Below are 55793 nucleotides of genomic sequence, written 5' to 3' on the forward strand. Positions count from 1 at the left end.
AATCCACCTTCGGACGACTGTTCGAGGTGACACAGGCGGGCCAAGTAGTGTGGGAATACGTCATCCCGTTCTTCGGCGACTATCCAGAGGCCGGCGCGCGCGGCTACGCGGCCGGCAGCCACAACAGCGTCTTCCGCGCCTATCGCTACAGCGCCCAAGAGGTGTCCTGGCTTGGGCGCTGAAACAGGTACGGCCAAGGGCTTGCGCCGTCGGCGCCAAGGCAGATCCACAGGAGGCAATTGATGACGCGAACGGAACTGACCGAGAAGCTGCTGGACATCAAGCGCGAGAAGGACTGGAGCTGGAAGCACATCTGCGAACAGATCGGCGGCATGTCCGAGGTCCTCATCGTCGGTGCCCTGCTCGGCCAGATGAAGCTGGTCAAGCCGCTCGCCGCGAAAGCCGCCGCGCTGTTCGGGCTGAGTGCCACGGAGCAGAGGATGCTGAACGAGGTGCCGCATCGCGGCACCGTCATGCCGCCAACCGACCCGCTGCTGTACCGGTTCTACGAGCTGGTCATGGTCAATGGCCCGGCCTGGAAGGCGCTGATCGAGGAGGAATTCGGCGACGGCATCATGTCCGCGATCGACTTCGACATGACCCTTGATCGGGAACCAAATCCGAAGGGTGACCGGGTCAGGCTGACCATGTCGGGCAAGTTCCTGCCGTATAAATACTACGGCAGCGAGCAGGGCATTCCCGAACTCGGCATCAAGGAAGACTGACAGGATCGTAAGAATTATCAAGTCTTCACGACGCCGGCCACGCGCGCCCGTCGTCTTCTGTTTCCCTGTGTACAGCCGCGCCACGCGGCGGAAAAGCAGAAGCAGGAGATGGCAAATGGACATGAACGAAACAACCGGGTCGGCCGCCAAGGGGCGCGGTGGCTCCATTCCGTTGGCTCTTGGTGAGACAGCCTCGAAGGTCGAGGATACATCGGTCGCCCTGGGCACGAACTGGATCTATCGTATCCGGATGCGCCATCCGCTGCTGTATGGCCTGGGCGCCTTCATCATCGGTAGTGGCTTGCTCGCGATCTTTACGATGACGACGTACAAGAACTGGTCGTTTGAGGGCGTCAATCTAAAGACTGCCGTCTACCAGGTGTTCTGGGGCGGCCTTTGCGGTGGAATTGTCGCGACTGCCCTGGCGTTTGCCTATACAAGCCTCATTCGGCCGACCCTTGCGCCGCTGAAGTCCGCCGGTGTCATCGGCTCCGAAGAATCAACTGGCGCGCCGCCTCGCCAATCGCGGTAACCAGCAGGATGCCAAAGAAAAGCCGGATGGCGCCGGCTTCGGTGGCTGTTTCGGCCCCTAGGGCAACCACCAGCGCGGTCGCTCCACCCGCGGCGCTGGTGGCCTTCAGGACGCGTTGCCCTGCGGCGCTCAAGAGCACCGCGATGACGGCCGCCGCCACCCGCGCGAAAGTCAGCCGGTCATCGGCCATGAAGTGGGGCGTCGACGCTGCCGCGGCCACGAACACTCCGATGAAGCCGGCGGCCGCACCCACCAACTGCCCTACGCCGGTGTTCCATGGCCGAGCGCTTGGCTCCTCCGGCGTCAGGGTCTGCAGGAAAATCGCTGATCCGAGGCTTGGTATCAGCAGGGGTGCCTGCACCCAGATACTGATCACCCCAATGATGCCCAGCACCACTGCGATCAACAGCGGTGGCAAAAGTTCTTTTGATAGGCTGCTCATGGGGTACGCCTCAGTCGAATGAGCCGTCGGTCTACCCCAGGCATCAACATCCGCAAGTGAATGTGCAGAAATGGGTTGGCGTCCCCAGGACAGTGATGTTTCTCTGTGTCCCGGTTTATCTGTGCCGTTGCCGGCGAGCAACTTCGTCTTGACTATACCAGTTTTGGGGTGCGACCGTGGAACGGAAGCGCCTTCTATGCAGAAAAGCGCGCCGACGCTTATTGCTTCGCGTGCCTCGCCCGCGCGATCGCCTCGACAATCAGCGCCTTTGCCTCCGCCGCGTCACCCCAGCCCTCGACCCTCACCCATTTGTCCGGTTCCAGGTCCTTGTAGTGCTCGAAGAAGTGCTGGATCTGCTCCAGCGTGATCGAGGGCAGGTCGGTGTAGTTACGCACGTTCACATAGCGCTGGGTCAGCTTTGGCGACGGCACGGCAATGATCTTCTCGTCGCCGCCGCTCTCGTCGGTCATCTTCAGCACGCCGACCGGACGGACATTGATCACCGCGCCCGGCACGATCGGCCTTGTGTTCGCCACCAGCACGTCGATCGGGTCGCCGTCATCCGACAGCGTGTGCGGCACGAAGCCGTAATTGCCCGGGTAGCGCATCGGCGTATAGAGGAAGCGGTCGACCACCAGGGTGCCAGCCTCCTTGTCCATCTCGTACTTGATCGGTTCGCCGCCGATCGCGACCTCGACGACGACATTCACGTCGTCGGGCGGATTCTTCCCAACCGCTATGGCGTCAACACGCATGACAGGCCCTTTTCCTACGAAATCCGTTCGATATCGGCGCCGCACGCCGCCAGCTTCTGCTCGACCGCCTCATAGCCGCGGTCCAGGTGGTAGACACGGTTCACCACGGTCTCGCCCCGCGCGGCAAGGCCCGCCAGGATCAGCGACAGCGAGGCCCGCAGATCGGTTGCCATCACCGGCGCGCCGGACAGCGCCGCCACGCCGCGCACGATCGCCGAAGCGCCGTGCACATTGATCCGCGCGCCCATCCGGTTCAGCTCCGGCACATGCATGAACCGGTTTTCGAAGATCGTCTCGGTGACCATGGAGGCGCCGTCGGCCACCGACATCAGCGCCATGAACTGCGCCTGCATGTCGGTCGGGAAGCCCGGATAGGGCTCGGTCATCACGTCCGCGCCGTGCAGCCCGTTCAGCCGTTTGACAATCAGGCCGTCCGGTTGCTCCAGGATGTCCACGCCGGCCTCGCGCAGGATACGGACCGTGGCGCCCAGGTGGTCGAGGCGGGCGTTGCGCAGGAACACCGACCCGCCGGAGATCGCGGCGGCGCAGGCATAGCTGCCGGTCTCGATCCGGTCGGGAATGATGCCGTGTTCGGCCCCATGCAGCCGGCTGACGCCGTGTATGGTCAGCTTGTCGGTGCCGATGCCCTCGATGCCGGCACCCATCGCCACCAGGCAGGCGGCCAGGTCGCCGACCTCGGGTTCGCGTGCCGCGTTGGCCAGCACCGTCCGGCCCTCGGCCAGGGCAGCGGCCATCAGCAGGTTCTCCGTGGCGCCGACCGAGGTAGATGGAAACACGATAGTCGCGCCCTGCAGCTTGCCGTCGACATGGCCATCGATATAGCCGTTGTCGAGGTTGAACCGCGCGCCCATCTGCTCCAGTCCCTTCAGGTGCAGATCCACCGGCCTTGTGCCGATGGCACAGCCGCCGGGCAGCGACACGCGGGCTTCACCAACGCGGGCCAGCAGCGGACCAAGCACGAGGACCGACGCACGCATCTTGCGGACGATGTCGTACGGCGCCTCGGTATTGGTAATGGCGCCGCCGAGGGACAGCAGCCGGCCGTCATCCGATAGCGGGTCAACCGCGATGCCATGCTGTGCCAGCAGCAGGCTCATGGTCTGGATATCCGCCAGCCGCGGCACGTTCGACAGCACCAGGCGCTGGTCGGTCAGCAGGCCGGCGGCCATCAGTGGCAGCGCGGCGTTCTTGGCACCGCTGACGTTGATCTCGCCCGACAAGGGGCGTCCGCCGCGAATTCTTATGCGATCCATGAAACCCCTACATCCTTGGCAGTGCGGTGCCCCGCTGACGCATGTACTTGCCAGCCTTGTCGGCATAGCTGGTCTCACAGGCCTCGTTCCCCTGCAGGAACAGGAACTGGCAGATGCCCTCGTGCGCGTGGATCTTCGCCGGCAGCGGCGTGGTGTTGCTGATCTCGATCGTCACCTGGCCTTCCCATTCGGGTTCCAGCGGGGTGACGTTCACGATAATGCCGCAGCGGGCGTAGGTGGACTTGCCCAGGCAGATCACCAGCACGTCGCGCGGAATGCGGAAATACTCCACGGTATGGCCGAGCGCGAAGCTGTTGGGGGGGATGATGCAGACATCGGTCTTGCGGTCGACGAAGCTGGCCGGGGAGAACGCCTTCGGGTCGACGACGGCGGAGTCGATATTGGTGAAGATCTTGAACTCGTCGGCGATGCGGGCGTCGTAGCCGTAGCTGGACAGGCCGTAGCTGATCACGCCGTCGCGCTTCTGCGCCTCCACGAACGGGTCGATCATGCCATGGTCCCGCGCCATCCGGCGGATCCAGCGGTCGGACAGGACGGGCATCGATTCGGCGGACTCCGTTTGGCTGCGGGATGATCGCTCGAAGCGCGGATGCACCGCAATCAGAAAATCTGATTGGTTTCAGGAAATACGGGGCACGCTGCAAACAGGAAATCTGATTGCGCGAGCTTGGAATGCGGTTTGCGGGCGGCAAGATGTCCAAGTCGTAATATTTTGATTTGAGAACGAGTTGGCGTAAGGCCGGCCTGGGTCGCCATGGCCACGATCTGCCGCTGAGCTGGCGCGTTGCATCCATCACGCGGACCTCCCGATCCGCGGGACCGGGCGGCTGAAACCATGCACGGCGAGTGCGTGCCCTTGCCACAACCTGACCGATCGGTCATATCACGAACGATGAAACCGACCGGCACCCGCGACCACCTGCTCTCCACCGGCCTGCGGGTGCTGCACGCCCGTGGCTTCCATGCCTCGGGTGTGCAGGACATCACCGCGGCCGCGCAGGTCCCCAAGGGCACGTTCTACACCCATTTCGACAGCAAGGAGCAGTTCGGCGCCGAGGTCCTGGGCCGCTACTGGGAACACCGCGCCAGCAACGCCATCGCCCTCCTGAGCGACGAAGCGCGGTCCCCGCTGCAGCGGCTGAAAGCCTATTTCGCCAGCAAGACCCGTGACCGCGCCGCCGGGCCGTTCAACACCGGCTGCCTGATCGGCAATTTCTCGGCGGAAATGGCGACCGACAGCCGCCTGGTGCGCGACCGCCTGGGCAGCGTCTTCGCCGCCTGGACCAGCCTTCTCAGCCGCTGCATCCGGGAAGCCCAGGCCGCCGGGGAAATCCGCGCCAGCCTGCAACCCGACACCATTGCCGCTTTCCTGATCGACGCGTTCGAGGGCGCCGTGCTGCGCGCCAAGGTCGAGCGCGACGCCACCGCCCTGCTGCGGTTCGAGAGCATCGTCTTCAGCCTGATCCTGACCTGAGGCAACCGAGATGACCGCCGTCGTGCCAGCCGATGCCGCCGCCGCTGAAATGACCGACCGGTCGGTCAGGTTGCGCAAACCGGCGATGGACCGTCGCACCCAGGCACTGCTCGACGCGCCGCTGGTGCCGCTGCTGCTGCGGCTGGCGGCGCCCAACATCCTGCTCATGCTCGCCCAGTCCGCCACCGGCCTGATCGAGACCTATTTCGTCGGCAAGCTCGGCACCGATGCCCTGGCCGGCGTGTCGATCGTGTTCCCCGGCGTCATGCTGATGCAGATGATTTCCGCCGGCTCGATGGGCGGCGGAATTTCCGCGTCGGTCGCCCGGGCGCTCGGCGGCGGCAGGGCGGACGACGCCGCCTCCCTCGTCTGGCACGCCTTGGTCATCAACGGCGTGCTCGGCCTGGTCTGCACCGCCGCCGTGCTGACCTTCGGACCGGAACTCTATCGCGCCCTCGGCGGCAGCGACGCAACGCTGCATGCGGCGCTGGCCTACTCCAACGTGATCTATGCCGGCGCGATCCTGCTTTGGCTGATGAACGCGCTGGCCAGCGTGATCCGTGGCACCGGCAACATGCTGGTGCCGGGGGCGGTGATCTGCGGCGGCGCGCTGCTGCTGATCCCGATCTCGCCGGCGCTGATCTTCGGCTGGGGACCGTTCCCGCGCATGGGCGTCTCGGGCGGCGCCACGGCACTGGTCGGCTACTACCTGGTCGGGATCGTGGTGCTGGCGGCCTATCTGTGGGGTGGCCTTGGCGTGGTCCGGCCCGGGTTCCGGGTGCGGCTGCGAACCCGCCTGTTCATGGCGATCCTGAGGATCGGCGCGCTGGCTTCCACCACCTCGATCCAGACCAACCTGACCATCATGCTGACCACCGGCATGGTCGGCGCCTTCGGTCCGGCGGCGCTGGCCGGGTTCGGCACCGGGTCGCGGCTGGAATACCTAATGGTGCCGATCGCGTTCGGCGTCGGCGGCCCGCTGGTCGCCATCGTCGGCACCAACATCGGCGCCGGACAGGGGCCGCGGGCATTGCATGCCGCCTGGATCGGCGGCGCGATCGGCTTCGCGCTGACCGAGGCGGTGGGCATAGCCGCGGCCGTCTTTCCGCGGGCGTGGCTGTCGCTGTTCGATAGCGATCCGGCGATGATCCAGACCGGCAGCCAATACCTGCGGATCGTCGGGCCGTGCTATGGGTTCTTTGGCCTGGGGCTGGTGCTCTACTTTGCCTCCCAGGGTGCCGGACGGCTGGGCTGGCCGGTCGCGGCGCAGTTCTTCCGGCTGATGGTGGCTGGCGCGGGAAGTCTGATCGCCCTGCGGTTGGGGGGCGGATTGACGTCGGTGTTCGTCATGATCGGCGTGGCACTGGCGGTGTTTGGTCTGACGGTCGCGGCATCCATCGCCAGCGGGTCGTGGTCCGGCCGGCGCGCCGCGTGATGCTTGTCGTGACGGATCGCCATCGTCTGAGCGATCGATGGAGCGCCTTGGCGGGCGTCGCGAATCCCAGTCGTGGCGTGAAGCCCCGGCGGGTCGCCGCGCCGGGGTCCGCGAAAGACGCTCGCCTGCTACAGCGGCGTGGCATCCAGGCTGGCATCCAGCGTGATCTCGGCGTTCAGCACTTTCGATACCGGGCAATTCGCCTTCGCCTCCGCCGCCAGTGCCTGGAACTTCTCGTTGTCCAGCCCAGGCACGGTTGCCTTCAGCACCAGATGGACGGCGGCAATCTTGAAGCCGCCGGGGACCTGCTCCATTGTCAGGATGGCGTCGCAGTGCAGGCTTTCCGGCGGATGACCGGCCCCGCTGAGCTGGAACGCCGTCGCCATGCTGAAGCAGCCGGCATGGGCGACCGCGATCAACTCCTCGGGATTGGTGCCTTTGCCGTCGCCGAAGCGGGAATTGAAGCCATAGGGCGTGTCTTTCAGCACACCGCTCTGGGTCGTCAGGCTGCCGGTTCCGTCCTTGCCGCTGCCGGCCCACTGGGCGGAGGCGTGACGCTTGATATGAGCCATCCTGTGTCTCCTTCTTGTCGAGCTTCGGCCATTGGGTGGGCCGAACCGGGAATATGGGGTTGGACGGGGGACAGACACAGGCGGTGGATTGAATTCGGTTGCCTGGGTGCGGCCCACCAGCGAGATCAGACCGTCGCCCGCGCTGCTTCGTGCAAGCGCCGCACACGCCAGGGCAATCGAGTGAAGTAGACTGAAGACACAGGATGGCGCATCCGCTGCTGTGTCATCACCGGGCCTGGCCCGGTGACCCACGACCTTGGCTTGGTTCGGTACCGCAAGTCGTGGGCGGGCGGGCCAAGCGCCGGCCAGGACGCCAGTCGGGTACCCATGGCGCGGAACGCTTCGCGTCATCTGGTTCAACCGATTGCCCTGCCGCACACGCTGGATGTCCTTGACATGAAAGCCGTCCCCGTCGGTCTTGGTCTTAGCGTCGGCACCAGCCGGCCGGATTAGGCTCTGTCAGCCCCTGGACGCCGGCAACGCCAGCGGGCGCACCTTGGCGGGCAGGATCGCCGCTCCGCGGCAGATGACCGGGAGAATGCCCGCCGCCTGTACTGACGTTGACGATTTTCGGGCAGCGCCATAAAGGGAGCGCAACCTGATCGCAGGCTGGCCTCGAACCGGCCAACGGTTCCGCGGGCATCCGCATCTGATGTGAAAATGTGGCGCGACGCAGTGATCCGCGCCAAGGGAGGGGATTGTGCAGACAGGGATTTCGCGCAAGCGGTTCGTCACGGGTGCCGCGGCCGCGGCGGGGCTTGCCGCCCTGGTCCCAGCGCTTTCCCCGGGCCGAGCCCGCGCCGCAAGGCCCATCGTGCTGAAGTTCGGCGTCGACCTCGCCAGCGACCATCCGACCACGGTCGGCGCGATCGCCGCCGGCAAGCAGATCGAGAGCGCGACAAACGGCCGCGTCAAGCTCCAGGTGTTCCCGAACAGCCAGTTGGGCAACGACACCAACATGCTGTCCGAGCTGCGCTCCGGCGCCATGCAGATGATGGGGATCGGCGACAACATTCTGGCGGCCTTGGTGCCGGCCGCCGCGATCGATAATATCGGCTTCGCGTTCAAGGACTCGCAGACCGCCTGGGATGCGCTGGACGGCGCCGTGGGCGACCCGGTGCGCGCCGATATCACTAAGGTGGGCCTGCACCCAATGCATCGGATCTGGGACGAGGGCTTCCGCCAGGTCACATCAAGCACCAAGCAGATCAAGACGCCCCAGGATCTGTCGGGCTTCAAGATCCGCGTCCCGCCCAGCCCGATCTCGGTGGATCTGTTCCGCGCGCTGGGTGCCGCGCCGGTGACGCTGAATATCGCGGAACTGTACACCGCGCTGCAAACCCATGTGGTGGACGGGCAGGAAAACCCGCTGGGCAACATCTACACGCAGAAATTCTACCAGGTGCAGAAATACTGCTCGCTGACCAACCACATGTGGGTCGGCTACTGGATCCTGATGAACGGCACGGTCTGGAACGGGCTGGAACCCGCCGACCAGAAGATCGTCGAGGACGCGTTCAACGCACAGGCGCTGGTGCAGCGCAAGGCGAACGAGGAACTCGACGCGTCGCTGGAGGGCAAGCTGAAGGCGGAGGGCATGGAATTCTTCCAGCCCGACCTGGCGGCGTTCCGCGCGGCCCTCGCGAAATCGAACTTCTACACAAGTTGGAAGGCCAAGTTCGGGCCCGCGCTTTGGGCCGCGCTGGAAAAGGTCACCGGCCCCCTCGGCTGACGCACCGCACGTGGAGGACGCCCGACCGGCCGGCATACTGCAACGGCTCGACTACCTGATCGACCGGGTCGTCGAAGCCGTCGCCGCGGCCCTGGTTGTCATCGAGGTCGTCATCCTGTTCGCCGGCGTGGTCTGGCGCTACGTGCTGGACCTGCCGCTGGTCTGGTCTGGCGAACTGGCCGCCATCCTGTTCCTGTGGCTGGTCAGCCTGGGGGCGGTGATCGCGCTGCGCCGGGGCGAGCACATGCGGATGACGTTCTTCGTCTCCCGCCTGGGTCCAGCCATGCGCCGCTATGTCGCGCGCACCTCGGCGATGATTGTCGCGCTGTTCACCATCTGCGTGCTGGTGCCGGGCATCAGCTTCACCATCCAGCAGCAGGCGATCCTGACGCCGACCTTGCAGATCCCCGGCAGTTGGGAAGTGGCCGGCCAGATGGTGGCGCTGGCGCTGCTGTTCTACACCGCGCTGCGCCAGCTTTTTGCCGGGGCCACGCCGACCGAGTTGCTGGTGACCGCCGCGTTTGGGCTGATCGTCGGGGTCGGGCTGTGGTTCGCCGAACCCTTGCTGGACGCTATCGGCAACGGCGACCTGGTGGTGTTCTTCGTCGTCATGGTCGGCATCTGCATTTTCGCCGGTGTGCCGATCGCGTTCAGCTTCGGCATCTCGACCGTCGCCTACATCTTCTACACCAGCGACATCCCGCTTTCGGTCGTCGTCAGCCAGATGGATCAGGGCATGGCCTCGATCGAACTGCTGGCGGTGCCGATGTTCATCGTGCTGGGCCTGCTACTGGAGATGACCGGCATCGCCCGCGCGCTGGTGGACCTGCTGATCGCGCTGGTGGGCAACCGGCGGGGTGGGCTGTCCTATGTCCTGGTCGGCGCGATCTATCTGATCGCCGGCATTTCCGGCTCCAAGGCCGCCGACCAGGCGGCGGTGGCGCCGATCCTGCTGCCCGAGATGAGGCGGCGCGGCGCGCATCCGGGCGAACTGGTGGCGCTGCTGGCGGCGGCGGCGGCGATGTCGGAGACCATTCCGCCCAGCCTGGTGCTGATCATCCTGGGCGCGGTGACCGGCGTGTCGATCTCGGCGCTGTTCACCGGCGGCCTGCTGCCCGCCGGCGTGGCGGCGCTGGGCCTGATCATCCTGATCTATTTCCGCACCCGCCACGAAACGCCAACCGGCCTGCGCGTGGCCCCGCGCCAGGGCGCGCGGCTGCTGGTTGTGGCGATCCCGGCGCTGATCCTGCCGGTGCTGATCCGTTACGCCGTGCTGGAAGGCATCACCACGGCGACCGAGGTCGCGACGGTGGGCGTGGTCTACGCGGTGCTGGTCGGGCTGCTGGTGTACCGCTGCTTCGACTGGCGGCGCGTGATGCCGATCCTGGTCGAGACGGCGGCCTTGTCGGGCGCGATCCTGCTGATCATCGGCGCGGCGAGTGCGATGGCCTGGTCGCTGACGCAGGCCGGCTTCGCGCAGACGCTGGCGGACATCATGGGCAGCGTGCCCGGCGGGCGCGCCGGGTTCATGGCGGTTTCGATCGTGCTGTTCATCGTGCTGGGCAGCGTGCTGGAGGGCCTGCCGTCGCTGGTGCTGTTCGGCCCGCTGCTGTTCCCGCTGGCGCAGCAGCAGGGCATCCATCAGGTGCAGTACGGCATCGTCGCCATCCTGGCGATGGGCATCGGGCTGTTCTCTCCGCCGTTTGGCGTGGGCTTCTACCAGACCTGCCTGATCGCCAGGTCATCGAGCGACGACGCGCTGGGGCGCATCTGGCCATACATGGCGATGCTCGTGGTGGCGCTAATCCTGGTCGCGACGATCCCGTGGATTTCGACAGGGTTCCTGCCGTAGTCGAAGAGGACGGGTACCTGCCGGGCCACCATCCCCAGGATCAGCGAACTTGCGGGACCGTTGCGCAGGGCGGGTCGGCATCTGTTTTGGTCCGGCAGACCGTGCTTCGGGTCAATGTTGCCAGATTGCCCCGCAGTATGAGGACGTTATCCACTGGCTGGGCGAGCAAGCACGCGCGCGAGGGTTGTCCCTCCGCCACTTTATCGGCCGGGTTACAGATCAAGCTGAAGCCGTACGACCCGGGCAACCGCGGTCAGGTCCTGCGTCTCAAGAACCCCCACCCGCCGCCGCAGCCGGCGCTTGCTGGCGGTTGTTATCTGGTCGGCCATCGCCTTCCGGCGGTTGCCGTCGACCGATACGTACGCTTCGGCTGGATACAGCCGATCCACCTGGTTCGATATTGGCACGACCTGAACCCGGTTCAGCACGGCATTGGCGGCATCGTTGCTGATGACTACAGCCGGCCTCGTCTTCTGGATTTCGCCGCCAACGGACGGATCGAATGAAACCAGCCAGACCTCGCCCCGACGCGGGGCAGGATCAGTGGTCACGCTTCGGTTCGTCGGCCACGTCGTTCACCAGCGTCTCGCTCCAGGCGCTGGCGTCCGCCTCACGCGCCTCATCCGCCGCCATCGCCGCGTATCCCGCCGACAGGTCATGTCCGACAACATGCGGCCGAGCGAGGTCATTCAGAAAGCGGCTGATGCGGCGGCGGCCTACCACGCTGTGCAAACCGTCGTAGACCTCGGCATCCACGGTGATCGTCAGTTTCTTTTGCATGCCAGCCCTCTATACGTATTATAGACGTATAGAGGGCCGATCGCTAGGGTTTTACCCCATGGCCAGTGCCGCGACAGATCGCCCGGGCATTAAGCCGAACGTGATGGCGCTGCTCCTGGTCGCGACGATCCCGTGGATTTCGACGGGGTTCTTGCCGTAGTCGAAGACGACCGCCGCCGAAAGTGATCCGCTCGGAACGGCGGCATCGCAAGGATTTTGACGGGCGCAACGCGCTCCTTCTGGCTCGAACCGTCTGTCAGTCCATGGCGATCAGGAACGCCTCAGGTCGCAGCACCTGAACCCCGCGCCAGGGATTAAGCACCAGCAGGTCCTCGTCTCCTGACACGATACTGGCCGCACCGGCAGCCAAGGCCAGTTCCAGATAGCGGTTGTCCTTGCTGTCGCGGCAGTCGCGCACCGCCTCTTTCGGCTCAACCCAAATTGCCGCCGCACTCAACAACGCCAAGATTTCCCGTTGCCGATCTTCGGTGAGCACTCGCGCGAACTTCGGCCTTCCCAGAACCTCAGCGACTTCCCTATACACAGCCTCTGACAAGGCTATGATGCCCTTCGATCGCGCGACTGCGATAGCGCGCCGAGGCAATCCGTTCGGGTTCAAGGCGGCTGAGACAACCGTGTTCACATCAATCACGTAGATGCTCAGGCCCGGCGCTCCGCATTGTAGGCTGCCAATTCGGCCTCAATCTCGGCCTCCGTCAGATCGGTGTCTCGTGCCTCGGCGGTCGTCCGCTCGAATAGTGCGATCAAGGGATCATCGGCACCTGGCCGGACCAGCCGGTCAACGAGGCGACCGACAGCCTCGCGACGCCGCACGTCCGACAGGGCGGACGCCGTGGCCTCCTCGACCGGAATTTCAACTTTCGAGACCTCGTTCATGCCCGCGCTCCGACCATGTCTTTCAACCTAGCAGAGCGGGCCGGGAAAATCACCTCGCCGTCCGGTGGTTCTGATCGCAGTTGGGTCAGCGCAAGGCGCTTAATGGGATGCCACGCAGCATCCTTATCAGCCAGGAGCCATGAATGGCTCCTGGCGTTGCTGATCTGACCATTAAGCCACTTTCAAGGCGGCGGCCATGGAACCATGGCCGGCTGATCATCAGGAGCCGCCTCGCAAGCCGCGGGAGGACCGGGCTATCCGCATTCACCTCCAGATCCGGGGGCGGCTACCATTGGCACCCGACGCCACTTCGAGGAACACGATCTTGCAGCCAGCCGCCTTCAGTTGTCGCACCTGCGCGTCAACGCTCTGGCCGTCTGTCGAGACTCGTGCGTAGCCGTAATTCACGGGTCGCCCAACGACGCCAGTTCCTGCTCAATCGCAATACGCAAGGGCGGCAAATGATGCCTCAACGTATCCCACACCCCACGTACCGCCACATCTTCATAGTCGTGGCGATGGACATTCCCTGCCGCTGCCATGTCACGCCAGTGAATGGACGGATGCCGCGCTTTCAATTCATCCGGCAATCGCCGCGAAGCCCCAGAAATAATCTCAAGACCGCGAGTGACGGCATAGGATGTGCGCAGATCGTCACGTAGCGCGTCACAGGCCATGCCATCCGCGAGCCGCTCGGCAAGAATGATGGGATGGTGAATGTCGTCGAGCCAGCGACGCCCGGCGGCGGCATCAAAAGGCATGGATCGCATCCGCGGTCGCGGCGGGGGCGACGTAAGGTTTCAGGGCTTCACGATCCACCACATCGACCGAACCGTCGAACAGGCTGGCGATGTATTCTTTAAGCCCGGCGTAACCCCACACCCCAATATGCGCGTCGGGGTCGATCTCGATCATAATGTCGGTGTCGCTGTCTGATCGGGCGTCGCCACGCGCGCGCGACCCGAACAGCGCGGCATGGGCGACACCTCGCGCCCGTAGTGTCGCCTCATTCTCCTGCAATCGCGCGATGATGTCCTGTCGATCCATATTTCTCTTATAGTACAAAAAGCGGCAAATGCAGCTACCACTATGCAGCCGACTTACGCAGCGGAAAAGCTCAATCTTTTCAATGTTCGTTTTTTGCTGCGAAATTTTTGAATTATGCACGATTAGGAGGTCATAGCGTAGTCTTCCCCTTATCGGCGTTCCTTGCCGCCCCCCAGCACATGGATATCATGGGAGATAACATAACTGAGCGGGTGGAGAGCGCTACAATGGCAGAGGGTGACCACAAAAATCCGGAATATCAGGATCGTCTCAAGCGCAGGCAGGAAGAAATTCGCATGTATCGCGACGTTGAGGCAAACGGCGCGAATTGGGGAACGTATGGCTTTCTTTTCTGGCATCCTATTATGGGGAGAGTTAGCGCTATCGTAATCCTCGGTATTGCGCTTGCGCTGCTTATTGCGGCGTCAAAAAACGCTGCTCCCTACATTGAATATACCGATGTCACACGAAGAGCCCTTTTTGCGCTTTTTGCAATTTTCACCTTAATGGGGCTAATAACATCGCCCCCACGGGCAGCTTTGGGTTTTGAGCTAGGTTTCGTTTCTGGTGGCTTGATTGCTTATTGCTTGTGGATCGGAGTTAGTATCTGGCAATTCATCGAAACTGGTGGCTTCGCGAACAATCAAGTGCTGACTGCAACTATAGTTATTTGCTCGCCGTTAATGATGTTATTTGGATATTTTTGTAAAACATTTAGTAGAGAGCCGCTGATACCACGTAGCGAACAATGGTTCTTTTTTAAGTCTGGAAATTTGACAGAATTAGAAGATAACCCTTCTTTGATTAGTCGGCTCTCGGGGAAATTGTTGTGGCCACTCATCGTCACGATTTTAGGGCTTGTGTTTGCTGCATTGCAGACCGCTTGGGCTGTCTTCGATCTCCCAAGACTCAAACTTTGAAGTGAAGTGGCTCAGGTCGAGGGAAACGGACATTCGGGACGCGCAAGCCCCTGTTTCCATGGGGCTGATACAGCGTCCCGTCAATTACCCTTTGCGGGACTCACCTACTCGGTTTACCGCCATCGGGCATCCGGGAATACCCTTCTTAAGAACCCTGCAACTTCCTCCATGTTCAAGTGAAGAAAGTATTTGTTACCAGAACCAGAATGCTCTATCCTAAACAAAGATAAGTCCCGAGCCATACATCCCAATCTTAACATTGCCATTTGGCCTGTTCTGGTGTCTTGGGCCGCAATGCCAATAAAGTAAAACGGGCATATCATATCCGGCTCGTCATCTTCCGTCAGTATCAAACCCATATTGTCGTGTAGTGGCGTGAGCCCGGCTAAATACCTATTACCCGAGTCTATAATCTCCAGAAGAGAGTATCGACCTTTATCCTCATAAATACATATTTTACTGGGGGATTGCAGAGAAATTAGGCCGTTTTGGTCGAGCCTGATATTCCAAAAAGTGTAGCCAATCTTTGGGACAAAAGCGAAGCGCGTGCCGGTAAACAAAGCAATCTCGGCTCCATATCCGTAACCCGTTATCAGATTATGACCAGAAACCAATTCGTCGGATAGCACGCGCCCGACAATATTTATACCCCTTAGAGTGGCTCTCTCGTAGGCGTTGGCGACGGTTTCACTAAATCCGATGTGTGATGAATCTGAAAGAGACGCTCTGAATTTCGTCGCGCCAGACCCTACAATCGCCTCATTAACTGGTGAGGCTTTCGAATCTGATGCGGCAGTCCACGAAAAACACCGGGGTCTTGATCGAACTGTCCAGCCAACAATGGTTGCATCAAGCTTCCTGCGATTTATCTCGGGTTTAAATTTCTTTAGTGCCAAATCTATCTGAATTAGGGACGGCCCTTCTGACTTTTTGCCGAATTTGTTCTCTAACTCTGTAAACAGCAGCTTGGCAGCAGGAACATGGCCAGTAAATCCTATAGCAAAACGACTATTTATAATCAGGCACTTTCGTTCCATCCCGTGAATGCGGTGTGGAAGGGGCTTCCCCACTGGGTTGCTCATGTCCGGCCGCGTTGGAAGCGGGAAATGTGGTAAGTCTTTCCTTTGGTCAGTGAGAAGAAAATCCCCGATAAGCGCAGGAATGCCTTCAAGGCGTAGAGCGGCGATGACGGTCATATTGGATGTCCTGCTTATCAAGGTAGACGTAAGGCTTCTACTCTATCGCCCTCAGCGAACATTTTTTAACTGACCCTCAATCGCTCCGGCATCATCAGGGTTGGGCAGCGGCAAAGCCGCATAACGCGAAATTATGTTAATTCATTGCGCATGCCCCGTGAGCAAAGCCGCACAATGTTCGCCAGTATTACCCTATAGCATTCCGCCGGCCATCGCGTGCGGGTGGCGAATGCCGGTGAGCCGCCGCGCGGTGCCCAGCAACCAAGCCCGCCCTACTCCGCCGCCAGCGCGATCGCCGCAACCTCCGCCCGCATCCACACCGCCGTGTCATGGAACACGGCACCGCCAAACGGCGGCCCCGGATCATCGCTCGTCAGCGCATTGATCCCTATCCCACCCTCGAACGCCTCGCTCGGCCAGATGCTTTCGGCCACCAGCACGCCGGCCTGCTGGCCTTCGACGATCCGGGCATGCAGCATCACCTCGCCGCGCGTGTTGCCCAGCCGCACTTTCGACCCCTCGACCACCCCCAGCCGAGCCGCGTCATCCGGATGCATCATCACCGTCGGCCGCCCCTCCCGCCGCTTGCCGGACGCCATCTCGGTAAACGTGGTATTGAGGAAGCTGCGCGCCGGCGCCGTCACCAGCCGGAACGGCGCATCGGCGGAGGCCGTCTCGATCGTCTCCATCTGATCGGGCAGCGCCGGCATTACCGCATGGTTGTCGCCCAACGCCGCCCAGTCCGGCGCGAAATGGAACCGCTTGTCCGGCGTGGGAAACCCATCCAGGAAGTGCCCGGTCCGGAACGGCGGCATCGCGTCCACCCAACGCCGTTCCCGCAGCGTCGCCGCGTCCGGATAGCCCGACTTGCGCAAGGTGGCGTCGACGATCTCCATCGCCGTCATCTCGAAGCCTGGATGGCGCGCGCCCAACCGGCTCGCCAAACCTTGCAGCACTTCGTGGTTGGAGCGGCATTCGCCCGGCGGCTCGATAAGCTTCGCGCCGATCTGCAGGTGGCTGTGGCCGCCGGCCTGGTACAGGTCATCATGCTCCAGGAACATCGTCGCCGGCAGCACGATGTCGGACCAGCGCGCCGTCTCGGTCATGAACTGCTCGTGCGTGGCGACGAACAGGTCGTCGCGGCCGAAGCCGCGCCGCACCCGGTTGCTGTCGGGGCACACCGTCAGCGGATTCTGATTCTGGATCAGCATGGCATGGACCTGCGGGCCGTCCCGCAGCTCCCGCCGGTCGCCGGTCAGCACGCTGCCGACCCGGCTCATGTCCAGCACCCGGATGGACGGGTCCAGCGCGTCCAGCCCCTCGATCAGCGTCTTGTCGAGGCCGTAGATCGATCGGCTGGACCACAGCGCGCCGCCGCCCTCATGCTGCCAGGCGCCGGTGACCGTGGGCAGGCAGGTGACGGCGTGCATCGCCGCCGAACCGTTGCGGCTGCGGGTAAAGCCGTAGCCGCAGCGGATGTAGCTACGTTTCGTCTGTCCATACAGCGTGGCGAAGGCCTCGATCGAGGCGACCGGAATGCCGGTGACGCCGGACGCCCATTCGGGACCACGCGTCCGCAGGTGCGCCTCCAGCCGGTCGGGACAGTCGGCGTAGTCGCGCATGTATTCCCAGTCGGCATGGCCGTCGCGGAAGGCCACATGCATCACCGCGCAGGCCAGCGCCGCATCGGTGCCCGGCCGAGGCGCCAGATGCAAGTCCGCCACCGCCGCGGTCGGCGTCTTGTACGGGTCGATGACCACCAGCCTGGCGCCGCGGTCCTTGCGCGCGCGCGATACATGCGTCATGACATTGACCTGAGTGGAGACCGGGTTGCCGCCCCAGACCACGATCAGGTCGGACCGCGCCATCTCGCGGGAGTCGACGCCGCGGGTGGCGCCAATGCCGGCCCGCCAGCCCATCTCCGGCAGCGACGTGCAGATCGTCAACTTCTGCCGCGAATAACCCATCACATGGCGCAGCCGGTTGATGCCGTCGCGCTGCACCAGGCCCATGGTGCCGGCGTAATAGAATGGCCAGACTGCCTCGGAGCCATGCCGAGCGGCGTCGGCGGTGAAGCGGTCGGCGATGCGGTCGAGTGCCTCCTGCCAGGAGATCGGGCGAAACTGGCCGGCGCCCTTCGGCCCGGTGCGCAGCAGCGGCTGCGTCAGCCGGTCCGGATGGTGGATGCGTTCGGCATAACGCGACACCTTGGCGCAGATCACCCCCGCGGTGTAGCTGTTGTCGGCGGCACCCCGCACCGCGCCGATGCGGCTGTCGTCCAGCACCTCTACCGACAAGGCGCAGGTGGACGGGCAGTCATGCGGGCAGACGGAGGCTTCCAGACGGCTTGTCATGCGGTCACTCACTGAAGGTCCCGACGATATCACTGTACAGCTCGGCGATCTCCCCCTGCACGCGATCAAGGAATGGCGACAGCCGGTGCGGCCCCAGCGCCAGGACGTTCTGGAAGCTCATGGTGCCGTTCAACTGGTCCAGCCGCTCCAGCGCGCGGGACATGCGGCGCAGGTCGTAGCGGCTGCGAAGCTGCGTCAGGTGCCACTCGGTCTGCGCCAGGTTCAGCCCGACCGAACGCGGGAAGGCGGTGTTGGCGAGCAGGAAGCAGGCGACCTCCATCGGCCGGTAGCCGTTGGGATGCTCACGCCGATAGGCATGGTAGCCGGCGGCGGCGCGCAGCAGGGCGTTCCAGTTGCCGGCGTCCAGATCGGCATCGCCGTCGTCAGGCCGCGGCGCCAGCGAATGGAAGCGGGTGTCGAGCAGGCGTGTGCTTTGGTCGGCGCGTTCCAGATAGCGGCCGATCATGTAGAAGTGCCACGCCTGATCGCGGTACAGCGTGCCCTCGGTTATGCCGGTGTGCGCCTGCGCCCCTTGTTTCAGCATGTTGCAGACCGCGGTGAAGTGGTCGGCGGTGATCGTGCCGGCGTCCAGCGATCGGATCGTGCCATGGAACACGTTGATCTGCAGCCACATCTCGGTCGAGATGATCGCCCGCAAGGTGCGTGCGTTCTCGCGCGCCGAACCGATGAAGCATTGCACCGAGGTCGGGTTGCCGGCATCCAGCAGATAGAACGCGCCGACGCTGCCCTGCGTCGCCTTCTCGTGCTTCTCGTGGAACGCCTCCAGGTCGCCGTTGATGCGCGGGATCGACAGCCAGTTGGCGGTATCGTCGGCGTCGCGGGCGAAGGTGTTGGTCACGTCGAGAATACGGCCCAGGCTCTCGATCCGCTCCATGTAGCGGGCCAGCCACAGCGTCGCCTCGGCGTGGCGGGCGATCAGGTGGATGGTGTGCTGCCTGGGGATCAGATCCATCAGGCCAGCACCCAGGTGTCCTTGGAACCGCCGCCTTGCGAGGAATTCACCACCAGCGTGCCGGCGCGGAGCGCAACGCGGGTCAGGCCGCCGGGCAGCACCCAGGTGTCCTTGCCGGTGACCGCGAAGGGCCGCAGGTCGATATGGCGCGGCCGCACGCCGTCCTCGCATAAGGTCGGCGAAACCGAGAGCTTCATCGTCGGCTGGCTGATGTAGTTGCACGGGTCGGCCTTCAGCAGGGCGCGGAAGTCTTCCAGTTCCTGCTTGCTGGCGTGCGGGCCGACCAGCAGGCCGTAGCCGCCGGATTCGGCCACCGGCTTGACCACCAGCTCGTGCAGGTGGTCCAGCGTGTACGCCAGCGCCTCGGCTTCGGCGCAGATGCGGGTGTCGACATTGGACAGGATCGGCTCTTCCGACAGGTAGTAGCGGATGATGCGCGGCATGTAGGCGAAGATCGCCTTGTCGTCGGCCACACCGGTGCCGACGGCGTTGGCGATCGCCACGGTGCCGCGGCGCCAGGCCTCGATCAGCCCGCGCACGCCCAGCGTGCTGTCCGGGTTGAAGGCATCGGGATCCAGGAAGTCGTCGCCGATGCGGCGATAGATCGTGTGCACCGGCGCCAGGCCGGCCGTGGTCCGCATCCAGACCTTGCCGGCCTCCACCGTCAGGTCGCGGCCTTCGACCAGCGGCACACCCATCTCGCGCGCCAGGAAGACGTGCTCGAAATACGCGGCATTGAAGATGCCGGGGGAGAGCACGACCACCTGCGGATCGGCGACACCCGGCGGGGCGATCTCGGCCATGGCGTTGTGCAGCCGCAGCCCGTACTCGTCCACGCTGCGCACCCGCAGGCTGGTCATCACGTCGGACAGCACGCGCAGGCTCATGTGCCGGTTCTCGACGACGTAGGCGACGCCGGACGGGGTGCGGACGTTGTCTTCCAGCACGCGGAACGCGCCGGTTTCGTCACGCACGATATCGGTGCCGCAGACGTGCACATAGGTGTTGAACGGCACGTCGAAGCCGACCATGGCCTGGCAATAGCCAGGGTTGTTCAGCACCAGTTCGGCGGGAATGATCTTGTCGGCGAGGATCTTCCGCTCGTGGTAGATGTCATACAGGAACATGTTCAGGGCACGGACGCGCTGGGTGACGCCGGTGTCGATCTGCTGCCATTCAGTGGGCGTTAGGACCCGAGGGATCAGGTCGAACGGCAGGATGCGGTCGATCGCGGTGGCGTCCGAATAGACGGTGAAAGTGATGCCGCGTTCCAGCAGATCACGTTCAGCCTCGGTCGCGCGCTGGCGCAGCGACTGGATCGGCAGGGCCGCCAGCCGTGCCATCAGCAAGGTCAGCGTGGCATCCGGCGGCGATCCTGGGCGCAGCATCTCGCAGAAGAACGCGCCTGGGTCGTAGCCATGCATCGTGCTGTTCGGCTGCAACAGGCCTTGAATTTGTGCATGGCCGTCGCTTCGAGACTGATTTCCCTGGGATTGGCCCGCACCCGCCGCCTGCATTCCTGTCTCCGTTTTGCGGTGCGGCATGATAAACGAAACCGGGGGCCTGGAAAGGACTTTTACCGCGCGATGACGGGCCGCCCGCCGCCGATGACGGCTTCCTCCGCTGTCGGCTGACACGACACAGCTCGGCAAGCAGCCGCAAAACGTGCTTTGTCGAACCTTGTCGCCGCTGTATTCACCGCGCATCAGTCGCAGGAGACGTCATTGGCGGACGCAAGGCAAATCGAACTGGCATCGCCGCGGGCGGCGGAACTGGCATCGCCGCGGGCGGCGGAACTGGCATCGCCGCGGGCGGCGGAAATCGCCGAGGCGCGCGCTGCATCAGCCGCCACTCTGCGCCCGACCGTCGCGGCGCTGGAGGCGATGCTGTACCAAGTCCTCCCCATCCTGGACCACGGCTTCATCCGCGTCATCGACTACATGGGGGATGACGCCGCCATCGTGCAGGCGGCCCGCGTCTCCTACGGCCGCGGCACACGGCGGGTGCAGGAGGATGCCGGCCTGATCCGCTACCTGATGCGGCACCGCCACGCCACCCCGTTCGAGATGTGCGAGATCAAGTTCCACGTCAAGCTGCCGATCTTCGTTGCCCGCCAATGGATCAGGCACCGCACCGCCAGCGTCAACGAGTATTCGGCGCGCTACTCGATCCTGGACAAGGAGTTCTACATTCCGTCGCCCGAACACCTCGCGGCGCAAGCGACCACCAACCGGCAAGGCCGCGGCGCCGTGCTGCATGGCGAGGAAGCCACCGCCGTACTGGATCTGCTGCGGTCGGACGCCGACCGCTGTTACGCCGACTATGCCAGCATGCTGAATGAGGGGGATAACGCCGATCCGTCCCGCCAGGGCCTGGCGCGGGAGCTGGCGCGGATGAACCTGACCTTGAACACCTATACGCAGTGGTACTGGAAGATCAATCTGCACAACCTGTTCAACTTCCTCTCGCTCCGCGCCGACACGCACGCGCAGTACGAGATCCGCGTCTATGCGGAGGCGATGCTGACCGTGGTGGACGCCTGGGTTCCCGCCGCCAGCGCCGCATTCCGCGACTACCGGCTGGGTGCGGTCACGCTGTCGGCGCAGATGCTCGCCGTGGTCAGGCGCATGCTGGGCGGAGAGGCCGTGACGCAGGAAACCAGCGGCCTGACAAAGCGCGAGTGGATGGAGTTTTCCGAGCAGGTGTTCGGCTGACGGCGGCCGCGCTTGCAGCCGCCCGCACGGTTCGTGCAGCCGTCGCGGCCGGATACCGCGCCTGGACGTGAACCCTATAATGGCTTCAGCGGCGGTGTCTCACCTTCTGGAAGCGCCACCTGTGCGACGTTCAGCACCATGGACACCAGGCTGTAGTAGCCAACCGCACCCACCAGATCCATCACGCCGCGCTCACCGAAGCGTTCCTCCACCGGTTGGTATGCGCCATTGGAGACGGCGCCGGTGGACAGCAGTTCGGTGACGAATTCATACACCAGGCCCTCCTCGGCGCTGAGTTCCGCCGGCCGGCGGCCGATCGCCACCGCATCAAGGATGGACGGGTTCAGGCCGGCGTCGATAGCGAGGCGGCGATGCGCGTAGAACTCATACTGCGCGCCCCATTTACGGCCGGCCATGCAGATCGCCAGTTCGTTCAGCGGTGCGGGAATGGAACTGCCGAAGCGCACGTATGCGCCAACCCGCTGCACCACGTCGGCAAGCTGCGGGCTGCGCAACAGGGCGTTGAACGGTCCGCGCAGGCCGCTACCGCGCGGGCCGGACTGGATCGCGTCGGCAACGGCACGTTGCTCATCGGTCATCGTCTCAGGAGTCAGTATGGGGAAACGCGGTTCGGGCATGGCGGTTAGCTTCCTTTGCAATGGCAACTTCAGTGAAGTGACGCCAACATACTAGCGCTACTCACGCGGTTCGCCGAGACCATCCCCGAGGATTCGATGGACCGAACTCGCAAACCTGTCTGCCTGGCCGAGGTGCAGCTGCCGACGCCGGCTGGATCGAGCTAGCGCGCTTTCACGGTGACCGGAAGAGGGCATAAGCCTTCCCTTTTCGTCATGGCCGGCCTTGTGCCGGCCATCCGCGCACGAACGCTGGGGGCAGATGACCGGCACAAGGCCGGCCATGACGGCGGGTGGTGGATCAAGCGGCTCCAGTCACCGTGAAAATGCCCTAGCCGCGATCTGCGGGCCGATGCGGCTGCCGCTGTTTCCTGTCCGACGTACCAACGGCCTGATAAACCCGCCGAACAATGCTTGATGGATGGTTGTGCATTTTTCCACCCGTCCAAGGCAAGTCTGCTAGACCATTTTCAGGCTGACTGTACAGCGTGAAAGTGGCCTAGCGCTTTGTTTGATCGCATGATTCACGCGCTTTGAACGTTCCGCTCAGCGCGATCATGCTCTAGGATCAGGCCTGGTTGGAAAACCCGCAGGCACGTTGCTCGAAAGAAAGAAAACCCGTCATGCTATTCGTCGTGATCCGCAATGACAAGCCGAACAGCTTTAACCTGAGGCTGTCGGAGCGACCGAAGCATCTTGAATACCTGAAGACGGTTCTCGACAGGATCGTGTATGGCGGCGCGCTGCTTGATGATACCGGCCGACAGATCGGCTCCGCGCTCATCATTGATGTCGCGGACAAGGCGGCGGCTGACGCATTCGCCATCGCGGACCCGTACGTTGACGTCGGATTGTTCGCGAACACGTCCGTACGGCGGTTTCGACCGGTGTTCGAGGACGGTGCCTGGCTGTAAGGATCGTCTCAATCCATGCTCGTGACAGGGTGTTCCTGAATGCTCGCAACCGGATCCGATGAGCTGCCAAAATAATCAAGGATGTCCTGGCATGTCCGAGGTACGCTGAACAGGTAGCCCTGTGCCTCCGTGCAGCCGGTCTCGCGCACGAGATTGAGCTGATCAATGGTCTCGATCCCTTCCGCGGTGGTGGTAATGCCGAGCTTGCTTGCCATCGAAACGATCGAACTGACGATCGCGGCACAATCGGCCCGCGTCGCCATTTCACGGACAAAGGATTGATCGATCTTGATCTTGTCGAACGGAAACAGACGGAGATAGGTAAGGGACGAGTAGCCGGTGCCGAAGTCGTCCAGAGCGATCCGCAGGCCAAGCGCGCGTAGCCGGAACAGCAGTGCAAGGGTCAAGGCGTCGTTCTTCAGTAATGTTGTCTCGGTGATCTCCAGTTCCAGCCGGTTTGCTGGCAGTCCGGAGATTTCGAGCGCGGCGGCGACGATCTCGACGATGTCGTCGTTGTCAAACTGCCTCGCGGACAGATTGACCGCCACTTTGATATCGTCCGGCAGCTTCATCGCATCCATGCAAGCCTTGTTCAGGACCCAGGCGCCGATGGAATGTATCAGTCCGGTTTCCTCGGCGATCTGAATGAACTGGCTGGGCGGCACGGTTCCCCGGACTGGATGGTTCCAGCGAACAAGCGCTTCAAAGCCGACGACCCGGTCGCTGCTCAGATCGTACAGCGGTTGATACAGAACCTCGAACTGCTGCCCATCCAGCGCGCTGTGCAGGTCCTCCTCGATTGCCAGTCGGGTGACCAACTGCCGCTCCATATCCGCCTCAAACAGGCTGCAAACCCCGCGGCCCTTGGCTTTCGCCTGATACAGAGCCATGTCGCCGCGCTTGAGCAACGTGTCGGCATCGACTTTCTCGGTGCCGGCCAGAGCGATACCGACGCTGGCTCCGACGGTAACGGTATGGCCCACGATTGTATATGGCGCGCTCAAGGCGCTGATGATCCGTTGGGCAAGATGTTCGGCCGCGTTCGGCAGATCGGCCGAGACATACGCGATGGCGAACTCGTCACCGCCAAGCCGAGCGACGACGTCGCGGCCGCGAAGGCAGCCCCGCAGCCTGCGACCGGCCGCTTCAAGCAGGGCATCTCCGACGGAATGCCCAAGCGTGTCGTTGACATGCTTGAACCTGTCGAGATCAAGGTACAGCAGCGCAAGACCGGCATTTCGATGCGCCAGATTGGTAATCATCTCGTCCAGGTGAATGCGGAACAGGATACGGTTGGGCAGTTTCGTCAGGGCGTCGTGATGCGCGGCGAAGCGAATATGTTCCTCGGCGCGCCGCTGCTCCGAAACGTCTTCATAGGTCGCGATCCAGCCGCCGTCGGCGATTGGGCGCTGTGACACGGATACGGCCCGACCCGCTTCACCGGTCACGACGAAGCTGCCGGATTGGCGGGCATCGGCGAGATTGCGCTGTTTCAGGTAGGTGTTTTCCACCGCCTCGATGGGCAGTCCGCCGGATGACTTCATGCCGGCGAAAATCTCGCTGACCGGAATACCGGGAAAAATCAGCTCCGGCTCGATCGCGAACACCTCGAGAAACCGCTTGTTGTAGACGATCAGCCGCCCGTCGCCGTCGGTCATCAGCAACCCCTGCGACATGTTGTTGAGCGCGGCATCAAACAGCACGTTCTGGATGTGCAGCGCCCGGTCGCGTTCGGTCAGGGCGACATTCTGCTGTTGAACCTCCGCCACCGCCTGCTTCGCGCGTTCATTCGCAGCCGCGAGATTGGCCAATGTTCGTCGCATCTCCGTAATGTCAGTGCGAATGCCGACGATGCCGCCGTCGGCTATGCGTTGTTCGGTGACCAGTGCCCAACGCGATCCCGGCAGCTCGCGTTCGATCGGCCCCTGGTTATGTCGATGCCAGGCTACGGTGTCCGCAACGAACTGTTCGATGTCGTCCGTTGCCTCCGGATATTGTCCGTTCAGGGCGCCGCCGCGGATGATGTCCTCGAAGCGGGCGCCGGGCTTGATGAATGGCGCGCTGCGATCATACATCCGTCGATACTGCCCGTTGCAGGCGACCAGGCGGTCCTGGCTGTCCCACATGACGAAGGCATCCGACATCGACTCGATGGCGCTGTCGAGCGTCGCGCGGGTTCGGCTGCGTTCGGCGTCGGCTCGTTCCCGTTGGCGAAGGGCGGCGGCAAGCACCGTTGTCATCGCGGACAACAGCACGATCGCGACGGTCACCAGGGCAATCAGGCGGTTCCGATCGCGGACCCAGTCCGCCATCGCGATTTTCAGGTCGAGCGTCAACGCGACCATGACGTCCGGATAAAGGCTTGCCCGGGCGACGCCAAGCGTCGGCGCGTGCATCAAGTTCCGCGGCACCAGGAAGGCAACGCCATTCGCCTGGAGCTGGCTGATCGGGATATGCTGGATCTTGCCGATCCGCATTCCATCATAGGGTTGACTGACCAGAAGCTGGCCGTCCCGCCGCTCCAACGCGACCTGTATCCCAGGGGTATCGCCAACCGCCGAAAGCAACTCGGTGATCAGCGGCAGCGGGATTTCCGCTAATGCGTACAACAGGCCGACATGGGCTACCGGCACTTGCCGCACCATGAGCAACACCCAGTCGCCGGTCACCGGATTGCGCAGCGGCCCGGCAATCGACGCGGCGCCGCCGGAGGTGCCGCCGCTGATCTTGAGCAGGTCGACCGGAAAGCTGCGGTTCCACGGATTTGGACGCGCGGAGGCCCAGATCCCGCCATCCGCGCGAAGCAGGATGATGTCGCGAAACGCAAAGGTCTGGAAGTTGAACTCGCGAAGTAGATGGCTTGCCGACTGCGCGTTCACGTCCTGCCCATTCGCGGCGACTGTGGCAATCAACGCCGGCAGACTGACCAGCGCCGCGTCAACCTGCAGCAGCTGGCGATTGACAACACGTTCAACGATAACCGCTGCATTCTGGAGGTTCGCGTCCGCGGCACGCAAGGCCGTCTGCCGCGTGCGTTCGAGCAGGAGGCAGGAGCCTCCGATCAAGGTGGCCAGAACCAAAGCGATACCGAACGCGATTGTCCTGCCGAGGGAACGTCGGTTGGTCAAATTCTCGGTTTCCGTGAAACAGCCGATCTGTTTCGATCCGTACTATGTACAATCTTCAACATCTTGTCATTAAATACCGTCATTGAGCATTTGGATGCCAGCAGGTTCTCATCAGCGAGTGCACCGGCAACGTGACCCTGCTGATCGGCAGGGCGATCGCTTGAGTGGTTGAGGGATTCCCGTGCGGGCTAGAATCGGATTCATAGGAAGCCTCTCATCAGGAGGTCTCTATGTCCATGCCAAGCCAGCCCTGCTTCTTGTCCCACTTCGCGGCCCTCCGGGACCCGCGCCAAGCGACGAAGGTGCTATATCCTCTACCGGAAATCCTGTTGCTGATGCTCTGCGGGACCATCGCCGGTGCGGACGACTTTGTCGAAATCAGCCTGTGGGGCAGCGAACGCCAGGGCTTCCTCCGCCGTTTTCTGCCGTTCAAGCACGGCATCCCGAGCCACGACACATTGTGCGACGTGATCGCGGCGATTGATCCTGAGCTGTTCAAGACATGTTTCCTGACCTGGGTAGACGGGTTGCGGACTGACACGCCCGAGATTATCGCGATCGATGGCAAGACCTCGCGTCGCAGCCATGCCCGCGGCAAAGGGCGTCTGCCGCTGCATACGGTGTCCGCCTGGGCGACGCGTCAGCGATTGGTCCTTGGACAAGAGGCGGTGTCGGCGAAATCCAATGAGATCACCGCCATTCCTGTGCTGCTGCGTCGTCTGGAACTGGCCGGCGCGTTGGTGACCATCGATGCCATGGGCACGCAGAAGGAGATTGCCCAGACGATCATCGAGGGTGGTGGCGATTACGTGCTGGCCTTGAAGGAGAACTGGCCAGCGACCTATGCCGAAGTGGAAACCGTCTTTGCCGATCCACCACCAACGCTGACGCTGCAAAGCTTCGAGACCGTCGATGGCGACCATGGCCGGATCGAAACCCGCCGCCATACGATCTGCCACGACATCGACTGGCTGTTCGCCGAGCGGCGTCATCCGGGCGAATTTGCATTCCCTGGCCTGACCGCCATCGGCATGATCGAAAGCGAAACCGAGCGGGGCGGCGTTATCCAGACAGAAACCCGATACTACCTGTGCTCAACCAAACTCAGTGCCGAGACCCTCGCCAGGGTCGTGCGGAGCCACTGGGGCATTGAGAACCGGCTGCACTGGGTGCTGGATGTGGTATTCCACGACGATTTGGCGCGCCTGCGCACCGCTCATGGCCCTGCCAACATGGCGGTCGTGAAACATACTGCCATGAATTTACTGAACCAGGCGAAACCCGTCACCAGCTTTAAGAACCGCCGTAAAAAGGCCGGCTGGAATCAGGATTATCTGGAAAACGTCATCCGGCGCATCGCATGAGACACTCAAGCGATTCCCCTGGCTGATCGGCCTGGCCACTTGCTTTTTTCCGACGCCAGGATTATTTATTGCTTTAATATAATATCATGTGGCGTATAATGAAACGTATTAGCGGTTTCGCCGCAGGATTTCTGAAGATTGAAATGATTGCCGCAGAGGTTAACAATTGAGATTGTGAATTGAAATGACGCGAATGACCAATCGGTGTTTCTGTAGCAAAGCGGCTTTGTAGAATGACGACTGCGATCACGGATAGCTTGGCGTTCCCCGACGCCTTGGACCGACCGGACATTGCCGTCCGCAGCCCGACGCAGCTTGATGTCACACACCTTGCGGATTTATTAGCGGAGATGCAACGCCATTACGGGCGTCCCGTCACGAGCCAGCAGGCGATCGAAGCCGCTACGCTGGCATGCAAGCCGATGGGCTCATTATTTGACCCGCGGGTGCTGCTGGCCGTCGCGGACCACGCCATTGTTGGTTCGATCGTCCTGAACGTGACCTTTCCGGCGTTCGAGTTGAGCCGTGCGCTCTATATCCGCGACCTCTATGTTGCCGCATCCATGAGAAGGTATGGTGTTGGTCAGGCGCTTGTCCGGGCAGCGGCGCAACTAACCTACGCGGAGGGGTTTTCCGCACTCGACTGGACCACGGAGACCAACAACACGGCGGCGAGGCAAATGTATGAATCATGCGGGGCACGCGTGCTCCCGCGGACATATTATCGACTGGCGCGGGAGGACATCGATGCCGTGGCATGAGGCGACGATGCTGCGCTGGCGCCTCGTTCATCTCCGACTGGTCAGTACGATCGCAGTCCCGACGAGGCCAAGCGCGGCCGCCTGACTTGCGGTCAACGGGTCGCCAAGCGTCATCGAAGATGCCACTACGCCCACCACCGGCGTCAAAAGCGTCCCGACCGCGGCGCTGGAGGCCCTGAGGCGTCTGACCGCCGCGAACCACAACACGTAGCACAGTCCCATCGAGATAATGGCCGTGTAGCTCAGCGCGATCCAGCCGATGGCGGACACGGCGGCGAAATGAGCGTCTTCCAGCAGGAAACCACCAGCCAGGAGAGGCAGGCAGCCGATGCTGACCTGCCACGCCGTCAACGCGATTGGCGAGAGCGGGATCGGCTGCCGCTTGGACAACACCGTGCCGAACGCAAACAACAGAGCGGCCGAGAGCGCCAGGACAACACCGGGCGCCCGCGCGGCATCAAGATCAAGGCTGGCGCGTCCGACCAGAATGACAACGCCGAGTATGCCGAGCAGACTTGCCGCGGCCTGGCGGCGGGTGGGGCGCTCGTGGAGCATCGGCCAGGCAAGCAGCGTCGCCCATACCGGCATCGTATAGGCAAGTGTCGCCGCCTGGCCTGCCGGCAGCCAGATCATGGAAGCCGTCGTGAAACCCATCCATACGCTGACGTTCATCAAGGCCGCGGCGGCCAGTCGTCGCCATGATGAACGAGGCACATGAAGGGTTTCTCCGCGGCACCAGGCAAGCGCGAACAGGACCGCGCCAGCAACCGCGCCGGACACGCCGCGCGCCGACAAGGGCGGGCATTCGGACAAAAGGAACTTCGTGGCGGGCCAGTTAAGCCCCCATCCGAACGCCGTGACGATGACGCAGACAAAGCCGATCAGCCGTGATCTTGTGCCGGCTGAAACCGAGAAACTTATTACCGAACCAAGCCAAGTCGCCCATTGTAATGGCACGCGATCCATGAATTCCCCGGTGCGTCATAGCCGTCTATCACTGCCTGGCTTATGGTCGGTAATAATATCGCGAATAATCGGACTGATCAATTAATGAATAAAAAGACCTTTGGATCTTTTTAATTCATATGCGGACGCATGCTTTGCCCCATGGTAATCAACCTGACGTCCGCCAGCCATGCCTCGCCGCATCAACATCGATGGTATGAAGAACCGAAAGCCTGTCGTTGCAGTCGTTCTAAAGCGCTCGGTAAAACGCCTGATTTTCTTGCCTCGCAACGGGAAATTCACTAACAAGCGAAGATGGTCGAACTGCCCATTTAAGCAAAACCGCTGCATGAAGAAGGACGTGAACACGACATGTGGCACATTAGTAACATTATGCATGGCGGAGCATGGTTGAGGCGGACCATGTCCCTGGTCGTGATGCTGATCGTTTCAATCTTCGTTGCGAACAGCCATGCGGCCGATGCACCCATTCAGCTTAAGATCGTTGGCGGGTTGGCCGGGGTCAGTCAGTACACAAGGTTCGAGGCGCCATTCTGGCTCAAGACGGTCCCGCAACTCACTCAGGGACGCGTCCAGGCCGAAATCCATCCGTTCGATCAAAGCGGACTACCCGGACAGGAAATGCTGCAACTGATGCGTCTCGGCGTTGTGCCGTTCGGCACGGCGCTGCTGGCTCAGGTGTCGGGGGACGAACCGGAGCTTAATGCCGTCGATCTGGCGACGCTTAATCCGGACATGGCCTCTCTGCAAAGAACCGTAAGCCTCTATCGCGACCACCTGCATGAAATCCTGTTGCAAAGATATGGGGTTGAACTGCTTGGCGTGTATGCCTACCCGGCGCAGGTCTTGTTTTGCACCAGGCGGTTCACGACGCTGAAGGATCTCGCGGGCCGGAAAATACGGACATCCTCGGTGGGCCAGTCGGAGATGATGTCGGCTCTGGGGGCGATGCCGATCGTCCTGCCGTTCTCGGACATCGTGAAGGCAGTCGAGAACCATGTTGTCGACTGCGCCATCACCGGCACCATGAGCGGCAATGAAATCGGACTGCCCGCGGTCACGTCGTACATCTATCCGATGGCGATCAGTTGGGGACTGTCCTTTTTCGGTGCCAACAAGTTGGCCTGGGAGCAGCTTCCCCAGGACGTCCGAGACCCGCTGAGACGTGGCATTCACGATCTGGAACGCACGATCTGGAGTGCCGCGGATCGGGAAACCGCGAGCGGCCTGGCCTGCGACATCGGCGCCGACACATGCGTTGGCGGAAAGATCTTCCACATGAACCTCGTGCCGATAACACCGGGGGACAACGCACTGCGCAGCCAGCTCCTGGTAGACACGATTCTGCCAAAATGGATTAAGCGTTGCGGCAACGATTGCGTTGCCGCCTGGAATGAGACCATGGCAACGGCGTTAGGGGTTCAGGCGTCCGCTGAATAGGGTTCGACCGAACCCCCCTGGACTGGCGTTGCAGGTTTATGTCCCAAGGCGCACCCGCTGCCGCCCGAACGTCCGTCCGAACCGCCGCAGTCCCGCCCATTGCTGCTGCCAGTAGCTTCCGGTTGCCAGCGCCTCCTCCCCCGATGGATCCCCGGTGCGCACGTAGGCGCGGGAAAAATCCGCTGTTCCGAATATCATGTCCCACCACGGCAGCACCGCGCCGTAATTGCGGCTTCGCTGCCCGGCCGCCAGCACCCCATGATGCGCCCGATGAAACCGCGGCGAAATCAGCAGACGCTCCCCCAGCCAGCCGAAGGACAGCCGAACATTGGCGTGGGACAGGGATTCAAGGAACCGCAGGACGAGCACGAGCAGCGGGAACTGCAGCGGCGGCACACCGATCAGCAGCGCGATGAACCCAAACCAGACAAACGAGAGCAAATCGTCCAGCAGGTGGTTCCGGTCATCCGACCAGAACGTCATCTGCCGCTGCGCGTGGTGCAGCGCGTGCAGCGCCCACCACCAGCGGAACCGGTGCGACAGCCGGTGCCGCCAGTAGTCGGCGAAATCCAGAATGATCGCATACAGCACGAAGGTCAGCACCGGCCGACCCAGCAGGAACGGAACTATTCCCTCGATTGTCGGCGACACCAGGTCCCGATCGGCCAGCCAGCCGCCGACCGCCACCTGGGCGCGATAGAACAGCACATACGTCACCAGCGGCAGGATGCCGACGCGCGACAGCACGGTATAGGCGACGTCGACCCAGACGGCGCTGCCGTCGGGCCAGTGCTCGACCGGGCGCCAGCGCTCCAGCGGCAGGCAGACCGCGAAGGTCACCATCACCTGCGCCGCGCCATATAGCGCGAACAGGACCCAGCCGTACGACACATCCTCCCAGTTCATCAGTCCGAACTGATACAGCGCCGGGATCAGCGCGTGCTCCTGCAGCCATCCCGCGGCAAGGTCGAAGGGATCGCCCATCAGCGGCTGGACACCACCGTCGGCGTCGGTGCCTTCGGATTAAGGAAGATCCCGTGCGGCGAGCGCCCGACCTCGATCGTTTCATACGACCCGCTCGCCGGATCCAGCACCGCGACCTTTTCTGCCCAGCGCCGGGTAATCCAGATTTTCCCGCCGGGGGCGAAGTCCATGTCGTCCGGGCCGCCGGGGATCGCATAGACCCGGATCGGTTTCAGCGTCGCCGCATCCAGCGACACGGTGGTGCCGCCCGCCCGGTTGTTGACCCACAGGATCTTCCGGTCAGGCGAGAGGAACAGGTTATGCGCACCCTTGCCGGTCGGGACATGCTGCAGAACACGGCCGCTGGCCGGATCGACAACGGCGATGTAATCGGTGCCCATGTCGGCCACCAGCACGTGGCCATTCAGCCACATCACGCCGGCCGGCGTCCGGCCAACTGGCACGGTCCACTTCCTCGTCAGGGTCCGCAAATCGAACGCCGCCAGCTTGTCGCTGTCCTGCAAACTCACGAACACTGTCGCGGAATCCGGCGCGAACGCCAGATGGCTCGGCGTTGCCACAACCGGAAAGCGCTTTAGCAGCTTCATGCTGCCGGCGTCATAGACATCCACCTGATTGCGCGCCAGGCCGTTCACCACCAGGAACTTGCCGTCTGGACTGAAACCTAGCTGATACGGATCGGCCACCAGCATCCGCCGCTGCACCTCACCGGTGTTCGGATCAAGGAACATCATCTGGTTGCCCGCCGTGTCGCCGACCAGCAGGCTCTTGCCGTCCGGGCTGAGGCTCAGGTGATGCGGCTCCCGCAATGTCGGGATGCGGCGCACTTCCCGCTGCGTCGCCATGTTGATCACGCTGATTGATGCGCCACCGGAATTGAGCACGAAAGCAATGCCGCCGGCCCAGGCCGGAGACGCAAAGCCGAGGACGACAAGAGAAATCAGGACAACGATGCGCCGCATGGCCAGGATGCTCCGGCAGGATGGCGCCGTTCCCTACGCCACCTGAGCGGAATCGGGCAAGGTCAATCGGTCCGATGCTGCCTCACCACGGGCGAACACCGCGATGGCGAAGGCGAACAGCACACAGGCCGGCGTAGAAATCAGCACGTTGTCGGTGAACGCGTGGCAGGCGAATGCCACGAACACCAGCCGCATGATCCGCCGATCGGCGGCGGGTAGATACCGCGTATGGACCAGGATCCAGCTCGCGAACAGCACAATCAGCAGTGTCCTGCCGAGCTGCCCTCCCTCGACCTGCATGCGCAGATATTCATTGTGCGCGGCCCAGGTGTGCAGTGTCTGGGCGATCTGGCCGCTAGGCGGGATCACCAGGTTGCCAGCGCCGATGCCCCAGCCGAACCAGGGGGACTTCGCCGCGGCCGCCTCGAACGCCGGCCAGAGCAGGTCGCGGCCGCTCAGATTGGCGGCCTCATTGGCAACGACGTTGAACAGCCGGATTTCGGAAAAATTGCCGGCGAGCAGCACCAGCACCGGTAACGCGGCCCCGGCGGCCAGCACCAGCAGCAGCCGTTGGGTTGGCGGAAAGACAGCCGAACGGATGGAGACCAGGCTGATCCCGGTGACGGCGACGGCGTAGGCCAGGGGTGCGCGGGCGCCGGTCAGTACCAGGATCAGCAGGTTGCCAGCCAGCAGCCAAAGATCGCCGCGGCGCCCCTGCCGGTAAAGCTGGATCAGGCAGGCATAAATCGCCGGCAGGCACACGCCTGCCAGGAAGGCCGGATGTCCCAGCCCGGCCAGACGCGCGCCGCCGCTGTCCACGAACAGCGGCCTGATGCCGCTCAGGTCGAGCGGCACACAGGCCAGCACGACCAGCGCCGGACACCACTTCGTCGCGGTGATCATCGCCCGCGGCCAGGATGGTGGCAGGCGGCAGAAGCAGAAGGCGAATGGCGCGGCGGATCCGATCAGCGATCTGAGACTGTCGGCTGTGGTCAGACCGGGATACAGGCCATGCACCAAGCCGGTTGCCAGCATCGCCAGATAGGCCCAGATCGGGCTGAACGCGTCGCCTCGCAGGCCGTATCGCAGCGCGCAGAGGGCGGCGAGGGCGATCTCCATGCCTTTTACCAGAGCAATCGTGAGCTGGTACATCTCGGTGCCGACCAGGTCGTTCAGCGTCATCTCCAGGCTCGCGCTCGTGATCAGCAGCCAGGCAACGCAGAACGCCGTGGGCTGACGGTAAGCCAGAAAGCCAGTCCCGACCGCAACGCTGGCAGCCATGGCGAGCCAGAACAGCGGCGCCGCATACAGCCCAGCCGCCAGCGCGGTGGCCAGCAGAAGGGTCGCAAGGCCCAGGATGGTCCTGTCAGGGTGGTGCGGGATGACGCGCATCATGCTTGAGCATGCAGCGCGAAGGTTAAGAAAAAGTTGACGCCGCGACACGCGGGCCGTTGGGGGCACCCTGATGCGTGCCATGTCGCCGCATCGGCGGATGGCCACATTCAATCGTTAGACACTAATAATATTTTAGTTATGATGTTGGAGCAGTTTCCAATCAGGTTGCTCCGTTTTGAATCCGTCATGGCCGGGCTTGTCCCAGCCATCTTCGCACCAACGGCTGGCAGCGGATGGCCGGGACAACCCTCCCTCGCGCGCTCGGTCGCTGTCCATGACGAACTGGTGCAACTTTATCGGAAAACCGCTCTAGCCGGAAAAACCTGGGCCCTATCCGCCGCCGCGGATCAGGATCGGCCCCGAAAGACCAAGGCCGGTGTTCACGACGGCAAGATGCGTCAGGGCTTGCGGAAAATTGCCTGCCAGGTGGCGTCCCGGGACGTTGTATTCTTCCGACAGAAGTCCAAGTCCGTTGCGGACCGCCAGAACACGTTCGTATTGCGCGACCGCCTGCTTTGTCTTCCCTTGCAGGTTCAGGCAGTCCGCCATCCAGCATGAGCAAGCCAGGAAAGTGCCTTCCGGGCTTTCATCCCCACTATGCGGTGTCCGCCGGACAAGCCCGTCCTCGGTCAACGCCTGCCCGATCATGGCAATGGTGCTGGACACGCGGGGGTCATTGGCCGGCAGAAAGCCGACCAACGGCAGCAGCAGCAGGCTGGCGTCGAGTTCCTGGCCACCGTAATATTGGGTGAAACTACCCAGGCCCTCGTTCCAGCCTTCGCGGCAGACCTCCTGATGAATTTCGCTGCGAAGCGCGGCAAGCCGTTGCAGCATCGCGTCACCGGCGTCCGCGACGTGAGCACGCAGGAAGCGGTCGATCCCAACCCATGCCATGACCCGGGAATAGGTGTAATGCCGCGGTTGCTTGCGCGACTCCCACAGGCCGGACCCAGGCTGGTCCCAGATCGCCGCCAGATGCTCGACAAGCCCGCGTCGCACGCGATCGGCGTGATTTGATTGCGGCAGCCCGGCCAGATCCGCAAGATGCAGCGTGTCGAGGACCTCGCCCCAGACATCGATCTGCAACTGCGTCGAAGCCGCATTGCCGATCCGCACTGGAACGGCATGCCGATAGCCGGGAAGACCGGCCACGGACCACTCGTCGAGATGTCGGCTGCCATCGATCCGGTACATGATGCGCATCTTCCCAGGCGAGCCGCCGATCGCGCGTAGCAGCCAGTCACGCCACGCCCGCGCTTCCTCGTGGTACCCGGCATTGACCAAGGCGCCGAGGGTGAACGTCGAGTCGCGCAGCCAGCAGTAGCGGTAATCCCAGTTCTTGGTGCCGCCTGGCGCTTCCGGCAGCGATGTCGTCGGCGCCGCCACCAGGCCACCGGTCGGCCGGTAGATCATCGCCTTGAGCGTAAGCAGTGAACGGCGAACCGCATCCGGCCAGCGCGTCTTGCTGTCGTCAAAGCGGCCGATCCAATCCCGCCAGAACGCTTGTGTCCGCGCCAGCGCGGCCTCGGCATCGAGCGGCGGAGGCACCGGCTGGCTTGGTGCGTGATGGCGCAGGACAAAGGCAAGCCGCTGGCCCGCGCTGACAGTGAACTCCGCCTGCACGCGGTGGCCGTCCGAACGGATCGGAACCGGCGCATGCAGGACAACCCTGTCCGGCCCGACCGTCGCGACAAAGCCGCCGTCGACCGGGTCGATCCACGGCAGCATCATGCCGTAGTCGAAGCGCAATCGCAGGTCCATTCGCAGGCGGCAGGTGCCTTGAACACCATGCACGATACGCACCAGTGCCGCGGCGTCCTCACGGATCGGCATGAAGTCGATCAGGCGAACCGTGCCTTCCGCCGTGACGAGATCGGTTTCCATGACCATGGTGTTCGGCTGATAGCGTCGGGTGTGGGCGCTGGCCGGCGCCGTGTCGTCCGCCAAGCCGATCAGCCAGCTTCCATGTTCCGGATTGCCCAGCAAGGCGGCGAAACACGCATCGCTATCGAACCGGGGCCAGCAGAGCCAGTCGATCGAGCCCTCCCGGTCGACGAGGGCGGCGGTTTCACCGTCGCCGATCAGGCCATAATCCTCGAGCGGCTTGCTCACCCGTGGCACCATTGGCGGAAAGCAACATCAAGCCCGCCGCAAGCGGGATCACCAATGCTTGCTCGGCCGGTGCCGGTATCCGCTTCGACAACAAAGATGACCTTCCCCACGCTGACGCCTCCCGAATGCCGATAGACAACGATCTTTACGGGTGTCGGTTCCACAGGGTGCGGCGGGCGGCTTGTTGCGACGGGAAGGGGCCGCGGCTGGCGTGAGATCAGGCCGTGTTCGTCCGCTCCAGCAGAAACGGCACCACCGCCGCCAGGAACCGCTCGGGCGCCTGCAACTGCGGCACATGCGCGCATCCATCCAGCACCGCCAGACGGGCATCCGGCAATCCCGCCGCGACCTCATGCGACATGGCGGGCGGTGTTGCCTCGTCCTGTGATCCCACCAGTGCCAGCATTGGCAGCCGCACCCCAGCCAGCGCCGGCCGCAGGTCCATCGTGGCAAGCGCCTCGCAAGCCGCGATGATCACCGCCGGATTGGATTGCAGAAAGCGCGCCCGCCGTTCCGCCACCAGCACCGGGTTGTCGGCATGGAAGTCCGGCGCGAACAGCCGGCGCATCGCGGTATCGGCGATCGTCCCCAGCCCGTTCGCCGCCGCCCGCGCCATGCCGCGAAACGCCTCTCGTCCCGGCTCGGAAAACGCCGCCCCGGCATCCGCCAGCACCAGTTGCTCCGCCACCGCCGGATGGCGGATCACCGCCTGCAAGGCGACGAACCCGCCGTAGCCGTTCCCCAGCAGCCGCACCGCCCGCCCGCCGGAGAAGTCGCGTATCGCCGCCGCCACCCGATCCGCGACGGCAGCCAGCCCGTCCGCCACCGCGACCGACCGGCCAAATCCCGGCAGCGCCGGCAGCATGACCCTGAACCGCGCGGCCAACGGTGCGACCACCCGATCAAAACTCGACCGGTCCGCCAGCAGCGAGTGCAGCAGCACCAGCGGCGGCCCCTCACCGGCCACCAGGGCCTCGATCGTCCCGTCCGCGAACATCCGGTCCATTGCATACATCCCATACCTGTCTTGACGTGATATATCACGAGCCGCATCTTCCGTCACAGGAGGCGACCAGGTCATGCTGCTACGCGAAAATGTCTATGACGCGCTGCGCGTCGCCATCCTGACCTGCGACCTGATGCCCGGACAGGATCTGCGGGAACAGGATCTCGCCGCCCGCTTCACCGTCAGCCGCTCCCCGGTCCGCGATGCCCTGCTGCGGTTGGCCGGTGAGAACCTGGTGACCGTCCTGCCCCGGCAGGGCTACCGCGTAAACCAGATCTCCATCCAGGACGCGCAAGACATCTTCGGCCTGCGGCTGGTGATCGAGCCGGCCTGCGCCGCCGCCGCCGCGCTGGCCGGTTCCGCCGAACAGCAAGTCTTGGACCCATTCCGTGTTCTCACCCTTGACCCAAACACGCAGGGCGCGTTCATCCGCCACAACCGGGCATTTCACGCCGCCGTCGCGGACTTGTCGGGCAACCGGCGGATGGCGGCGGTGGCGCGCGATCTGGTGGAACAGTCGGACCGGCTGGTGCGCACCAGCCTGCGCCTGTTGCGCGACGAGGACGCCAGTCGGCTGGTCGCCGAACACGCCGCCATCGTCGATGCGATCCAGGCACGCAATGCTGCCCTAGCCGAGACCCTGTGCCGTCAGCACATCGCCGACGCCCTTGCCCGCGTCCTGGCCGGGCTGCGCCGGATGATCGACCCGACCAACCAGAGGAAGTCCCCATGTCCGCCGTGAACGCAGGCCCCAGACTGGACCGGCTGCCGGTCTCCGCCTTTCACCGCCGGGTGTTCGTCCTGGTCGCGATCGGCATGTTCTTTGACGGTTTCGACATCTACATCGCCGGCACCGTGCTGGGGACAACGCTGCACACCGGCTTCTCGACCATGGGTCAGAACGCGTCGTTCGTGTCGATGACCTTCGTCGGCATGATGCTGGGCAGTTTCTTCACCGGCTTCCTGGGCGATCGCTTCGGCCGGCGCTTTACCTATCAGGCGAACCTGGCGCTGTTCGGCCTGGCCTCCCTGGCGGCGGCGTTCGCGCCCAACATGACCGTGCTGATCGGGCTGCGCTTCCTGATGGGCATCGGCCTAGGGGCGGAGAACGTCGTCGGCTACGCCACCCTGACGGAATTCGCCCCCGCCCGCGACCGCGGCCGCTGGCTGGGCTTCCTGGCGGTGGTCGTGGTCACCGGCCTGCCGATCGCGGTGCTGATCAGCACGGTGATGATCCCGGCATTCGGCTGGCGCAGCATGTTCGTCCTCGGGGGCATCGGGGCGCTGGTCGTCTGGTATATCCGCAAGTCATTGCCGGAAAGCCCGCGCTGGCTGGAGTCGGTCGGCCGGTTCGCCGAAGCCGAGACGCTGCTGCGACGGATCGAAGCCGAGGCCGCGCCCGGCCTCAATCCGCCCCTGCCGAAACCGCCCATGCCGGAATCGCCCGTCCTGGCCAGCGCGGCCGCACCGCCTTCGCGCGCGTTGAGCACCTTGTTCGCGCCGCCGCTGCTGGCGCGCATGGTGCTGGGGTGTATTGCGCTGATTGTCATCAACACGCTGATCTACGGCTTCATCACCTGGCTGCCGGCGTTCTTCGTCAAGCAGGGGCTGTCGATCGCCACCAGTTTCAATTTTACCCTGATCATGTCGCTTGGTGCCCCGGTCGGCGCCACCATCGGTGCGCTGACGGCGGATCGCTGGGGCCGCAAGCCGACCTTGGTGGGCGCCGCCGCCCTGGCGATCATCTTCGGCGCGATCTACCCCTTCATCCATGATCCCGCGCTGCTGCCGATCGTCGGCCTGGCGTTGACCATTCCGATCTACGTCCTGGTGGCGCTGCTGTTCGGCATCTATATCCCCGAGCTGTTCCCCACCGAGGTACGCCTGCGCGCCGCCGGCATCTGCAACACCTTTGGCCGCGGCGCGACCATCCTGACCCCGTTCATCGTTGTCAGCCTGTTCACCAACTACGGCATCGTTGGCGTACTCGCGATGATGATCGGCCTGCTGGCCGTGCTGATCGTCACGGTGCTGGGACTTGGCATCGAGCCGCGGCAACGCAGCTTGGAAGAACTGGCCAGCCAGCCGGATGAACTGCCCGATCCCGCCTCCGCCGCCGCCCGATAGGACCACGAATGGACAGCATCACCTTCGAACGTCAGCCGCAGGCCGAGACGGAACGGCGCCGCAAGTTGGTCGGGCAGGGGCGCTACACGGCGGATGAGCAATTCGCCGGTGCCGCGCATGCCGTGTTTGTGCGAAGTCCCCACGCACATGCCCGCATCGAGGCGATCGACACATCCGAAGCCGCGGGAATGGCCGGCGTCGTGCGGGTGCTGACCGGACAGGATTGCCTGGACGCCGACCTCGGCAATTTCCCCGTTATCGACCGTATCGGCAAAGACCTGATCATCCCGCACCGTCCGGTGCTGGCGCACGACATCGTCCGCCATCCCGGCGAAGCCGTGGCCTGCGTCATCGCCGAGACCCAGACGCAGGCGATGGACGCGGCGGAGGCCGTGCGGGTGGACTATGCCGCACTGCCCGCCGTGGTCGGGATCGTCGAAGCCCTGGCGGATGGCGCGCCCACGGTTCATCCGGCCGCGCCCGGCAACGTCGTGCTGCGCCACCAGTCCGGCAATGCCGATGCGGTGGCGGCGGCGATGCGGTCGGCCGCCCTGGTGGTCGAAACCGAGATCACGTTCCCTCGGCTTGCCCCGGTCACGCTGGAGCCCCGTGCCGCCGCCGCGCGCTGGGACGCCGCCACCGCCACCTATGACATCCGCGCCCCGCACCAGGGCATCAACGAGATGCGCCGCGACTTCGCCGCCGTCTTCGGCCTGCCTGGCACCCGCTTCCGCATCCTGCCAGGCGAGGTTGGCGGCGGCTTCGGTCCCCGCAACATCGCCTATCCCGAATACGCCGCCATCCTCCTCGCCGCTCGGCTGACCAATCGCCCCGTAGTTTGGCATGGCACCCGCAGCGAGTCGTTCCTGACCGACATCCAGGGTCGCGGCGTGCGGGTGCGCGGGCGGTTGGCACTGGATGCCGCCGGCAACTTCACCGCGCTGTCGATGGCGTATGATGCCGACCTGGGCGCCTATATCTCGCCGGTCGCGGCGTTCGCCGCCGTCAACAACCCGCTGCAATCGCTGACCGGCTGCTACGCCATCCCGGCCGCCCATGCCGTATTCAGGATGCTGCTCACGCATGCCGTCCCAACCGGCCCATACCGCGGCGCCGGCCGTCCCGAAATGGCCCTGCTGGTCGAGCGCCTGGTGGACAAGGCCCGTCAGCGGCTGGCGCTGGACCCGTTCCTGCTGCGCGAGCGCAACGCCATCCCCCCCGGCGCCTTCCCCTGGACCCTGCCCAGCGGCGCCCGCTACGACAGTGGCGACTTTCCCCGGTTGATGCGGACCGCTCGGGCGGCCTCGGACTGGGACAATTTCGAGACCCGACGGGCCGCGGCGGCGGCCCAAGGCGCGGTGCTGGGGCGAGGGACAGCGCTGTTCATCGAAGTCTCCGGCGGTGGCGGCGCGCCGGACGAGGCCAGCCTGACGCTGTCGGCCGTCGATGATCGCGCCGTGCTGCTGGTCGAGACCGTGACGGCGAGCACCGGGCAGTCGCATGCCCGGACCTTTGCCAACATCGCCTCGGCGCGGCTGGGGCTGCCGGAAGCAGCCGTCGAACTGCTCGCCAGTGATCCGGGCACCGCGTTGTCGGGGGCAGGGTCTTATGCCTCGCGCAGCACGATCGCCGCGGGCAGCGCGGTCGCGCGAGCCGCCGACGCGATCGCGGACCGGTTGCTCTCGATGGCCGGGCTGCGCGCCAATTGCGCGCCGGACGATCTGCACTTGGCGGATGAATGCGTGCTGCGTGTCGATGGCAGCGCCGTCTGCCGGCTGATCGACCTGCTGACCGAACCGTTGACAGAGATCGGCAAGGTGGCGCCGTCAAACGCCTTCGCCTCTGGCTGTCATGTCGCCGAGGTCGTCATCGATCGGGATACCGGGGTGGCGGTGCTGACCCGCTATCTGGCGGTGGACGATGCCGGCGTGACCATCGACCCCCAGGCGGCGCAGGCGCAGATCCAGGGCGGCATCGCGCAAGGCGTGGGTGAGGTCTTGGGGGAGGAGGCGGTGATCGATCCGGCATCCGGCCAGCCCTTCGCCGCCAGCCTGATGGATTACGCGCTGCCCCGCGCCAATGACTTTCCCGACTACCGGGTGCTGGAATGCAATACGCCGTCGCCGTTCAATCCGCTGGGTGTGAAGGGCATCGGCGAGGCCGGGACGACGGGCGCGTTATGCGCCGTGACGAACGCCGTGGCGGATGCGCTTGGCGGACGGGATTTGCCGGCGATGCCGTTCACCGCGCAGCGCCTGTGGCGGGCGATGGTGGGGTAAGTAAGGCGAGGGCTCCGCCCCTCGACCCCGCTAAGGGCTGACGCCCTTGGAACCCATTTAGGGGTTTGGGGGGAGAGGGGGCTACTCAGTCGTCGCAATCGCCTCGGTCGCCCCCTCTCCCCCCAAACCCCTGGACGGGGATCAAAGGGGCATCAGCCCCTTTGCGGGTCCAGGGCGGAGCCCTGGCCTTACCCCATCCACCCCGGCACCGGCAGGCCCTTGCTCCGCAGGAAGTCTGGGTTGAACAGCTTCGACTGGTAGCGTGATCCGCCATCGCACAGGATCGTCACCACGGTATGGCCCGGCCCCATCGAACGCGCCACCCGGATCGCCGCGGCGATATTGATCCCGGCGGAGGTGCCGACCGACAGCCCTTCATGGATTAACACCTCGAAAATCTGCTCCAGCGCTTCGGCGTCGGGAATGCGTTCGGCGTCATCGATCTGCACGCCATCCAGATTATCGGGCACGCGGGATTGGCCGATGCCCTCGGTGATCGATGATCCCTCGATCGTCAGGTCGTTGTGCTTCACCCAGCCGTACAGACCGCTGCCGAGCGGGTCCGCCAGCACGATGTGAATGCCAGGGTTATGCGCCTTCAGCGCCAGGGAGACTCCTGCCAGCGTGCCGCCGGTGCCACAGGCGCAGGTGAAGGCGTTGATCTGGCCGCCGGTCTGTTCCCAGATTTCCGCGCCGGTGCCGGTGCGATGGCCTTCCCGGTTCGCCAGGTTGTCGAACTGGTTGGCCCAGATCGCGTTGCCGGTCTGCTCCGCCATCTCCTCGGCCAGCCGGCGAGACAGGTGGACGTAGTTGCCGGGGTCGCGATACGGCTTCGCTGGCACCAGGCGCAGATCGGCGCCGATCATCCGCAGGAAGTCGATCTTCTCCTGGCTCTGGGTTTCCGGCATCACGATCACGCTGCGGTAGCCGCGGGCGTTGCCGACCAGGGTCAGGCCGATGCCGGTGTTGCCGGCGGTGCCTTCCACGATGGTGCCGCCGTCCCGCAAGGTGCCACGTTCCTCGGCATCACGAATGATCGCCAGGCCGGCGCGGTCCTTGACCGATCCGCCGGGGTTCATGAACTCCGCCTTGCCCAGGATGGTGCAGCCGGTTGCCTCCGACGCGCGTTTCAGCTTGATCAGCGGCGTGTTGCCAATCGCCTGAGCCAGGTCTTCCTGCCAGTTGGCACGATGATATAAGGCGGTCATTAATCCCCTCTTTCCCCAGCGGAGCGTGCAGTATGGTCGAGAATGTCCCCCCAACCCAGACCTGGGAAGCCCTGAAGGCAAATCCAGAGGCACAGCTTGTCGACGTCCGCACCGATGTGGAGTGGAACTTCGTCGGCGTCCCCGACCTGGAGGTGGCCGCGAAGCAGGTGCGGCTGATCCCATGGCAGGTTTATCCGTCGATGCAGCGGAACGCCTCGTTCGAGGACAACCTGAAGCAGGCCGGCCTGACCGCCGATAGCCACATCTACTTCATCTGTCGCAGCGGCGCCCGCAGCATGGCCGCGGCCCAGGCCGCGCGGGCCGCCGGCTTCCCGCATGTGTTCAACGTGGCGGACGGGTTCGAGGGTCCGGTTGACGCCGATAGCCATCGCGGCAGCACCGCTGGCTGGAAGGCCGATGGGTTGCCTTGGTTGCAGCGGTAGGCGGGACGTGGCGGTGGCCGGAACGGATACAGTGAAACAGACCAGAGAAGTCAATGGATCGAGTGGCGCTGAAATGAACGGCCCCCTGGCGTTGGACCATGTTGGTGGTTCCGAGCATGCCAGGGGCTTTGGCCAGGGCGACTTTTCGAGCCGTCATGAAGCCAGGCTACTCATCGTATGGCATCAAGTTATCGCAGCTGCAGCGAGAGCTTGAGACCCGGTTCAGCTCCACCATTCTCAGATTTCCTTGGTTGAACCGACGGATCTGAACATCTCCAGGACGAGATCAATGAAGTTGCGCAGCTTGGGGGATGGGTGCCGATCCGGCAGGGTCAGCAGATGAAGTGGCAAGGATGGCGTGGCTTGGTCGGCCAGCAGGTGGATCAGACGCCCGGACGCGATGTCGTCGGCAACCAGGATTTCGGGCTGCAGGATGATGCCCAAATGCTCCAGCGCGGCGGCGCGAAGGGCCTGTCCATTGTTGACGCGCAGGCTCCCGCCGACCTGGATCGCGACGTCGCCCTCCGGACCGGCGAAACGCCACACCCGCGGCTCGCCGGCATAGGTAAAATCAAGGCAATTGTGGGTTTGCAGCTCTGCCGGCGTGCGCGGATGCCCATGCGAACGTAGATACGACGGCGAGGCACATGCGACCAGCCGCAGCGGCGGCAAGGCCCGGGCAATCAGGCCTGAGTCTGGCAACGTGCCAGCCCGGACCGCGACGTCGAGTTCGTCGGCAAGCAGGTCAAGACGTTGGTCCTGTAGCACGAGATCGACCTGCACTTCCGAATGGCGGCGCAAATACGCGGCAATCATGCCAGGCATGACGGTCGTGCCGAGCGTCATTGACGTGGTGACGCGCAATAGGCCACGCGGCTTGGACTGCATCAGGTCGGCGGCCCCTTCGGCGATCTCGATATCGAGCAGGATGCGCCGGCACTGCTCGTAGTAGGCGCGGCCGAATTCGGTGACGCTCTGCTGCCTGGTTGTCCGGTTGAGCAGCAGCGCGCCGAGCCTTGCCTCAAGGTAGCGCACATGGTTGCCGATCATGCTGGGCGACAGCCCTTGGTCAGCGGCCGCGGCAGCAAAGCTGCCTCGCTCCACAGTCCGGACGTAGCTCTCCATCGCGATCAGGCGATCCATTCGAGACCTCCATTCACGAGTGTCATTAATAATCACTACTTTAAGCAGTCGCGGTCCGGTTTACATCAATCTCAGCAAACCGGAGATCAATATGCCTGAAGCTATCAACACTTTCGTTGTTGGCGCAGCCGGTCGCTTCGCCGGGCTGGTCGTGCCGGCGCTTGCCAGGCGGGGCGTTCGGCCACGCGGGCTTGTTCGCACGCCGGAACAGGCCGTCACGGCGCGCGGCAACGGTGCCGGCGAGATCGTCCTCGGCGACCTACGAGACAGGGCAAGCGTGGAGGAAGCACTCAAAGGCGTGGAACGCGCGTTCTATATCTCACCCGTCTTCCAGGACGACGAGGCAGCGATGGGCATCGGCTTCGTGGAAGCGGCCAAACGGGCGGGCGTGAGCCGGATCGTGTTCTCCACGATCATCCATCCCTCGCTTGAGCTGCGGAATCATTCATCGAAGAGGCCGATCGAGGATGCCCTGTTCAGGTCGGGTCTGGAATGCACCCTGCTCCGCCCGGCGGTGCTTTATCAGAACCTGGCCGCCGCCTGGCCGACCGTGATCAAGAGCGGCGTATTGGCCGAACCGTTCTCCTCGACCGCCCGGATCGCGCGGGTCGACTACCGCGATGTCGCCGAGGTGGCGGCAATCGCCCTGACAGAGGACCTGCTGCTCAACGGGACGTTTGAGCTGAGTGCCGACGGCGGACAGAACCGCGAGCAGGTGGCTGCGACCGCCAGCCAGGTATCGGGGCGGACGATCAAGGCCGCGGCACCCAGCTTCGAGGAATGGGTGGCAAAGGCCCATCTCCCCTACAACGCCGAGCAGAAGCGCCAGCTCGGCGCAATGTACGCCCACTATGACCAGCACGGGCTGCTCGGTAACCCGTTCACGCTGCGAACGATCCTCGGCCGCGAGCCCCGCTCGATGCATGAGTTCTTTGCCGACCTGATGGACGGAACGCCGACCACGATCGCCTGAGGGTTCCAAGCCCGGACTTCGGAAAACCGAAGTAACACTTTACACACAAAACGGAGGAAGGCTGGATGACAATTCTCGTTGTCGGCGGTACCGGGCAAATCGGAAGCTTGGTGGTCAGCAAGCTGGCCGAGCACGGCGCCGAAATCGTCGTGCTGACTCAGCATCCGGAAAAGGCGCAACTGCCACCTGGGGTGCGGGCGGTCAAAGGCGATGTGCTGGACCCTGAGACGATTAGAGCCGCGTTGCGGGGCGTCGACACGCTGTTCCTCCTCAACCCCGTCGTCGCCGATGAACTGACGCGAGCGCTGCTGACTTTGCGGCTCGCGTCGGATGCTGGATTGAAGGGCATCGTCTATTTCTCGATGGCCAACGCGGATGCACTCGTGGACGTGCCGCATGCGGCTGCGAAGTATGCTGGCGAGCGGATGATCGAGAAATTGGATCTGCCTGCGACCATCCTGCGTCCGAACTACTTTTTCCAGAACGACGCGATGATCAAGGAGGCGCTTCTCGGCAAAGGCGTCTACGCGATGCCCATCGGCAACACCGGCGCCGCGATGGTCGACATCCGCGACATCGCGGATGTCGCGGCGCTTGAACTGCTGAAGCGTGACCGCGCCACGCAGAGGCTGCCGCGCGACCTCATAGACATATCGGGTCCCGAGATCCTGACCGCCAACAGCATTACCGCGATCTGGACGGATGTGCTTGGCAAGCCGATCGGCTATGGCGGCGGCGACCTGGATGTCTTCGAACAGCAGAGCCGCGCGCATATGCCGTCCGCGATGGCTCTTGACGTCACGCTCATGTTTGACGGCTGGCAGAAGATTGGGGTGTTGCCGATGCCGGGAGCCATCGAACGCCTGACAGCGATGCTTGAGCGGCCGCTACGCACATATCGTGCCTTCGCCAAGGAAACAGCGGCGCAGTGGCGTTCCTGACGCAGTTGGCTCCGGAAGGTCCATTCGCGATGGATCTTCCGGACCTTCCCTGCACAGAGCAAATGTAGCCTTCGACCACGGATGTCGATGAGCTGCCCGGGCGGGGGTTATGCCTTTCGGTCCGACGTTTCGGAGAAGCGTCAAAGCCGCGCCCAAAAATGCGAATGGGTACTACGGGCTTCATCCGGTAGCATTCGGGCTCCTGCCCGACCTGATAGTCCGGCCCGCAGCGATGGGATGATCATCGTTGGGCCACTCATGCCACGGGCGCATCAACCGTCAGCCGCAGCACTGCCATCCAGGGGAAGCGCGTATCCAGGACAATCCCCTCCGGCGTCGCCAGCTTTCCATCATTCGTCACCGGAACGCTATTCATCGTCACCGAGTCCTCCACATTGCCGCCAATCACCGCGATCTGCCCCGGAACCATCGTATCCACCACGATATCGCAGTGCGAGGTGAACAGGCCGGGCGTCGGCAGATCCTCATAGCGCAGGCCGCGAGCCGAACCGCGGCCGAAACAGATCAGATCACCAGGCCGCGGCGCGTAGTCTTGCACGCGTTCGGTCGCCACCAGCCATTCCGTCGTCTGCCCCAGGGAAACCCGCCGAGCCGCGTTGATATAGTCGGCATGGTCGGCGGAATAGGGGAAACGCCGCCCTGCCCCGGCAATGCGCATAACATAAGAAACGAAAGCCGCCGACCACGCGTAGTCGCCGTCCTGATCCGGTGGAAACACCATGCCCTGGCCATCATGCTTGCCGGTCCAGCCGCTTTCGGCCGATTCGGCGTTCAAGCCGAACCACCAGTATTCGCCGACCCGCTGCCACAGGCCTTCCTGCCGTTCCGGCTTGATCGTTCGGCTGGCATCCACGTCCGGGTCGGCCCGGTTCTGTCCGAACAGCCGCCACTCCCGCAGCGCGATGGCGACCACGGCGTCCCGGGAAAACGGCTCGAACGGAACCTTGGCGAAGGGTGGCACGTGGGCGTCAGGCATTGGTCTTCCCATGCAGGCGGTTAGCACGAACAGCAGCGGAATGAGCAGCCAGCGTATTGCCTTGGCGTTGACCCGACTCATTGAGAGCTTCCCTTTATCCGCTGGCGGATCAAGCCTTGCAAACCGCCCAAAAGAATGTTTCGGTGAAGAGATATCAAATCGTCGACAATGGCGCACCTTCATTTCCACGTCATGGCAAACGCGGACCCGCCACGAGACGTGAATCAGATCAACCGGTTCGTCATGCTCCGTTATTGCCGGTCTATGACAGAACGATCGCCTGAACGGCCGCATAATCCGTTAATGAAGTAGTAATAAACGCATGCGACAACCGGCACAGGCTTGCCGTCTTCATGCCGTCGGAAAAAAGTTCCTGCTGATGATCATGCGCCGATCCGCCTTCGTCCACCTGCTCGATCTTGCTGGCGCCAGCACGCTGGCAATTCATGCCGTCACACAGATGCGGGTCACCGTCACGTCCGATGTGGTTCGGCTGATCCGCTGGTTCGATCAGCCGGTTGAACTGGAGACCGCACTGTCCGAACTCGCCGAGGCCCTGGGCTCCGACCCAGCGACGGTCCGGGCCTGCGCTCTCATGCTGCTGGAACGCGGCATCCTGAGCGACCTGACAGCCGAACAGGAGCATCAGGCAACCACGCGTGTGATGACCGGCGTGCATGGCCGCGATCCGACGGCGGAACTCGACCGCTATCGCCGCTCGCACATGGAAGGTGCGCATCCATACTGGGCGGTCGAGGCGCCGCATGCCCTCGCCGGTGCGACCGGCTTGCGGCGACGGCTCGACGTGCTGCTGCTGGGCGACTGCGATGTGCAGATGGAAGCGGACTTCCTGCGGCGTGAGGCGGCACGTCGCGGCGTCGACCTTCGTGCCGCCGCGTCTTTCGCCAGCGACATCGAACTGGCCCGCGAACGGCGGCACGACGCCATCATCATTGGCGCCCTGCAAGCCAGGCACGCCATCGTTCTGGGCGATCCGGAGCATCACAACGGCGATCCCGCCAGGGTCTATGTCGAGGCCGTCGAGACCCTACTGAAGAAGCTGCGCGCGATCACCGCCGCGCCAATCCTGATCGACGGCCTGCCTGAGCCGACGGTTCAGCCGCTGGGTTACGCCGATCGCGGCATCCACAGCCACCGCAACCGCTTCCGCCGCACCAACCTGGCACTGGCGCAATGCGCCGAGACCTTTCCCGATGTCCACCTGGTCGATGTCGCGGCGGCACTCGGCGCCGCGGGCAGCGCAACCCTGCTGGACGATGGCCTGGTGTCATTCACCCATTTCGGTTCCGCCGGCTGGATGCTGCAACGCCCCGCCAATGAGCTTGCCGCGGTTCACCACCAGTTCCCGGACATGCAGCCGCTGGCGGACCATGTCGGCGGCGATCCCTATCGCCGGGAAGCGGTCATGGCGCGCGTCCACATGGACACGCTGTCGATCGCGCTCGCCCTGGAACGAAAGAAATGCGTCATCGTCGATCTGGATGGCGTGCTATGGCCCGGGGTGCTGGCGGAAACCGGCAGCCCGTTTGCCTGGACACCGGAGATCGGCGGCCCGAATTCCTACGTCGGGCTGTACTTCGGCATCCATGAGGCCCTGCGCATGCTGCGCCGTCGCGGCATCCTGCTGGCCTGCGTCAGCAAGAATGACGAGGCGACGGTGCGGGCGCTCTGGCAGTATCAGCAGCACGATCCGCGCCACCGGCTGTTGCGGCCCAACCATTTCGTCAGTTCGCGTATCAACTGGCGGGACAAGGCGGAAAACATCCGCTCCATCGCCGAGGAACTTGGCTTCCCGCTGGACGACTTCCTGTTCGTCGATGACAGCGCGCGGGAGCGGGAGCGCATCCGCCAGACCCTGCCGGATGTCGCGGTGCTGGGCGAGGACCTGTTCGCGCTGCGCCGAATCCTGCTGACCGATCCGCGGCTTCAGCCGTCGCGGCTGACCGAGGAAGCCGCCCAGCGCAGCGAACTGGTCAAGGCGCAACTCGATCGTTCCAAGCTGCGGGCCAGCCTCGTGGATGAGAGCAGCTTCGTCGCCTCGCTCGCGGTTGTCTCGACCGTCGAACAATTGGCCGTTGAAACGGCGACGCCGGTGGTGCTGGACCGCATCAGGGAACTGATCGCCCGCACGACGCAGTTCAACGCGACCGGCCGCGCTTTCGCGCTGGCGGAACTGCGGCGGCTGATCGACAGCGGCGAAGGCAAGGTGTTCATCCTGCGCATGCGCGACCGTCTGGCGGATCATGGCCTGGTGGGTGCCGCGGTCGTCGTGGCCGGCGAGATCCTGAACTTCGTGCTGAGCTGCCGTGTCATCGGCCTCGACGGCGAGCGTGCGCTGCTGGCCGCGATAATCGACAGCGCCAGAGGCCAGGTGCCGGAACTCCTCGGCCGCATCCTGGCGACTGACCGAAACATCCCGGTCCGGCATCTTTATGCGGACAATGGCTTCACCGATTGTGGGCAAGGCTGCTGGGCGATGGCCCTGTCGCTGCCGGAGTTGACCGACTCAATCGAAACAATGTTCAAGATCGCCGACAGACTTGTTCCGGACATGGCGCCAGCGGTCCCATGAAAAGGAAACCAGTTGCATGAGTGCGACACTTCACCGGTCAACCTCGGCGCATGACGTATTGCCGGGCGATCGGCCGCCTGGCTGCTACGGCATGACAACCGAAGGGAAATTCTACTCGTTTGAAGAGCAGTATGGCCGGCCTGTGATCCTGATCCTAGCGGGTGCCGATGCGGTGCCGAAGCTGACAGCGCTTTTCGGCGACTTTGCTGCGTCCCTGGCGACGTTTTCCGCCCGCAACGCCGACGTGCTGCTGGTGGTGGACGACAATCCGCGGCGGCTGTTTCAAGGCGATGGACCCCCGCTTCGGACAGTGGACTGCGGCGGCTTCCTCGACCGCTGTGGCGTCGGCCCGCGCGACGGCCTGGTGCTGGCGCTGGACCGCAACCTGCGCGTGGCATTGCGTCTGCTGCTGCCGGCACAGCAATCGGATGCCATCAAAACCTGCCTCGACAGCCTGGACCAGATGTCGCACGACTCGTCCTCTCATGCAGCTCAGCCGGCGCCGACCATCGTGCTTCCGAACCTTCTGCCGCGCGATGTCTGCCGATCCCTGATCGAGCGGTTCGAGAACAGCCCCACCATCGATGGCGAGGTGGCGCGGATTGATGCCGACGGCATCGTGCGCAGCGTGATCGATCACAAGAAGAAGCACCGGCGTGACATGATGATCGCGCCGGACGAAGAACTGCATGGGATGCTGCGGGATACCTTGCTGCGCCGCTGCGTCCCGGAGATCGCCAAGGCTTTCCAGGTGCATGTTTCACATACCGACCGCATCCTGATCTCACGCTACGACGACAAGGGCGGCTGGTTCCGCCGCCACCGCGACAACGTGGCCGAGAACGTCGCGTTTCGGGAGTTCGCACTGTCGCTCAACCTCAACACCGAAGATTATGCCGGCGGCCACCTGTTGTTTCCTGAATACAATGATCATCACTACCGCCCACCGACCGGTGGCGGCGTGATCTTTTCCACAGCAATCCTGCACGAGGCAGCACCGGTCGTCAGGGGTTGCCGCTACGTGCTGCTGACGTTCTTTCACAGCGCGGCGGCCGAAGTCCGCCGTCAGGCTTACACTGCCCGGACATCGGCTGGCTGAGGCTGGCTCGGCTAGTGCAGTGTCCCTTACGTGCTCGGTCGCCTGGCCATGACGAACTGGTGCAACCTGATCGGAAACCGCTCTAACGCCGTTCCGGAAACAGCGCCAGCAGCCCTTCGGCGGAGGCCGCGCAGCACCCTCGCTCGGTGATCAGCCCGGTCACCAGCCGAGCCGGGGTGACGTCGAAGGCGGGGTTGGCGGCGCGGCTGTCGGTGGCGACGACGCGCATCGTGGCGATCGTTCCGTCCGCCATCTGGCCGGTCATGTCGGTGACCTCGGCGGCGGCGCGTTGCTCGATCGGGATTTCCGCCACGCCGTCGGACACGGTCCAGTCGATGGTGGAGGACGGCATCGCCACCCAGAACGGCACATCGTTGTCCCGCGCCGCCAGGGCCTTCAGGTAGGTGCCGATCTTGTTGGCCGCATCGCCGGTGCGGGTGACCCGGTCGGCGCCGACAATGACCAGATCGACCATGCCGTGCTGCATGAAGTGGCCGCCGGCATTGTCCGCCACCACGGTATGCGGGACACCGTGCTTGCCGAGTTCCCACGCGGTCAGCGCCGCACCCTGGTTGCGCGGCCGCGTCTCGTCCACCCAGACGTGCAGATCGATCCCGGCATTGAACGCGGCGTAGATCGGCGCCAGCGCGGTGCCCCAGTCCACCGTGGCAAGCCAGCCGGCATTGCAGTGCGTCAGCACGTTCACCGCATGCCCCAGGGGACGCCCCAGGGGACGCCCCATGCAACGCGGCTGCCGCGCCGCCGCCTGGATCAGCGGCAGCCCATGCCGGCCAATCGCCTCGTTCCGCGCCACATCCTCATCGGCGATCAGCGCGGCTTCTTCATAGGCGACGGCGACGCGTTCGGATGGCAGGGTGTTGCGCAAGCGGGTCAGCATCCGCTCCAGCGCCCAGCGCAGGTTGACCGCCGTCGGCCGGGTCGCGCCGATCAGCTCGGCGTCCCGCTCCATCGCCTCGGTCGAGGCATCATTCCGCAGCGCCAGGCACAGCGCATAGGCGGCGACGGCACCGATCAGCGGCGCACCGCGCGCCTGCATGGAACTGATCGCGTGGGCCGCCTGATCCCGCGTCACCAGCCGCACGACATCCAGCGACCAGGGCAGCTTCGTCTGGTCGAGGATGTGAACCGACCAGCTGTCTTCGGTGTCAACCCAGACGCTGCGATAGGCGGTGCCGTTTATTTTCATGGCCTGATGCTCATCGGGCGGAGATCCGCTGCGCCAGTACGCATACCAAGGTAAACAGGCGGCGGGCGGTGTCAAAATCTATGTCGATCTTGCCGGCCAGCCGCTGCGTCATCAGGTCCGCACCTTCGTCATGCAGGCCGCGGCGACCCATGTCGATCGCCTGGATGCGGGCCTCACGGCCTTCCTCGACCGCCTTAATGTGACTGTCCACCAGCAACTGGTAGTCCTTCACCAGCCGCCGGAACGGCCCCAGCGCCAGCCCTATGGCGGTCAGCGGCTGACCGGCGGCATCGCGGATGTCGAAAATCAGCCGACCTTCCAGAATCGACAGATGCAGGGCATACGGACCTGGCTTGTCAGTGCCGATCAACGGCGCGAAGTGGTTGGCGGCAGCAAGGTCGGCGACCGCCTGCTCCCGGTCCGCTTCGATGAACGGCGGCAGGTTGGCGGGCTGCTCGCCATCCAGGATCACACGATCCAGGCGAGCGGCCCGTGTCGTGGCCTCGGTCATGCCGGGTCGGTCTCGGTCTTCAGCATGTTCAGCGTCAGCATCAGTCCCACCGTGCCGCCCTTGACCGGCCGCAGCAAACCTAGCGCCAGCAAGACTGTCAGCGGCAGGAAAATCACCGACATCAGCCAGAGCGGCGGTTCGTCCATGCGGTCCACCATATACAGCAGCGGCACGATGACATGGCCCGTGATCAGGATGGTGATGTAAGGCGGCGCATCGTCGGCGCGTGCCGAACCGAGCGGCGCGCCACAGTTGTCGCAGGCTGGAACCACGCGAAGAAAGCCGTTGAACAGGTGCGCCTTGCCGCATGCCGGGCAGCGGCCCAGCAAGCCGCGTCCAATGGCGGTGGCCATTGGCGGATGCGGCCAGGATCGCGTCTTGGTCGGCGGTGTCGAGGGCAGTTCGGCCGGCCAGCGTGTCGGGGTCATCTGCGGGTCCTTCAGGCCATCATGGCGAACGTCACGATTCAACTGGTGGCCTGCCCCCGAAGTTCGCCATATCTCGTGACGGACGGTGGGAATAAGCAGGCCACTGCGAACAAGGAATTAGTGGCCGGGGTTCGGGTTCGCCCACTACGGCGAAATTCTGACCCAGGACATTAGTTGCCGTTCGCAGCATCAGGATACGCCGTGCTGCACCGCAATACCATATCCGGCGTCTTGCTCCGCGATGCGAGGGGCGGCACCCTGTTTTCATGACACGCATCCTGGTGATCAACCCGAACCGCTCAACCGCCTGTTCCGCGGGAATTTCGACGGCGATCGAGCCGTTCCGCTTCGCCGCCGGACCCGCGCTTGATGTCGTTACACTGGAAGACGGGCCGCCCGCGATCTACACGTGGCGCGACTGGCATGCGGCGGTGGCCCCCCTCTGCCAGCGGATCGAGCGCGAGACGGCGGACGCCTTCATCATTGCCTGTGCCTCCGATCCGGGCCTTGAAGCGGCTCGTTCGGTCACCACCCGACCGGTCTTCGGCATCTTCCGTTCGGCTGTCGCGGCGGCGGTGGCTCGGGCGGAACGGTTCGGCGTGATCGCCATCGTGGAGGCGTCGAAAGCCCGCCATCGCGCGGCACTGCGAGCCATCGGGCTGGAAGGCCGGCTGGCGGGCGAGGTCGCGCTGAACATCACGATGGAGAGCCTGCTGGAACCGCTCACCGCGGCGCAGGCGCTGATCGCGGCGGGGCAGGCGGTGGCGGATATGGGGGCAGAAACGATTATCCTGGGCTGCACCGGCATGGCGCATCATCGTGCGGCGCTGCAGGCGGCGATCGGACTGCCGGTGATCGAGCCGGTGCAGGCGGCGGTGGGGTTGGCGCTCGTGGCCGCTTCGCCGCATTGGCCCTGAGCCTGCTGCTTCCCGCAAACATTCCGTGGCTCATGGCGACAGGCATCTTGCGGTCAGCCCGGCAGCAGACAGGTCCCCTCTGTAGAGCGGTTTCCGATCAAGTTGCACAAGTCCGTCATGGCCGGGACAAGCCCGGCCATGACGGGTTCAAAACGGATCAACCTGATCGAAAACTGCTCTAGCCGCCCAACGGTTTCTTCCATACCGGCGGTTCCGTCGCTCCCACTTGGTTGGTGATCCGCATGTAAGCTTCCGGCCGGCGATGCTTTTCGAAAGCAAAGATCGTCGTCCGTCCCAGGGCGCACATGTCCAGATCGCAGTCCGCCACGATCAGCTCGTCATCCCAGCTTGCCGCCATCGCGATGATCTCGCCTTGCGGGTTGACAATGATCGAGTGGCCGAACAGCTCGTTGCCATCTTCAATACCGGCCTTCGCCGTGGCGACCGCGAAACAGGCATTCTGGTAGCAGCCGGCCTGGATCGACAGATGCGAATGGAATACCCGCAGGTGATGCGCCTCGAACATCCTGCCATCCCCCATCCTGCCATTCACGGGCGCCTCCATGTTCAGGCTCGGCGTGTTGTAGCCCAGCGCGACCAGCTCGACGCTCTGCAAGCCAAGCACCCGCCAGGCCTCCGGCCAGCGGCGGTCGTTGCAGATCAGCATTCCCATGTTCACCGCGTCCAGGCCGCCCATCGGCGCGCGGATGACCGGGAAGCCCAGGTTGCCGACTTCGAAATACCGCTTCTCCAGGTGTTGCACACGGCGCGCGGGCTCATGCTCCGCGTGACCCGGAAGATGCACCTTGCGATATTTCAGCAGTACGTCCCCCGCCGGGCTCACCAGGATCGCGGTGTTGAAGCGTCGCTTGCGGATGCGGCCGGTATCATCCGCTTCATGTGCGATCTCCGCGAAGCCCAGGTGAAAGCCGATGCCATACCGTGCCGCGGCTTCGAACAGCGGCGCCGTCTCGTTCGACGGCATTTCGGATTCGAACCAATGATCCGCCTGTTCGATATCGGCATGATAGTGGCGCGGGAAGAATGTCGTCAGCGCCAGCTCCGGGAACACCACCAGTTCGACACCACGCCGGTGCGCCCGCTGCATCAGCCGGATCATCCGTTCGACGGCAACGGATCGTGGTTCGGCCTTTTGGATCGGACCAAGCTGAGCGGCGGCGACGGTGACAATGCGGGACAAGGCTTCTCTCGTGTGCTGATGCGGATCACGCCACTTTATAACAGACCAGCCGCCGTGCAACCGGCGCGACTTGCCGTTCCGCCGATGCGATCCTACGAAGCAGGCGGATGGCCTGGACCTTCAGGCCGATTGCGTCGCGCGGCAACCTGACAGTGTGGCGCGGCAAGGAGGAAACTGAATGATTGTACATGACGTCCGGGTTCACCCGTCGAAGCAGGACCTGAAGCGCGACAACCAGCTTGCCTGGAAGATTGCCGGCGTGGCCGCCGACCGGGTCGCGGTCCCCAAGGACGTGGCGGCGATGATCGTCAACCGCATCATTGACAACGCCTCGGTCGCTATCGCCGCGATCAATCGCCGCCCG

55 protein-coding genes (2 of these 55 only partly in view) are annotated in these 55793 nt (G+C 63.9%); 24 read left to right on the forward strand and 31 right to left on the reverse strand.

What is annotated here, in order from left to right:
* The 3 genes from ACQY4S_RS27245 to ACQY4S_RS27255 form a co-directional block, all read left to right on the forward strand.
* On the forward strand, positions 1–182 hold the 3' portion of the coding sequence (locus ACQY4S_RS27245) for an aryl-sulfate sulfotransferase (RefSeq protein WP_428488315.1). The gene continues 955 nt to the left of window position 1, outside the view; 182 of the gene's 1137 nt are visible here — the last part of the coding sequence; its start codon lies beyond the left edge, outside the window; the stop codon is at positions 180–182.
* A 60-nt stretch (positions 183–242) separates the two neighbouring features.
* The gene (gene cynS, locus ACQY4S_RS27250; RefSeq protein WP_428488316.1) at positions 243–725 is read left to right on the forward strand and encodes a cyanase; all 483 of its coding nucleotides are present in this window, start codon (positions 243–245) and stop codon (positions 723–725) included.
* 121 nt (positions 726–846) lie between these two features.
* On the forward strand, positions 847–1257 hold the full coding sequence (locus ACQY4S_RS27255; protein ID WP_428488317.1) for a hypothetical protein: 411 nt from the start codon (positions 847–849) through the stop codon (positions 1255–1257).
* Here ACQY4S_RS27255 and ACQY4S_RS27260 read toward each other — a convergent pair.
* The 4 genes from ACQY4S_RS27260 to dcd form a co-directional block, all read right to left on the reverse strand.
* Entirely contained in the window at positions 1208–1699 is a 492-nt protein-coding gene (locus ACQY4S_RS27260) for an HPP family protein (RefSeq protein WP_428488318.1), read from the reverse strand. The two genes, ACQY4S_RS27255 and ACQY4S_RS27260, sit on opposite strands and share 50 nt — an antisense overlap.
* A 218-nt stretch (positions 1700–1917) precedes the next feature.
* A complete protein-coding gene (ppa, locus tag ACQY4S_RS27265; RefSeq protein ID WP_428488319.1) occupies positions 1918–2454 on the reverse strand; it encodes an inorganic diphosphatase in 537 nt (178 codons plus the stop codon).
* Between the two features lie 14 nt (positions 2455–2468).
* Positions 2469–3728: a UDP-N-acetylglucosamine 1-carboxyvinyltransferase gene (gene murA / locus ACQY4S_RS27270; RefSeq protein WP_428488320.1), complete on the reverse strand. Its 1260-nt coding sequence runs from the start codon at positions 3726–3728 to the stop codon at positions 2469–2471.
* Between the two features lie 7 nt (positions 3729–3735).
* A complete protein-coding gene (gene dcd, locus ACQY4S_RS27275) occupies positions 3736–4290 on the reverse strand; it encodes a dCTP deaminase (RefSeq protein WP_428488321.1) in 555 nt (184 codons plus the stop codon).
* Positions 4291–4641: 351 nt separating this feature from the next.
* Here dcd and ACQY4S_RS27280 point away from each other — a divergent pair, with 351 nt between their 5' ends.
* Both ACQY4S_RS27280 and ACQY4S_RS27285 read left to right on the forward strand, forming a co-directional pair.
* A complete protein-coding gene (locus ACQY4S_RS27280; RefSeq protein ID WP_428488322.1) occupies positions 4642–5223 on the forward strand; it encodes a TetR family transcriptional regulator C-terminal domain-containing protein in 582 nt (193 codons plus the stop codon).
* A gap of 10 nt (positions 5224–5233) precedes the next feature.
* Positions 5234–6658: an MATE family efflux transporter gene (locus ACQY4S_RS27285; protein WP_428488323.1), complete on the forward strand. Its 1425-nt coding sequence runs from the start codon at positions 5234–5236 to the stop codon at positions 6656–6658.
* Positions 6659–6786: 128 nt separating this feature from the next.
* On the opposite strand, the gene ACQY4S_RS27290 is transcribed toward ACQY4S_RS27285, so the two are convergent.
* Positions 6787–7230, reverse strand: coding sequence for an OsmC family protein (locus ACQY4S_RS27290; protein ID WP_428488324.1), 444 nt, complete (start codon positions 7228–7230; stop codon positions 6787–6789).
* A gap of 700 nt (positions 7231–7930) precedes the next feature.
* Between ACQY4S_RS27290 and ACQY4S_RS27295 the strand changes: the two genes are divergently transcribed.
* Together ACQY4S_RS27295 and ACQY4S_RS27300 are read left to right on the forward strand one after the other, a co-directional pair.
* Entirely contained in the window at positions 7931–8962 is a 1032-nt protein-coding gene (locus ACQY4S_RS27295; RefSeq protein ID WP_428488325.1) for a TRAP transporter substrate-binding protein, read from the forward strand.
* Between the two features lie 10 nt (positions 8963–8972).
* The gene (locus ACQY4S_RS27300; RefSeq protein ID WP_428488326.1) at positions 8973–10814 is read left to right on the forward strand and encodes a TRAP transporter large permease subunit; all 1842 of its coding nucleotides are present in this window, start codon (positions 8973–8975) and stop codon (positions 10812–10814) included.
* Positions 10815–11026: 212 nt separating this feature from the next.
* Here the strand turns inward: ACQY4S_RS27300 and ACQY4S_RS27305 are convergent, their stop codons facing one another.
* The 7 genes from ACQY4S_RS27305 to ACQY4S_RS27335 form a co-directional block, all read right to left on the reverse strand.
* Entirely contained in the window at positions 11027–11365 is a 339-nt protein-coding gene (locus tag ACQY4S_RS27305; RefSeq protein WP_428488327.1) for a type II toxin-antitoxin system PemK/MazF family toxin, read from the reverse strand.
* Positions 11355–11594: a hypothetical protein gene (locus ACQY4S_RS27310; RefSeq protein WP_428488328.1), complete on the reverse strand. Its 240-nt coding sequence runs from the start codon at positions 11592–11594 to the stop codon at positions 11355–11357. Before ACQY4S_RS27310 ends, ACQY4S_RS27305 begins: the two co-directional genes overlap by 11 nt.
* Positions 11595–11850: 256 nt before the next feature.
* Positions 11851–12246, reverse strand: coding sequence for a putative toxin-antitoxin system toxin component, PIN family (locus ACQY4S_RS27315; RefSeq protein WP_428488329.1), 396 nt, complete (start codon positions 12244–12246; stop codon positions 11851–11853).
* 8 nt (positions 12247–12254) lie between these two features.
* On the reverse strand, positions 12255–12491 hold the full coding sequence (locus ACQY4S_RS27320) for a hypothetical protein (protein WP_428488330.1): 237 nt from the start codon (positions 12489–12491) through the stop codon (positions 12255–12257).
* A 264-nt stretch (positions 12492–12755) separates the two neighbouring features.
* The gene (locus ACQY4S_RS27325; protein ID WP_428488331.1) at positions 12756–12899 is read right to left on the reverse strand and encodes a recombinase family protein; all 144 of its coding nucleotides are present in this window, start codon (positions 12897–12899) and stop codon (positions 12756–12758) included.
* Positions 12896–13252, reverse strand: a complete 357-nt coding sequence (locus ACQY4S_RS27330; RefSeq protein ID WP_428488332.1) for a HepT-like ribonuclease domain-containing protein — start codon at positions 13250–13252, stop codon at positions 12896–12898. Before ACQY4S_RS27330 ends, ACQY4S_RS27325 begins: the two co-directional genes overlap by 4 nt.
* Positions 13242–13538 carry a nucleotidyltransferase family protein gene (locus tag ACQY4S_RS27335; protein ID WP_428488333.1) on the reverse strand — a complete coding sequence of 99 codons (297 nt, stop codon included), beginning with the start codon at positions 13536–13538 and terminating at the stop codon, positions 13242–13244. The genes ACQY4S_RS27330 and ACQY4S_RS27335 overlap by 11 nt, the downstream gene beginning before the upstream one ends.
* A gap of 227 nt (positions 13539–13765) precedes the next feature.
* Between ACQY4S_RS27335 and ACQY4S_RS27340 the strand changes: the two genes are divergently transcribed.
* Positions 13766–14458 (forward strand): hypothetical protein, encoded by a 693-nt coding sequence (locus tag ACQY4S_RS27340; RefSeq protein ID WP_428488334.1) that lies wholly within the window; start codon positions 13766–13768, stop codon positions 14456–14458.
* A 113-nt stretch (positions 14459–14571) separates the two neighbouring features.
* On the opposite strand, the gene ACQY4S_RS27345 is transcribed toward ACQY4S_RS27340, so the two are convergent.
* The 4 genes from ACQY4S_RS27345 to ACQY4S_RS27360 form a co-directional block, all read right to left on the reverse strand.
* Positions 14572–15654, reverse strand: coding sequence for a hypothetical protein (locus tag ACQY4S_RS27345; RefSeq protein WP_428488335.1), 1083 nt, complete (start codon positions 15652–15654; stop codon positions 14572–14574).
* Between the two features lie 272 nt (positions 15655–15926).
* A complete protein-coding gene (locus ACQY4S_RS27350) occupies positions 15927–18008 on the reverse strand; it encodes a molybdopterin oxidoreductase family protein (protein WP_428488336.1) in 2082 nt (693 codons plus the stop codon).
* 4 nt (positions 18009–18012) lie between these two features.
* A complete protein-coding gene (locus tag ACQY4S_RS27355) occupies positions 18013–18981 on the reverse strand; it encodes an alpha-E domain-containing protein (protein ID WP_428488337.1) in 969 nt (322 codons plus the stop codon).
* Positions 18981–20405, reverse strand: a complete 1425-nt coding sequence (locus ACQY4S_RS27360; protein ID WP_428488512.1) for a circularly permuted type 2 ATP-grasp protein — start codon at positions 20403–20405, stop codon at positions 18981–18983. The genes ACQY4S_RS27355 and ACQY4S_RS27360 overlap by 1 nt, the downstream gene beginning before the upstream one ends.
* Positions 20406–20777: 372 nt before the next feature.
* On the opposite strand from ACQY4S_RS27360, the gene thyX reads away from it, so the two are divergent.
* Entirely contained in the window at positions 20778–21695 is a 918-nt protein-coding gene (gene thyX, locus ACQY4S_RS27365; protein WP_428488513.1) for an FAD-dependent thymidylate synthase, read from the forward strand.
* A 74-nt stretch (positions 21696–21769) separates the two neighbouring features.
* On the opposite strand, the gene ACQY4S_RS27370 is transcribed toward thyX, so the two are convergent.
* Positions 21770–22333: a carboxymuconolactone decarboxylase family protein gene (locus ACQY4S_RS27370; protein ID WP_428488338.1), complete on the reverse strand. Its 564-nt coding sequence runs from the start codon at positions 22331–22333 to the stop codon at positions 21770–21772.
* A 620-nt stretch (positions 22334–22953) separates the two neighbouring features.
* Between ACQY4S_RS27370 and ACQY4S_RS27375 the strand changes: the two genes are divergently transcribed.
* Entirely contained in the window at positions 22954–23244 is a 291-nt protein-coding gene (locus ACQY4S_RS27375; protein WP_428488339.1) for a YciI family protein, read from the forward strand.
* A gap of 8 nt (positions 23245–23252) precedes the next feature.
* Here the strand turns inward: ACQY4S_RS27375 and ACQY4S_RS27380 are convergent, their stop codons facing one another.
* Positions 23253–26123 (reverse strand): bifunctional diguanylate cyclase/phosphodiesterase, encoded by a 2871-nt coding sequence (locus ACQY4S_RS27380; protein ID WP_428488340.1) that lies wholly within the window; start codon positions 26121–26123, stop codon positions 23253–23255.
* On the opposite strand from ACQY4S_RS27380, the gene ACQY4S_RS27385 reads away from it, so the two are divergent.
* The 3 genes from ACQY4S_RS27385 (at position 26100) to ACQY4S_RS27395 (ending at position 28497) form a co-directional block, all read left to right on the forward strand.
* On the forward strand, positions 26100–26507 hold the full coding sequence (locus tag ACQY4S_RS27385) for a hypothetical protein (RefSeq protein ID WP_428488341.1): 408 nt from the start codon (positions 26100–26102) through the stop codon (positions 26505–26507). The genes ACQY4S_RS27380 and ACQY4S_RS27385 overlap by 24 nt on opposite strands.
* Before the next feature lie 95 nt (positions 26508–26602).
* Positions 26603–27736 (forward strand): ISAs1 family transposase, encoded by a 1134-nt coding sequence (locus tag ACQY4S_RS27390; protein ID WP_428484992.1) that lies wholly within the window; start codon positions 26603–26605, stop codon positions 27734–27736.
* A 350-nt stretch (positions 27737–28086) separates the two neighbouring features.
* Positions 28087–28497 (forward strand): GNAT family N-acetyltransferase, encoded by a 411-nt coding sequence (locus ACQY4S_RS27395; protein ID WP_428488342.1) that lies wholly within the window; start codon positions 28087–28089, stop codon positions 28495–28497.
* 27 nt (positions 28498–28524) lie between these two features.
* Here ACQY4S_RS27395 and ACQY4S_RS27400 read toward each other — a convergent pair whose 3' ends face one another.
* A complete protein-coding gene (locus ACQY4S_RS27400) occupies positions 28525–29463 on the reverse strand; it encodes a DMT family transporter (RefSeq protein ID WP_428488343.1) in 939 nt (312 codons plus the stop codon).
* Positions 29464–29865: 402 nt separating this feature from the next.
* On the opposite strand from ACQY4S_RS27400, the gene ACQY4S_RS27405 reads away from it, so the two are divergent.
* The gene (locus tag ACQY4S_RS27405) at positions 29866–30903 is read left to right on the forward strand and encodes a TRAP transporter substrate-binding protein (protein WP_428488344.1); all 1038 of its coding nucleotides are present in this window, start codon (positions 29866–29868) and stop codon (positions 30901–30903) included.
* Between the two features lie 36 nt (positions 30904–30939).
* Here the strand turns inward: ACQY4S_RS27405 and ACQY4S_RS27410 are convergent, their stop codons facing one another.
* The 5 genes from ACQY4S_RS27410 to ACQY4S_RS27430 all read right to left on the reverse strand — a co-directional run bounded on the left by ACQY4S_RS27410 (position 30940) and on the right by ACQY4S_RS27430 (position 37362).
* Positions 30940–31887, reverse strand: coding sequence for a sterol desaturase family protein (locus tag ACQY4S_RS27410; RefSeq protein WP_428488345.1), 948 nt, complete (start codon positions 31885–31887; stop codon positions 30940–30942).
* Positions 31887–32849 (reverse strand): YncE family protein, encoded by a 963-nt coding sequence (locus ACQY4S_RS27415; protein ID WP_428488346.1) that lies wholly within the window; start codon positions 32847–32849, stop codon positions 31887–31889. Before ACQY4S_RS27415 ends, ACQY4S_RS27410 begins: the two co-directional genes overlap by 1 nt.
* 33 nt (positions 32850–32882) lie before the next feature.
* Positions 32883–34244 (reverse strand): O-antigen ligase family protein, encoded by a 1362-nt coding sequence (locus tag ACQY4S_RS27420; RefSeq protein WP_428488347.1) that lies wholly within the window; start codon positions 34242–34244, stop codon positions 32883–32885.
* 330 nt (positions 34245–34574) lie between these two features.
* The gene (locus ACQY4S_RS27425) at positions 34575–36356 is read right to left on the reverse strand and encodes a glycoside hydrolase family 15 protein (RefSeq protein WP_428488348.1); all 1782 of its coding nucleotides are present in this window, start codon (positions 36354–36356) and stop codon (positions 34575–34577) included.
* A 217-nt stretch (positions 36357–36573) separates the two neighbouring features.
* The gene (locus tag ACQY4S_RS27430) at positions 36574–37362 is read right to left on the reverse strand and encodes an alpha/beta fold hydrolase (protein ID WP_428488349.1); all 789 of its coding nucleotides are present in this window, start codon (positions 37360–37362) and stop codon (positions 36574–36576) included.
* Positions 37363–37435: 73 nt separating this feature from the next.
* Between ACQY4S_RS27430 and ACQY4S_RS27435 the strand changes: the two genes are divergently transcribed.
* Genes ACQY4S_RS27435 through ACQY4S_RS27445 form a run of 3 tightly spaced genes read left to right on the forward strand, consistent with a single transcriptional unit; the run spans position 37436 to position 41768 of the window.
* Positions 37436–38104, forward strand: coding sequence for a GntR family transcriptional regulator (locus ACQY4S_RS27435; RefSeq protein WP_428488350.1), 669 nt, complete (start codon positions 37436–37438; stop codon positions 38102–38104).
* Complete coding sequence (locus ACQY4S_RS27440) at positions 38092–39489, forward strand: MFS transporter (protein ID WP_428488351.1); 1398 nt, start codon at positions 38092–38094, stop codon at positions 39487–39489. The genes ACQY4S_RS27435 and ACQY4S_RS27440 overlap by 13 nt, the downstream gene beginning before the upstream one ends.
* Before the next feature lie 8 nt (positions 39490–39497).
* Positions 39498–41768, forward strand: a complete 2271-nt coding sequence (locus tag ACQY4S_RS27445; RefSeq protein WP_428488352.1) for a xanthine dehydrogenase family protein molybdopterin-binding subunit — start codon at positions 39498–39500, stop codon at positions 41766–41768.
* 188 nt (positions 41769–41956) lie between these two features.
* Here the strand turns inward: ACQY4S_RS27445 and ACQY4S_RS27450 are convergent, their stop codons facing one another.
* Complete coding sequence (locus ACQY4S_RS27450; protein WP_428488353.1) at positions 41957–42976, reverse strand: cysteine synthase A; 1020 nt, start codon at positions 42974–42976, stop codon at positions 41957–41959.
* A gap of 32 nt (positions 42977–43008) precedes the next feature.
* Here ACQY4S_RS27450 and ACQY4S_RS27455 point away from each other — a divergent pair, with 32 nt between their 5' ends.
* A complete protein-coding gene (locus ACQY4S_RS27455) occupies positions 43009–43419 on the forward strand; it encodes a rhodanese-like domain-containing protein (RefSeq protein ID WP_428488354.1) in 411 nt (136 codons plus the stop codon).
* A 237-nt stretch (positions 43420–43656) separates the two neighbouring features.
* Here the strand turns inward: ACQY4S_RS27455 and ACQY4S_RS27460 are convergent, their stop codons facing one another.
* Positions 43657–44562, reverse strand: coding sequence for a LysR substrate-binding domain-containing protein (locus ACQY4S_RS27460; RefSeq protein WP_428488355.1), 906 nt, complete (start codon positions 44560–44562; stop codon positions 43657–43659).
* A 91-nt stretch (positions 44563–44653) separates the two neighbouring features.
* Here ACQY4S_RS27460 and ACQY4S_RS27465 point away from each other — a divergent pair, with 91 nt between their 5' ends.
* Both ACQY4S_RS27465 and ACQY4S_RS27470 read left to right on the forward strand, forming a co-directional pair.
* A complete protein-coding gene (locus ACQY4S_RS27465) occupies positions 44654–45535 on the forward strand; it encodes an NmrA family NAD(P)-binding protein (RefSeq protein ID WP_428488356.1) in 882 nt (293 codons plus the stop codon).
* Between the two features lie 65 nt (positions 45536–45600).
* The gene (locus tag ACQY4S_RS27470; RefSeq protein WP_428488357.1) at positions 45601–46476 is read left to right on the forward strand and encodes an SDR family oxidoreductase; all 876 of its coding nucleotides are present in this window, start codon (positions 45601–45603) and stop codon (positions 46474–46476) included.
* Positions 46477–46732: 256 nt separating this feature from the next.
* On the opposite strand, the gene ACQY4S_RS27475 is transcribed toward ACQY4S_RS27470, so the two are convergent.
* On the reverse strand, positions 46733–47554 hold the full coding sequence (locus ACQY4S_RS27475) for a DUF2272 domain-containing protein (protein ID WP_428488358.1): 822 nt from the start codon (positions 47552–47554) through the stop codon (positions 46733–46735).
* Positions 47555–47858: 304 nt separating this feature from the next.
* On the opposite strand from ACQY4S_RS27475, the gene ACQY4S_RS27480 reads away from it, so the two are divergent.
* Both ACQY4S_RS27480 and ACQY4S_RS27485 read left to right on the forward strand, forming a co-directional pair.
* Positions 47859–50066, forward strand: a complete 2208-nt coding sequence (locus ACQY4S_RS27480; RefSeq protein ID WP_428488359.1) for an HAD-IIIC family phosphatase — start codon at positions 47859–47861, stop codon at positions 50064–50066.
* A gap of 16 nt (positions 50067–50082) precedes the next feature.
* A complete protein-coding gene (locus ACQY4S_RS27485; protein WP_428488360.1) occupies positions 50083–51165 on the forward strand; it encodes a 2OG-Fe(II) oxygenase family protein in 1083 nt (360 codons plus the stop codon).
* Between the two features lie 82 nt (positions 51166–51247).
* On the opposite strand, the gene mtnA is transcribed toward ACQY4S_RS27485, so the two are convergent.
* From mtnA to ACQY4S_RS27500, 3 genes are read right to left on the reverse strand one after another with little or no spacing between them, the layout of a single operon-like run.
* Complete coding sequence (gene mtnA, locus ACQY4S_RS27490; RefSeq protein WP_428488361.1) at positions 51248–52372, reverse strand: S-methyl-5-thioribose-1-phosphate isomerase; 1125 nt, start codon at positions 52370–52372, stop codon at positions 51248–51250.
* Positions 52373–52382: 10 nt separating this feature from the next.
* Complete coding sequence (locus ACQY4S_RS27495; RefSeq protein ID WP_428488362.1) at positions 52383–52883, reverse strand: UPF0262 family protein; 501 nt, start codon at positions 52881–52883, stop codon at positions 52383–52385.
* Positions 52880–53311: a DUF983 domain-containing protein gene (locus ACQY4S_RS27500; protein WP_428488363.1), complete on the reverse strand. Its 432-nt coding sequence runs from the start codon at positions 53309–53311 to the stop codon at positions 52880–52882. The genes ACQY4S_RS27495 and ACQY4S_RS27500 overlap by 4 nt, the downstream gene beginning before the upstream one ends.
* Before the next feature lie 266 nt (positions 53312–53577).
* Between ACQY4S_RS27500 and ACQY4S_RS27505 the strand changes: the two genes are divergently transcribed.
* Positions 53578–54228: an aspartate/glutamate racemase family protein gene (locus ACQY4S_RS27505; protein ID WP_428488364.1), complete on the forward strand. Its 651-nt coding sequence runs from the start codon at positions 53578–53580 to the stop codon at positions 54226–54228.
* Positions 54229–54406: 178 nt separating this feature from the next.
* Here the strand turns inward: ACQY4S_RS27505 and ACQY4S_RS27510 are convergent, their stop codons facing one another.
* Positions 54407–55429: an N-carbamoyl-D-amino-acid hydrolase gene (locus ACQY4S_RS27510; RefSeq protein ID WP_428488365.1), complete on the reverse strand. Its 1023-nt coding sequence runs from the start codon at positions 55427–55429 to the stop codon at positions 54407–54409.
* 178 nt (positions 55430–55607) lie between these two features.
* Here ACQY4S_RS27510 and ACQY4S_RS27515 point away from each other — a divergent pair, with 178 nt between their 5' ends.
* Positions 55608–55793 carry the 5' end (the start) of an MmgE/PrpD family protein gene (locus ACQY4S_RS27515; protein ID WP_428488366.1) on the forward strand. 1314 nt of this gene lie beyond the right edge of the window, so the window shows 186 of its 1500 coding nt (coding positions 1–186); its start codon is at positions 55608–55610; the stop codon falls past the right edge of the window.

It is taken from the genome of Rhodopila sp. (genome assembly GCF_965276935.1).
Lineage (GTDB): Bacteria > Pseudomonadota > Alphaproteobacteria > Acetobacterales > Acetobacteraceae > Rhodopila.

Bases quoted from the DNA above. Each gene is read 5' to 3' on its own strand.
- ACQY4S_RS27330 (WP_428488332.1), bottom strand. From the start codon at position 13,252: ATGCCTTTTGATGCCGCCGCCGGGCGTCGCTGGCTCGACGACATTCAC.
- ACQY4S_RS27500 (WP_428488363.1), bottom strand. From the start codon at position 53,311: ATGACCCCGACACGCTGGCCGGCCGAACTGCCCTCGACACCGCCGACC.
- ACQY4S_RS27355 (WP_428488337.1), bottom strand. From the start codon at position 18,981: ATGGATCTGATCCCCAGGCAGCACACCATCCACCTGATCGCCCGCCAC.
- ppa (WP_428488319.1), bottom strand. From the start codon at position 2,454: ATGCGTGTTGACGCCATAGCGGTTGGGAAGAATCCGCCCGACGACGTG.
- ACQY4S_RS27455 (WP_428488354.1), top strand. From the start codon at position 43,009: ATGGTCGAGAATGTCCCCCCAACCCAGACCTGGGAAGCCCTGAAGGCA.
- ACQY4S_RS27360 (WP_428488512.1), bottom strand. From the start codon at position 20,405: ATGCATGGCTACGACCCAGGCGCGTTCTTCTGCGAGATGCTGCGCCCA.
- ACQY4S_RS27310 (WP_428488328.1), bottom strand. From the start codon at position 11,594: ATGCAAAAGAAACTGACGATCACCGTGGATGCCGAGGTCTACGACGGT.
- ACQY4S_RS27405 (WP_428488344.1), top strand. From the start codon at position 29,866: ATGTCCCTGGTCGTGATGCTGATCGTTTCAATCTTCGTTGCGAACAGC.
- ACQY4S_RS27375 (WP_428488339.1), top strand. From the start codon at position 22,954: ATGCTATTCGTCGTGATCCGCAATGACAAGCCGAACAGCTTTAACCTG.
- ACQY4S_RS27350 (WP_428488336.1), bottom strand. From the start codon at position 18,008: ATGACAAGCCGTCTGGAAGCCTCCGTCTGCCCGCATGACTGCCCGTCC.
- ACQY4S_RS27255 (WP_428488317.1), top strand. From the start codon at position 847: ATGAACGAAACAACCGGGTCGGCCGCCAAGGGGCGCGGTGGCTCCATT.
- ACQY4S_RS27370 (WP_428488338.1), bottom strand. From the start codon at position 22,333: ATGCCCGAACCGCGTTTCCCCATACTGACTCCTGAGACGATGACCGAT.
- ACQY4S_RS27260 (WP_428488318.1), bottom strand. From the start codon at position 1,699: ATGAGCAGCCTATCAAAAGAACTTTTGCCACCGCTGTTGATCGCAGTG.
- ACQY4S_RS27445 (WP_428488352.1), top strand. From the start codon at position 39,498: ATGGACAGCATCACCTTCGAACGTCAGCCGCAGGCCGAGACGGAACGG.
- ACQY4S_RS27495 (WP_428488362.1), bottom strand. From the start codon at position 52,883: ATGACCGAGGCCACGACACGGGCCGCTCGCCTGGATCGTGTGATCCTG.
- ACQY4S_RS27450 (WP_428488353.1), bottom strand. From the start codon at position 42,976: ATGACCGCCTTATATCATCGTGCCAACTGGCAGGAAGACCTGGCTCAG.
- ACQY4S_RS27390 (WP_428484992.1), top strand. From the start codon at position 26,603: ATGTCCATGCCAAGCCAGCCCTGCTTCTTGTCCCACTTCGCGGCCCTC.
- ACQY4S_RS27475 (WP_428488358.1), bottom strand. From the start codon at position 47,554: ATGAGTCGGGTCAACGCCAAGGCAATACGCTGGCTGCTCATTCCGCTG.
- ACQY4S_RS27395 (WP_428488342.1), top strand. From the start codon at position 28,087: ATGCAACGCCATTACGGGCGTCCCGTCACGAGCCAGCAGGCGATCGAA.
- ACQY4S_RS27505 (WP_428488364.1), top strand. From the start codon at position 53,578: ATGACACGCATCCTGGTGATCAACCCGAACCGCTCAACCGCCTGTTCC.
- ACQY4S_RS27415 (WP_428488346.1), bottom strand. From the start codon at position 32,849: ATGCGGCGCATCGTTGTCCTGATTTCTCTTGTCGTCCTCGGCTTTGCG.
- ACQY4S_RS27335 (WP_428488333.1), bottom strand. From the start codon at position 13,538: ATGGATCGACAGGACATCATCGCGCGATTGCAGGAGAATGAGGCGACA.
- ACQY4S_RS27460 (WP_428488355.1), bottom strand. From the start codon at position 44,562: ATGGATCGCCTGATCGCGATGGAGAGCTACGTCCGGACTGTGGAGCGA.
- ACQY4S_RS27485 (WP_428488360.1), top strand. From the start codon at position 50,083: ATGAGTGCGACACTTCACCGGTCAACCTCGGCGCATGACGTATTGCCG.
- cynS (WP_428488316.1), top strand. From the start codon at position 243: ATGACGCGAACGGAACTGACCGAGAAGCTGCTGGACATCAAGCGCGAG.
- ACQY4S_RS27400 (WP_428488343.1), bottom strand. From the start codon at position 29,463: ATGGATCGCGTGCCATTACAATGGGCGACTTGGCTTGGTTCGGTAATA.
- ACQY4S_RS27470 (WP_428488357.1), top strand. From the start codon at position 45,601: ATGACAATTCTCGTTGTCGGCGGTACCGGGCAAATCGGAAGCTTGGTG.
- ACQY4S_RS27345 (WP_428488335.1), bottom strand. From the start codon at position 15,654: ATGACCGTCATCGCCGCTCTACGCCTTGAAGGCATTCCTGCGCTTATC.
- dcd (WP_428488321.1), bottom strand. From the start codon at position 4,290: ATGCCCGTCCTGTCCGACCGCTGGATCCGCCGGATGGCGCGGGACCAT.
- ACQY4S_RS27465 (WP_428488356.1), top strand. From the start codon at position 44,654: ATGCCTGAAGCTATCAACACTTTCGTTGTTGGCGCAGCCGGTCGCTTC.
- ACQY4S_RS27340 (WP_428488334.1), top strand. From the start codon at position 13,766: ATGGCAGAGGGTGACCACAAAAATCCGGAATATCAGGATCGTCTCAAG.
- mtnA (WP_428488361.1), bottom strand. From the start codon at position 52,372: ATGAAAATAAACGGCACCGCCTATCGCAGCGTCTGGGTTGACACCGAA.
- ACQY4S_RS27480 (WP_428488359.1), top strand. From the start codon at position 47,859: ATGCGCCGATCCGCCTTCGTCCACCTGCTCGATCTTGCTGGCGCCAGC.
- ACQY4S_RS27290 (WP_428488324.1), bottom strand. From the start codon at position 7,230: ATGGCTCATATCAAGCGTCACGCCTCCGCCCAGTGGGCCGGCAGCGGC.
- ACQY4S_RS27385 (WP_428488341.1), top strand. From the start codon at position 26,100: ATGGCTTGCCGACTGCGCGTTCACGTCCTGCCCATTCGCGGCGACTGT.
- ACQY4S_RS27280 (WP_428488322.1), top strand. From the start codon at position 4,642: ATGAAACCGACCGGCACCCGCGACCACCTGCTCTCCACCGGCCTGCGG.
- ACQY4S_RS27420 (WP_428488347.1), bottom strand. From the start codon at position 34,244: ATGATGCGCGTCATCCCGCACCACCCTGACAGGACCATCCTGGGCCTT.
- ACQY4S_RS27285 (WP_428488323.1), top strand. From the start codon at position 5,234: ATGACCGCCGTCGTGCCAGCCGATGCCGCCGCCGCTGAAATGACCGAC.
- ACQY4S_RS27430 (WP_428488349.1), bottom strand. From the start codon at position 37,362: ATGGACCGGATGTTCGCGGACGGGACGATCGAGGCCCTGGTGGCCGGT.
- murA (WP_428488320.1), bottom strand. From the start codon at position 3,728: ATGGATCGCATAAGAATTCGCGGCGGACGCCCCTTGTCGGGCGAGATC.
- ACQY4S_RS27320 (WP_428488330.1), bottom strand. From the start codon at position 12,491: ATGAACGAGGTCTCGAAAGTTGAAATTCCGGTCGAGGAGGCCACGGCG.
- ACQY4S_RS27440 (WP_428488351.1), top strand. From the start codon at position 38,092: ATGTCCGCCGTGAACGCAGGCCCCAGACTGGACCGGCTGCCGGTCTCC.
- ACQY4S_RS27410 (WP_428488345.1), bottom strand. From the start codon at position 31,887: ATGGGCGATCCCTTCGACCTTGCCGCGGGATGGCTGCAGGAGCACGCG.
- ACQY4S_RS27435 (WP_428488350.1), top strand. From the start codon at position 37,436: ATGCTGCTACGCGAAAATGTCTATGACGCGCTGCGCGTCGCCATCCTG.